The sequence below is a fragment of the Angelakisella massiliensis genome (assembly GCF_900104675.1).
In the GTDB taxonomy this organism is placed as follows: domain Bacteria; phylum Bacillota; class Clostridia; order Oscillospirales; family Ruminococcaceae; genus Angelakisella; species Angelakisella massiliensis.
Genome location: NZ_LT629945.1, coordinates 1163094 through 1218743 on the forward strand (window position 1 = coordinate 1163094; position 55650 = coordinate 1218743).

General features: G+C 52.0%; 60 protein-coding genes (2 of these 60 running past the window's edge). 18 read left to right on the forward strand and 42 right to left on the reverse strand.

Annotated features, from left to right (window positions below; all coding sequences use genetic code 11):
* From BQ5383_RS10875 to BQ5383_RS10930, 12 genes are all read left to right on the forward strand, one after another.
* On the forward strand, positions 1–1076 hold the 3' portion of the coding sequence (locus tag BQ5383_RS10875) for an L-cysteine desulfidase family protein (RefSeq protein WP_071431914.1). 196 nt of this gene lie to the left of the window's left edge; only the last 1076 of its 1272 coding nucleotides appear in the window; its start codon lies off the left edge, out of view; its stop codon occupies positions 1074–1076.
* Between the two features lie 15 nt (positions 1077–1091).
* Positions 1092–1409, forward strand: coding sequence for a (2Fe-2S)-binding protein (locus tag BQ5383_RS10880; protein ID WP_071431916.1), 318 nt, complete (start codon positions 1092–1094; stop codon positions 1407–1409).
* Complete coding sequence (locus BQ5383_RS10885) at positions 1402–2499, forward strand: NAD(P)/FAD-dependent oxidoreductase (RefSeq protein ID WP_071431918.1); 1098 nt, start codon at positions 1402–1404, stop codon at positions 2497–2499. The genes BQ5383_RS10880 and BQ5383_RS10885 overlap by 8 nt, the downstream gene beginning before the upstream one ends.
* The gene (locus tag BQ5383_RS10890) at positions 2496–3005 is read left to right on the forward strand and encodes a 4Fe-4S binding protein (RefSeq protein WP_071431920.1); all 510 of its coding nucleotides are present in this window, start codon (positions 2496–2498) and stop codon (positions 3003–3005) included. Before BQ5383_RS10885 ends, BQ5383_RS10890 begins: the two co-directional genes overlap by 4 nt.
* Positions 3002–3301, forward strand: coding sequence for a (2Fe-2S)-binding protein (locus BQ5383_RS10895; protein WP_071431922.1), 300 nt, complete (start codon positions 3002–3004; stop codon positions 3299–3301). The genes BQ5383_RS10890 and BQ5383_RS10895 overlap by 4 nt, the downstream gene beginning before the upstream one ends.
* The gene (locus BQ5383_RS10900) at positions 3294–4481 is read left to right on the forward strand and encodes an NAD(P)/FAD-dependent oxidoreductase (protein ID WP_071431924.1); all 1188 of its coding nucleotides are present in this window, start codon (positions 3294–3296) and stop codon (positions 4479–4481) included. Before BQ5383_RS10895 ends, BQ5383_RS10900 begins: the two co-directional genes overlap by 8 nt.
* Before the next feature lie 365 nt (positions 4482–4846).
* A complete protein-coding gene (locus BQ5383_RS10905) occupies positions 4847–5761 on the forward strand; it encodes a dihydrodipicolinate synthase family protein (protein WP_071431925.1) in 915 nt (304 codons plus the stop codon).
* Positions 5762–5803: 42 nt separating this feature from the next.
* The gene (locus tag BQ5383_RS10910) at positions 5804–7177 is read left to right on the forward strand and encodes an FAD-dependent oxidoreductase (RefSeq protein WP_071431927.1); all 1374 of its coding nucleotides are present in this window, start codon (positions 5804–5806) and stop codon (positions 7175–7177) included.
* On the forward strand, positions 7174–7572 hold the full coding sequence (locus tag BQ5383_RS10915; RefSeq protein ID WP_071431929.1) for a PCC domain-containing protein: 399 nt from the start codon (positions 7174–7176) through the stop codon (positions 7570–7572). Before BQ5383_RS10910 ends, BQ5383_RS10915 begins: the two co-directional genes overlap by 4 nt.
* Before the next feature lie 34 nt (positions 7573–7606).
* A complete protein-coding gene (locus BQ5383_RS10920; protein ID WP_071431931.1) occupies positions 7607–8698 on the forward strand; it encodes a TAXI family TRAP transporter solute-binding subunit in 1092 nt (363 codons plus the stop codon).
* A 69-nt stretch (positions 8699–8767) separates the two neighbouring features.
* On the forward strand, positions 8768–10648 hold the full coding sequence (locus BQ5383_RS10925; RefSeq protein WP_071431933.1) for a TRAP transporter permease: 1881 nt from the start codon (positions 8768–8770) through the stop codon (positions 10646–10648).
* Positions 10649–10683: 35 nt separating this feature from the next.
* Positions 10684–11466 carry an aspartate dehydrogenase domain-containing protein gene (locus BQ5383_RS10930; RefSeq protein WP_071431935.1) on the forward strand — a complete coding sequence of 261 codons (783 nt, stop codon included), beginning with the start codon at positions 10684–10686 and terminating at the stop codon, positions 11464–11466.
* Between the two features lie 289 nt (positions 11467–11755).
* Here the strand turns inward: BQ5383_RS10930 and BQ5383_RS10935 are convergent, their stop codons facing one another.
* The 23 genes from BQ5383_RS10935 to BQ5383_RS11035 all read right to left on the reverse strand — a co-directional run bounded on the left by BQ5383_RS10935 (position 11756) and on the right by BQ5383_RS11035 (position 28075).
* A complete protein-coding gene (locus BQ5383_RS10935; protein ID WP_071431937.1) occupies positions 11756–12016 on the reverse strand; it encodes a hypothetical protein in 261 nt (86 codons plus the stop codon).
* On the reverse strand, positions 12013–12453 hold the full coding sequence (locus tag BQ5383_RS10940) for a hypothetical protein (protein WP_139193408.1): 441 nt from the start codon (positions 12451–12453) through the stop codon (positions 12013–12015). The genes BQ5383_RS10935 and BQ5383_RS10940 overlap by 4 nt, the downstream gene beginning before the upstream one ends.
* A 23-nt stretch (positions 12454–12476) precedes the next feature.
* Positions 12477–13559 (reverse strand): sensor domain-containing diguanylate cyclase, encoded by a 1083-nt coding sequence (locus BQ5383_RS10945; protein ID WP_071431941.1) that lies wholly within the window; start codon positions 13557–13559, stop codon positions 12477–12479.
* Complete coding sequence (locus BQ5383_RS21125; RefSeq protein ID WP_071431943.1) at positions 13559–14206, reverse strand: hypothetical protein; 648 nt, start codon at positions 14204–14206, stop codon at positions 13559–13561. The genes BQ5383_RS10945 and BQ5383_RS21125 overlap by 1 nt, the downstream gene beginning before the upstream one ends.
* A gap of 49 nt (positions 14207–14255) precedes the next feature.
* Positions 14256–16127, reverse strand: coding sequence for a recombinase family protein (locus BQ5383_RS10955; RefSeq protein ID WP_235821970.1), 1872 nt, complete (start codon positions 16125–16127; stop codon positions 14256–14258).
* Positions 16128–16232: 105 nt separating this feature from the next.
* Complete coding sequence (locus tag BQ5383_RS20395) at positions 16233–16400, reverse strand: transposon-encoded TnpW family protein (RefSeq protein ID WP_083389936.1); 168 nt, start codon at positions 16398–16400, stop codon at positions 16233–16235.
* A gap of 395 nt (positions 16401–16795) precedes the next feature.
* Positions 16796–17029: a helix-turn-helix domain-containing protein gene (locus BQ5383_RS10960; RefSeq protein WP_069988586.1), complete on the reverse strand. Its 234-nt coding sequence runs from the start codon at positions 17027–17029 to the stop codon at positions 16796–16798.
* A 5-nt stretch (positions 17030–17034) separates the two neighbouring features.
* Positions 17035–17463 carry a sigma-70 family RNA polymerase sigma factor gene (locus BQ5383_RS10965; protein ID WP_071431946.1) on the reverse strand — a complete coding sequence of 143 codons (429 nt, stop codon included), beginning with the start codon at positions 17461–17463 and terminating at the stop codon, positions 17035–17037.
* A gap of 459 nt (positions 17464–17922) precedes the next feature.
* Positions 17923–18384 (reverse strand): hypothetical protein, encoded by a 462-nt coding sequence (locus BQ5383_RS10970; RefSeq protein ID WP_071431948.1) that lies wholly within the window; start codon positions 18382–18384, stop codon positions 17923–17925.
* Between the two features lie 7 nt (positions 18385–18391).
* Positions 18392–19171, reverse strand: coding sequence for an ABC transporter permease (locus tag BQ5383_RS10975; protein WP_071431950.1), 780 nt, complete (start codon positions 19169–19171; stop codon positions 18392–18394).
* Positions 19172–19173: 2 nt separating this feature from the next.
* Positions 19174–19959: an ABC transporter permease gene (locus BQ5383_RS10980; RefSeq protein WP_071431952.1), complete on the reverse strand. Its 786-nt coding sequence runs from the start codon at positions 19957–19959 to the stop codon at positions 19174–19176.
* Positions 19952–20878, reverse strand: coding sequence for an ABC transporter ATP-binding protein (locus BQ5383_RS10985; protein ID WP_071431954.1), 927 nt, complete (start codon positions 20876–20878; stop codon positions 19952–19954). Before BQ5383_RS10985 ends, BQ5383_RS10980 begins: the two co-directional genes overlap by 8 nt.
* Before the next feature lie 133 nt (positions 20879–21011).
* Complete coding sequence (locus BQ5383_RS10990; RefSeq protein ID WP_071431956.1) at positions 21012–21929, reverse strand: sensor histidine kinase; 918 nt, start codon at positions 21927–21929, stop codon at positions 21012–21014.
* Between the two features lie 5 nt (positions 21930–21934).
* Positions 21935–22627 carry a response regulator transcription factor gene (locus BQ5383_RS10995; RefSeq protein WP_071431958.1) on the reverse strand — a complete coding sequence of 231 codons (693 nt, stop codon included), beginning with the start codon at positions 22625–22627 and terminating at the stop codon, positions 21935–21937.
* Positions 22620–22808 carry a helix-turn-helix domain-containing protein gene (locus BQ5383_RS11000; protein WP_071431960.1) on the reverse strand — a complete coding sequence of 63 codons (189 nt, stop codon included), beginning with the start codon at positions 22806–22808 and terminating at the stop codon, positions 22620–22622. The genes BQ5383_RS10995 and BQ5383_RS11000 overlap by 8 nt, the downstream gene beginning before the upstream one ends.
* Positions 22809–23113: 305 nt before the next feature.
* Entirely contained in the window at positions 23114–23350 is a 237-nt protein-coding gene (locus BQ5383_RS11005; protein ID WP_071431962.1) for a helix-turn-helix domain-containing protein, read from the reverse strand.
* Entirely contained in the window at positions 23347–23778 is a 432-nt protein-coding gene (locus tag BQ5383_RS11010) for an RNA polymerase sigma factor (protein WP_071431964.1), read from the reverse strand. The genes BQ5383_RS11005 and BQ5383_RS11010 overlap by 4 nt, the downstream gene beginning before the upstream one ends.
* Before the next feature lie 485 nt (positions 23779–24263).
* Entirely contained in the window at positions 24264–24449 is a 186-nt protein-coding gene (locus tag BQ5383_RS20100; RefSeq protein WP_076944477.1) for a cysteine-rich KTR domain-containing protein, read from the reverse strand.
* 35 nt (positions 24450–24484) lie between these two features.
* Positions 24485–26098, reverse strand: a complete 1614-nt coding sequence (locus BQ5383_RS11015) for a hypothetical protein (RefSeq protein ID WP_071431966.1) — start codon at positions 26096–26098, stop codon at positions 24485–24487.
* Positions 26067–26801, reverse strand: coding sequence for an ABC transporter ATP-binding protein (locus BQ5383_RS11020; RefSeq protein WP_071431968.1), 735 nt, complete (start codon positions 26799–26801; stop codon positions 26067–26069). The genes BQ5383_RS11015 and BQ5383_RS11020 overlap by 32 nt, the downstream gene beginning before the upstream one ends.
* An 86-nt stretch (positions 26802–26887) precedes the next feature.
* Positions 26888–27196, reverse strand: coding sequence for a DUF1648 domain-containing protein (locus BQ5383_RS11025; RefSeq protein WP_071431970.1), 309 nt, complete (start codon positions 27194–27196; stop codon positions 26888–26890).
* Between the two features lie 14 nt (positions 27197–27210).
* Positions 27211–27807 carry an SdpI family protein gene (locus tag BQ5383_RS11030; RefSeq protein ID WP_071431972.1) on the reverse strand — a complete coding sequence of 199 codons (597 nt, stop codon included), beginning with the start codon at positions 27805–27807 and terminating at the stop codon, positions 27211–27213.
* Positions 27791–28075: an autorepressor SdpR family transcription factor gene (locus tag BQ5383_RS11035; RefSeq protein ID WP_040342330.1), complete on the reverse strand. Its 285-nt coding sequence runs from the start codon at positions 28073–28075 to the stop codon at positions 27791–27793. The genes BQ5383_RS11030 and BQ5383_RS11035 overlap by 17 nt, the downstream gene beginning before the upstream one ends.
* 327 nt (positions 28076–28402) lie before the next feature.
* On the opposite strand from BQ5383_RS11035, the gene BQ5383_RS11040 reads away from it, so the two are divergent.
* The 4 genes from BQ5383_RS11040 (at position 28403) to BQ5383_RS11060 (ending at position 31023) form a co-directional block, all read left to right on the forward strand.
* Positions 28403–28777: a helix-turn-helix domain-containing protein gene (locus BQ5383_RS11040; RefSeq protein ID WP_071431974.1), complete on the forward strand. Its 375-nt coding sequence runs from the start codon at positions 28403–28405 to the stop codon at positions 28775–28777.
* Between the two features lie 256 nt (positions 28778–29033).
* A complete protein-coding gene (locus tag BQ5383_RS11050; protein ID WP_071431978.1) occupies positions 29034–29363 on the forward strand; it encodes a plasmid mobilization protein in 330 nt (109 codons plus the stop codon).
* Positions 29324–30655 carry a relaxase/mobilization nuclease domain-containing protein gene (locus tag BQ5383_RS11055; protein ID WP_071431980.1) on the forward strand — a complete coding sequence of 444 codons (1332 nt, stop codon included), beginning with the start codon at positions 29324–29326 and terminating at the stop codon, positions 30653–30655. The genes BQ5383_RS11050 and BQ5383_RS11055 overlap by 40 nt, the downstream gene beginning before the upstream one ends.
* Positions 30652–31023 (forward strand): cysteine-rich VLP domain-containing protein, encoded by a 372-nt coding sequence (locus BQ5383_RS11060; protein WP_071431982.1) that lies wholly within the window; start codon positions 30652–30654, stop codon positions 31021–31023. The genes BQ5383_RS11055 and BQ5383_RS11060 overlap by 4 nt, the downstream gene beginning before the upstream one ends.
* 167 nt (positions 31024–31190) lie before the next feature.
* On the opposite strand, the gene BQ5383_RS11065 is transcribed toward BQ5383_RS11060, so the two are convergent.
* The 3 genes from BQ5383_RS11065 to BQ5383_RS11075 all read right to left on the reverse strand — a co-directional run bounded on the left by BQ5383_RS11065 (position 31191) and on the right by BQ5383_RS11075 (position 33124).
* On the reverse strand, positions 31191–32054 hold the full coding sequence (locus BQ5383_RS11065; protein WP_071431984.1) for a CPBP family intramembrane glutamic endopeptidase: 864 nt from the start codon (positions 32052–32054) through the stop codon (positions 31191–31193).
* Between the two features lie 169 nt (positions 32055–32223).
* Positions 32224–32787, reverse strand: a complete 564-nt coding sequence (locus BQ5383_RS11070) for a DUF1700 domain-containing protein (RefSeq protein ID WP_206671208.1) — start codon at positions 32785–32787, stop codon at positions 32224–32226.
* Between the two features lie 4 nt (positions 32788–32791).
* Positions 32792–33124 carry a PadR family transcriptional regulator gene (locus BQ5383_RS11075; protein ID WP_071431986.1) on the reverse strand — a complete coding sequence of 111 codons (333 nt, stop codon included), beginning with the start codon at positions 33122–33124 and terminating at the stop codon, positions 32792–32794.
* A 301-nt stretch (positions 33125–33425) separates the two neighbouring features.
* Here BQ5383_RS11075 and BQ5383_RS11080 point away from each other — a divergent pair, with 301 nt between their 5' ends.
* Both BQ5383_RS11080 and BQ5383_RS11085 read left to right on the forward strand, forming a co-directional pair.
* Positions 33426–33620, forward strand: coding sequence for a helix-turn-helix domain-containing protein (locus BQ5383_RS11080; RefSeq protein WP_071431988.1), 195 nt, complete (start codon positions 33426–33428; stop codon positions 33618–33620).
* A gap of 386 nt (positions 33621–34006) precedes the next feature.
* Complete coding sequence (locus BQ5383_RS11085; RefSeq protein ID WP_069988603.1) at positions 34007–34531, forward strand: hypothetical protein; 525 nt, start codon at positions 34007–34009, stop codon at positions 34529–34531.
* 99 nt (positions 34532–34630) lie between these two features.
* Here the strand turns inward: BQ5383_RS11085 and BQ5383_RS11090 are convergent, their stop codons facing one another.
* The 16 genes from BQ5383_RS11090 to BQ5383_RS11165 form a co-directional block, all read right to left on the reverse strand.
* Positions 34631–35518: an HNH endonuclease signature motif containing protein gene (locus BQ5383_RS11090; protein WP_069988604.1), complete on the reverse strand. Its 888-nt coding sequence runs from the start codon at positions 35516–35518 to the stop codon at positions 34631–34633.
* A 236-nt stretch (positions 35519–35754) separates the two neighbouring features.
* Complete coding sequence (locus BQ5383_RS11095; protein ID WP_069988605.1) at positions 35755–35958, reverse strand: transposon-transfer assisting family protein; 204 nt, start codon at positions 35956–35958, stop codon at positions 35755–35757.
* Positions 35959–35960: 2 nt separating this feature from the next.
* Positions 35961–36905 carry a hypothetical protein gene (locus BQ5383_RS11100; protein ID WP_069988606.1) on the reverse strand — a complete coding sequence of 315 codons (945 nt, stop codon included), beginning with the start codon at positions 36903–36905 and terminating at the stop codon, positions 35961–35963.
* 4 nt (positions 36906–36909) lie between these two features.
* Positions 36910–43422 (reverse strand): YodL domain-containing protein, encoded by a 6513-nt coding sequence (locus tag BQ5383_RS21565; RefSeq protein ID WP_235821971.1) that lies wholly within the window; start codon positions 43420–43422, stop codon positions 36910–36912.
* 133 nt (positions 43423–43555) lie between these two features.
* The gene (locus BQ5383_RS11110) at positions 43556–45640 is read right to left on the reverse strand and encodes a DNA topoisomerase 3 (protein WP_071431990.1); all 2085 of its coding nucleotides are present in this window, start codon (positions 45638–45640) and stop codon (positions 43556–43558) included.
* Positions 45641–45643: 3 nt separating this feature from the next.
* Positions 45644–46384, reverse strand: a complete 741-nt coding sequence (locus BQ5383_RS11115) for a DUF4366 domain-containing protein (protein ID WP_069988608.1) — start codon at positions 46382–46384, stop codon at positions 45644–45646.
* Positions 46374–46625 carry a DUF4315 family protein gene (locus BQ5383_RS11120; protein ID WP_071431992.1) on the reverse strand — a complete coding sequence of 84 codons (252 nt, stop codon included), beginning with the start codon at positions 46623–46625 and terminating at the stop codon, positions 46374–46376. Before BQ5383_RS11120 ends, BQ5383_RS11115 begins: the two co-directional genes overlap by 11 nt.
* A 21-nt stretch (positions 46626–46646) precedes the next feature.
* Complete coding sequence (locus tag BQ5383_RS11125) at positions 46647–48605, reverse strand: C40 family peptidase (protein WP_071431994.1); 1959 nt, start codon at positions 48603–48605, stop codon at positions 46647–46649.
* Entirely contained in the window at positions 48602–49510 is a 909-nt protein-coding gene (locus BQ5383_RS11130; RefSeq protein WP_071431996.1) for a DNA cytosine methyltransferase, read from the reverse strand. The genes BQ5383_RS11125 and BQ5383_RS11130 overlap by 4 nt, the downstream gene beginning before the upstream one ends.
* Positions 49507–51912 (reverse strand): VirB4-like conjugal transfer ATPase, CD1110 family, encoded by a 2406-nt coding sequence (locus BQ5383_RS11135; RefSeq protein ID WP_071431998.1) that lies wholly within the window; start codon positions 51910–51912, stop codon positions 49507–49509. The genes BQ5383_RS11130 and BQ5383_RS11135 overlap by 4 nt, the downstream gene beginning before the upstream one ends.
* The gene (locus tag BQ5383_RS11140; protein ID WP_071432000.1) at positions 51815–52264 is read right to left on the reverse strand and encodes a PrgI family protein; all 450 of its coding nucleotides are present in this window, start codon (positions 52262–52264) and stop codon (positions 51815–51817) included. Before BQ5383_RS11140 ends, BQ5383_RS11135 begins: the two co-directional genes overlap by 98 nt.
* 19 nt (positions 52265–52283) lie before the next feature.
* Positions 52284–53147 carry a VirB6/TrbL-like conjugal transfer protein, CD1112 family gene (locus BQ5383_RS11145; protein WP_005946756.1) on the reverse strand — a complete coding sequence of 288 codons (864 nt, stop codon included), beginning with the start codon at positions 53145–53147 and terminating at the stop codon, positions 52284–52286.
* A gap of 71 nt (positions 53148–53218) precedes the next feature.
* Positions 53219–53434 carry a Maff2 family mobile element protein gene (locus BQ5383_RS11150; protein WP_002566673.1) on the reverse strand — a complete coding sequence of 72 codons (216 nt, stop codon included), beginning with the start codon at positions 53432–53434 and terminating at the stop codon, positions 53219–53221.
* Between the two features lie 96 nt (positions 53435–53530).
* Positions 53531–53758 carry a hypothetical protein gene (locus tag BQ5383_RS11155; protein WP_005946702.1) on the reverse strand — a complete coding sequence of 76 codons (228 nt, stop codon included), beginning with the start codon at positions 53756–53758 and terminating at the stop codon, positions 53531–53533.
* A gap of 28 nt (positions 53759–53786) precedes the next feature.
* On the reverse strand, positions 53787–55592 hold the full coding sequence (locus tag BQ5383_RS11160; protein WP_071432002.1) for a VirD4-like conjugal transfer protein, CD1115 family: 1806 nt from the start codon (positions 55590–55592) through the stop codon (positions 53787–53789).
* A protein-coding gene (locus BQ5383_RS11165; protein ID WP_069988615.1) for a PcfB family protein crosses the window boundary here: on the reverse strand, positions 55589–55650 show its end. 415 nt of this gene lie beyond the right edge of the window; 62 of the gene's 477 nt are visible here — the last part of the coding sequence; the start codon falls outside the window, past its right edge — the gene reads right to left on this strand; its stop codon occupies positions 55589–55591. Before BQ5383_RS11165 ends, BQ5383_RS11160 begins: the two co-directional genes overlap by 4 nt.

Below are 55650 nucleotides of genomic sequence, written 5' to 3' on the forward strand. Positions count from 1 at the left end.
CTACCACCGGCAATATGAAAGGAATCGACACCAGCGCCATTCTGGGCGCCCTTGCCGGAGACAGTGAAAAGAAGCTGGAGGTTCTTTCGGGTGTTACCCCTAAGGATATCGAAAAAACCAAGCAGCTGGTGGCGGAAAAGATCTGTCAGGTAGAACTGATCCGGGATGTGAGCAATCTGTATATCATTGTGTGGGCCATTGCCGGAGAGCATGAAGCCCTGGTGGAGGTACAGGACAGCCACACCCACATTACCCGGATCGAAAAGGATCATGAGGTGCTGTATGAGGACAAGCCTGCCTCAGCTCACACCAATTCTGCCTCCGGTCCGGAGATGGATTTGGAAAGCATCTTCCAGTTTGCGCTCCAGGGGGATCTGACCGACCTGATCCCTGTGCTGGATCGTCAGATCCAGTGCAACACCCGCATTGCGGAGGAAGGAATGAAGGGCACCTATGGCTGCGGCGTAGGCGCCAGCATCAAAGAAAACTATGGCGACAGCGTCCGCACCATGGCCAGAGCGATGCCCGCCGCGGGAAGTGACGCCCGCATGGGCGGCTGCGTGCTGCCGGTAGTGATCAATTCCGGTTCCGGCAATCAGGGCATGACCGTTTCCCTGCCTGTTATCACCTACGCCAAAGAGCTGGGCGTCAGCCAGGAGACGCTGTACCGCGCCCTGGTGCTGTCCAACCTCACCGCTATCTACATCAAATCCGGTATCGGCAAGCTGTCCGCCTTCTGCGGCGCAGTAGGTGCGGGATGTGCCGCCGGAGCTGCCATCACCTGGCTGCGGGGCGGAGATTATGACGCGGTTTGCCGCACCATCATCAACACCCTGGCCAACACCTCCGGTATTGTCTGCGACGGCGCCAAAGCTTCCTGCGCGGCCAAGATCGCCAGCGCGGTGGATGCCGCCCTGTTCGCAGGAGACTTGGCTCTGGCAGGAAAGGCCTTCGGCGACGGTGAAGGTCTGGTGGCAGAAGATGCTGATGCTACCGTGCGCAACATCATGCGTCTGGGCCGCGATGGTATGAAAGAAACAGACATCGAGATTCTGCATATGATGATCGGTCAATAAAAAGGAGAAGGTAACATGCGTGTAGAAAATCATCCGATTCTGGGCGAGAGCCGTCAGCCGGATACCTATATTTACTTTGACGGCAAGCAGATTCCTGCCGTGACCGGCGAGCCTGTGGCGGCCGCTTTGGTAGCCGCCGGTGTGCGCACCTTCCGGTACACAGCCAAGAAAAACCAGCCCCGCAGTCTGTTCTGCGGCATCGGACGCTGCAATGACTGCAAGATGGTAGTGGACGGTGTGCCCAATGTCCGTACCTGTGTGACCCCTGTACGGGAAGGGATGGACGTTCGTACCCAGCATGGTCTCGGAGAGGAGGATGTGACACATGAATAACAATCTCATTGTCATCGTGGGAGCCGGTCCCGCCGGTCTTTCCGCCGCCATCCAGGCTGCGGAAGCGGGAGCCAAGGTGGTTCTGATCGACGAGAACCAGAAGCCCGGCGGACAGCTGTTCAAGCAGATCCACAAATTCTTCGGCTCCAGAGCCCATAAGGCCGGAGTTCGCGGCGTGGATATCGGCCGTCAGCTGCTGGAGGAAACGGAGAGCCAGGGCGTGGAAGTCCATCTGGGGTATCCTGTTTATGGTGTTTATCCCGACGGTCGTGTGGTTTACGGTTCCGCCGAGGGCGTTCGCAGCATCCAGGCAGACCGTGTGATCCTGGCTACCGGCGCTATTGAAAATAACCTCTGCTTTGAAGGTTCCACCCTCCCCGGCGTTATGACAGCCGGCGCCGCCCAGACCATGATCAACGAGCATCGGGTGCTTCCCGGCAAGAATGTGGTCATGATTGGTTCCGGCAACGTGGGCCTGATCATCTCCTATCAGCTGATGCAGGCGGGCGCTACCGTCCGTGCTCTGGTGGAAGCCGCTCCTGCCATCGGCGGTTACGCGGTCCACGCTGCCAAGCTGAAGCGTTCCGCTGTTCCCATCTACCTGTCCCACACTGTCAACCGGGTCTGGGGCGACGGCAAGGTGGAAAAGGTGGAGCTGATCGCGCTGGATGAGCATTTCAACAAGATCGAGGGCACCGAGGAAGTGCTGGATGCTGATACTGTCTGCATGGCCGTTGGCTTGACCCCCATGGTGGAACTGGCTTCTCTGGCCGGATGCCGCCTGACAGAAAACGGCACTTTGGGCGGAATGGTTCCCCTCCATGATGAAAATATGCGCACCTCCAACCCCATCTACTATGTGGCCGGCGATATCGCTGGTGTGGAGGAAGCCAGCACCGCCATTGAGGAAGGACGCCTTGCCGGTATCGCCGCTGCGGAAAGCCTGGGACTGTCCAACGAGAAAACAGCGGAAAAGAAGCAAGCCGTTCGGGATAATCTGGCCGCCCTGCGCTCCGGTGCTTTCGGTCAGCGCCGCTTCCTGGCGAAAGAGGAAATGGTCAAAGAGTTTTACAGGGAGGCAGAGGTATGAAAGACGTAAAATATTCCGGCGTGTTGGATCAGGAGCTGCTGGCGACGCTGCCTGGTGTGCCGGACGCTGCCCGGCTGGAGCTGGGCCCGGTGGCCTGCATTGAGTGCGCCCAGGAGATTCCCTGCAATCCCTGTAAGGAAGCCTGTCCCCGGGGCGCCATCACCGTGGAGCCGGGACTGACCGCGCTGCCCCATCTGGACAGCGAGAAATGTAATGGCTGCGGACTGTGCATCGCCCGCTGCCCCGGACTGTCCATCTTCAATGTCCACAAGAATTACACCGAGACCACCTCTCTGGTCAGCTTCCCCTATGAGTATCTGCCCCAGCCCAAGGTGGGGGATGAGGTGCGCTGCGCCGGCCGTGACGGTTTGTTCCTGACCATGGGTACCGTTCACAAGGTGCTTTCTCCCGCGGCTTATGACCACACCACTGTGGTGACGGTGGAAGTGCCCAAGGAGTTTTGCATGACTGTGCGCACCATTCAGAGAGGAGGCTTCGACAAATGAGCGAGAACAAGGAAAACATTTACGTTTGCCGCTGCGAGGAGATCACCGTGGCGGATATCGAGCGGGCCATTGAAGCGGGAGCCACCACTCTCACCGCCATTAAAGTGCGCACCAACGCCGGTATGGGCGTCTGCCAGGGAATGACCTGCCGCAAGAATATTGAACGGATGCTCCGTGAGCGGAAGGTGGACCCCGGCTGCATCAAGCACAGCCCCTATCGTTTCCCGGTTCGCAGTGTTTCGGTGGCGGATCTGGCCGCCGACGCCCCCAAGAAGGAGGTAGAGGACCATGAATAAAGCGGACGTTATTATTATCGGCGGCGGTGTCATCGGCAGCGCGGCGGCCTATTACCTCTCCAAGAGAGGCAAAAAAGTCATCCAGCTGGAACGGGATTACTTCTGCGCCGGAGCCAGCGGTTCCTGCGATCAGATGGTCATTCCCCAGTCCAAGGCTCCCAACGATCACCTGACCCTGGCGCTCCAAAGCGTGGAGCTGTACAAGAATCTCTCCAAGGAATTGGGCACCGATATCGAATACGTCCAGAAGGGCGGCATGATCCTCATTGAGAACGAGGAAGAGCTGAAGATCATGGAGGAAGTGACCGCCAAGCAGCGGGCCAGAGGAATGGATGTAGAAATCATCTCCACCGCCGACGCCATGAAGCGTCAGCCGGGCATCAATCCTGACGCGGTGATCGCTTCCACCTACAGCGCTGTGGACGGCGAGGTGAACCCCTTCAAGATGAATCTGGCTTTCAGCGATGGGGCCGCCCGTCTGGGAGCGGAGATCCATCCCTACACCCCCGTTACCGGTCTGGTAATGGAAGGGGGAGCCGTGGTTGGCGTTCGCACCCCCAGCGAGACCTACTACGCTGATACCGTGGTCAACGCCGCCGGAGCCTGGGCGCCCATCATCGGCGAGATGGCCGGCCTCAACCTTCCCATCAAGCCCCGCCGCGGCCAGGTGTACATCACCGAAGCGGTAGCCCCCTATGTCAACCACTGTGTCCTCAACGCCCGCTACATCGTGGCCAAGCACAATCCCAGCACTTTGAAGAACGATCATTCCAGAAAAGCACAGCTGGGCGTTGGTATCTCCCTGACCCAGTCTCACAAGGGCAACATCCTCTTTGGTTCCACCCGTGAGTTTGTAGGCTATCATACCAACAATACTTATGAAGGTCTTCAGGAGCTGCTGGAAAACGCAGTCCATCTGATGCCCGGCCTCAAGGAAATGCGGGTCATCCGTGCCATGGGCGGCGTTCGTCCCTATCCTCCGGATTCCAAACCCCTGATCGGTTATGCCAAGGGTGTGCCCGGTATGTTCATCGCCGCCGGACACGAGGGCGACGGCATCTGCCTGGCTCCCATCTCCGGACGGCTGGTAGCGGATCTCATCTGTGACGGACGCAGTGACATTCCCGCCGCGGATTCCTTTGATCCCAACCGCTTCGACCTTCATCTCCCCCGCACCTGAGATCAGAGAAAAACACCCTGTAACACAGGAAAACGCTTTGATTTTGTCTGACAGGTAAGAACACGTCATCCATCTTTTGTCTTTCCCAAAAGATGGATGACGATTTTTCATGCGGTTTTTTGCGCAAAATGGACGAAAAAAAACTGCCTGTGGTCCCTGGGGCTTGGGAATTGCTTAAGAAAAAAATAAACATTATTGTATATTTTAACCATTTTTTTTACTCATAAATGTTAGAAAGCATCAAAATGTTGCGAATGATACATTGTGATGTAGTGTACTTGAAAAAGCGTAGGGCCTTTACTATAATGAAAATGCGCAAAGGGCAGCCGTTGGGTTGCTAAAATTTAAGATGAGGTGACTGATTTATGATCAAACCTACTGGTTCCTGGGTTGCTATGCCCACTCCCTTCGACAGTCAGAACAAAGTTGACTTTGGTGCTTTCAAACTGCTCATCGACCGTCAGATCAAGTACGGTACTTCCGAGCTGTTTGTGCTGGGTTCCGCCGGTGAGGTTACCCTGCTGAGCCTGGATGAGAAGAAGGCCATTGTCCATGAGGTCATCAAGATGACCAAGGGCCGCATCCCCGTCTTCTTCAGCTGCGCTTCCATGACCACCGATGACAGCGTTGCCATGGCCAAGTACTGCGAATCTGAGGGTGCTGATGGTGTTATCTTCACCGTTCCTCCCTATGTTCTGGTTTCTCAGCCTGCCGCTTATGCTCATCTGGAAACCTGCATGAGCGCTACCACTCTGCCCTGCGGTATCTACAACAATCCCTCTCGTCTGGGCGTTCAGGTAATGCCTGAGACCATCAAGAAGCTGAGCGACGCTCATCCCAACTTTGTCGTGGACAAGGAAGCTCTGGGCAGCGTGGAGCAGCTGGTACAGGTCAAGCGTATGTGCGGCGACAAGGTCAACATCATGTGCTGCGACTTCCCCAAGTATTCCATCGTGATCCCCACCCTGGCTGTGGGCGGCACCGGTACTGCCAACATCGGCGGCAACATCATTCCTGAAGAGGCTGCCAAGTACTCTCGTCCCTGGACCAGCATGCAGATCATGGAAGAGTGCCGTGAGGAGTACTTCAAGTGGTTCCCCCTGCTCCAGGCTCTCTATCACCTGTCCAACCCCGTCGTCATCAAGGCTGCCCTCAACATCCTGGGCCTGCCCGGCGGTTCTCTGCGTAAGCCCTATCAGGACTATGCCGGCAAGCACTATGATGAGCTGAAGGCTCTGATGGACGAGATGGGCGTTATCGCCAAGTACAGCGTGAAATAATTCCATATTGCATAATTCCAAACAGCGGAAGGAGAAACCCAGATGGGAGAGCGTCTTGTAGTCATTGGCGGCACCGCGGCCGGTTTGAGCGCGGCTTCAAAAGCAAAACGGATGTGCCCCTCCATGGACATCACCGTTTATGAGCGTTCGGGCTTTGTCAGCTATGGCGCCTGCGGACTGCCTTATTTTGTCGGCGGCATGATCGCCGACGCAGAGGACCTTGTTTCTCTCAATGTGCAGACCCTCAGTGAGAAACGGGGAATCCCCACTTATACACACCATGAGGTGACCAGTATCGACCGTCAGGCCAAAACTGTAACGGTGCGGAATCTCGACAGCGGCGAAACCTTTGTCAAACCTTATGATAAACTGGTCATCGCTACCGGCGCTACTCCCATCGTACCGGGTATTCCCGGAGCACGTTCCAAGGGCGTTCATTGCCTGCGGACGGTGGAGGACGGCATCGCCCTGAAGGCCCGCGTGGCTGAAGGCGCTGTCCGGGCAGTGATCATCGGCGGCGGCTTTATCGGCCTGGAAACCGCCGAGGAGCTGACCCAGGCAGGAATGAAGGTAACAGTGGTGGAGGCAATGCCCCGCCTGCTGCCCTTCCTGATCGAGGAGTACGCTTCCAGCATCCAGGCGGAGCTGGAGCGCCATGGGGTTGAGGTTTGCCTCAATTCCACTGCCGCTGAGGTCCTGTGTGACGAAAACGGCAAGGCTACCGGTGTCAAAACCTCCGATGGCCGGGAATTTCCTGCGGATCTGGTGCTCTTCTCCATCGGTGTGCGTCCCGCCTCTGACCTGGCTCGTGATTGCGGCCTGGAAATTGGCTTTAAGAGTGCTATTGTGGTGGACGAGCATCAGCGCACCAGCGACAGCGACATCTATGCCTGCGGCGACTGCGTGCAGATGAAGAACCTCATCACTGGTGAGCCTTGCTATGTTCCTCTGGGCACCACAGCCAATAAACAGGGCCGTATCGCCGGTGAAAATCTGGGCGGCAGCAACAGCACCTTCAAGGGCGTGCTGGGCTCCCAGGTAACCAAGATCTTTGAGATCTATGCCACTTCAACCGGTTTGACTGAGGCTCAGGCGGAACAGGCTGGTTTCGCTCCCGCTGTTTGCTCCATTACCAAGAACGACCGTGCTTCCTACTATCCCGGCGGTGGACAGAACCATCTGACCCTGGTTCTGGACCGCCACACCGGCAAGCTGCTGGGTGCTCAGGCTATTGGCACCGAGACTGTCGCCGGCCGGATGAACGTTCTGGCTACTGCTATCACCGCCGGTATGACTGTGATGGAGCTCAATGAGCTGGATCTGGTCTATTCTCCTTCTGTTGCGCCGGTATACGATCCCATTCTGATCGCTGCCAGCCAAGCGCTGAAGTGTGTGGATAAGGAGGCAAGGGCATGAGCGAAGTGTGTGAATTGGTCATTGGCCGGGGCCAGGATATCAAGAGCGCCATTGAGGCCTTCATTCTGGAAAAGGGCTGGGACAATGTCTATATCAGCGGAGCCATCGGCTCTGTCTGTGAAGCCCGTTTCACCGCCCCTGTCAGCGATGCCTTCCCTCCTCAGGTGGAGGTCAATGAAACCGGCAGCCTGCCGGGAGAGATGCTCTCTTTCACCGGTGAGGTAATGGCCCGGGAGAAGATGGACCCCGCGCTCAAGGAGATCTACAAAGGCGATGGCCCCCTGTTTGTCCATATCCACGCGTCGGTGGCCCTTTGCGGCAACCGGGTCTGCGGGGGAGGCTTCCAGGGAGGAAAGGCTTTCCGCTCTTTGAAGGTTTATATGCAAAAACTCTAACCCAAGGCGAATTTTTTGTAGGAGGAATTTTGTTATGAAGCGTTTGATCGCAATCGTCATGGCGCTGGCGCTGGCGATGGTTTCCACCGCTTGCACCGGTACCAGCAGCACCGCGTCTTCCAGCGCTCCTGCCTCTTCCGAGGCTGCTGAGAGCAGCACTGTTGAGGTAGAAGTGGATGAGTTCGATGCCGGAGACGTTGAGAAGCCCGCTTCTCCCTACCGTTATTCCATGGCTTCCGGTTCCGTGGGCGGCAACTTCTATCTGGTAGGCGGCGGTGTGGCTCAGGTCATCAACTCCGCTCTGCCTGATTACTTCAGCTTCACCACTGAGACCACCGGCGGCGGTACCGCTAACCTGGGTATGCTCCAGAACGGCGATGCTGAGCTGGGTATTGCTATGACCAGCTCCCTGTATGAGGCTGTCAACGCCTCCGCGGATTGGACTGCTGGCGTTAAGCATGACAAGCTTCGTGTAGCCTGCGCGCTGTATCCCTCTTGGCTGACCATCTACACCCTGAAGGATTCCGGCATCACCTCCTTCTCTGATCTGGATGGCAAGATCGTTGGTCTGGGCTCCAAGGGCGCTGCTATGGACAGCATTTTCCGTCAGATGTTCACTGACCTGGGCATCACTCCCAAGCAGATCCACAACGATGGCCACAGCGCTACCGCTACCGCTCTGGGCAACGGCGTTATCGATGCCGCCATCCTGTTCAGCTATCCTCCCTTCGCTGCCATCAGCGAGCTGGAGAGCACCAAGGATCTGGCCTTCATCCCCCTCAACGAGGATGAGCAGAACTATCTGACCACCACCTATGACTTCTATGTGGCCGATGCTATGCCCGGCGGCTTCTACAAGGGCGCTGCTGAGGATGTTGCCGGTGTTTCCGAGTGGAACATGCTGGTCACCAGCAGTGATGTTCCCGAGGATCAGATCTATCTGATCACCAAGATGCTCTTTGAGAGCACCGATGATCTGACCGTCATCCATCAGAGCCTGAAGTATTGCACTGCTGAGGATACCCTCAATTCCAACATCTACCTCCATGCCGGTACTGTCCGCTGCCTGAAGGAACTGGGTGTTGAAGTTCCCGAAGAGCTGATTCCCCCTGAGTACCAGGGCTAAGCTTTGAACTGTTAAGCGCATGTGTCCCCCGCGCGTCAAACGCGGGGGACTGTTCTAGGGAGGAATAGTATGGAACAAAAATTGACCTATGAAAAATTCAGAAAGTATTTTGTGATTGTGCTTTCTGTTTTTACCGGCCTGCTGCACATCGGCCAATTTACCTTCTGCCCCATGGAGAGCATCAAGTTTTATTCCTGGCATTTGACTTTGGGATTGATGTTTGTTTTCCTGTACAAGCCCCTGAGCAAGAAAAACCCCAAAAAGTATCTTTGGGCTGACTGGCTGTGCATCCTGCTTACCGTAGTTTCGGGTGCATATGTCATTTTGAATTACGACACTTATGTGGTCATCATGCAGACTGGCAAGCTGACCACTGGACTTTATGTATTTGGTTTGATCGTAACCCTGTTGGTTATTGAGGCTACCCGCCGCTGCCTGGGCTGGATTCTGCCCATTATCTCCCTGATCACTGTGGCTTACGCCCTCTTCGGCGGCAATCTGCCCGGTATTTTGGGACACCGCGGTTACAGCTTCCAGCGTGTTGTTACTACCATCTTCAGCGACCAGGGCGTGTTGGGTACCGCCATTGGCGTATCTGCGTCCAACGTTTTCCTGTTCCTGCTGTTTGCCGCGTTCCTCAGCGTGTCCGGTGCGGATAAGATCTTCCAGGATATCGCAATCGCTCTGACTGGTAAAAAGCGCGGTGGTCCCGCCAAGATGGCCGTTGTGGCCAGCTGCTTGTTCGGCTCCATCTCCGGTAGTGCTGTGGCCAACGTGGTCAGCACCGGCGCCTTTACCATCCCGCTGATGAAGCGTCAGGGTTATCAGAAGCGTTTTGCCGGCGCTGTTGAGGCTGTTGCCTCCACCGGCGGCCAGATCATGCCCCCCATCATGGGCGCCGCCGCCTTCGTGCTGGCCGATATCTCCGGTACTCCTTACGGTACTGTTTGTCTGGCTGCCCTGCTGCCTGCCCTGATGTACTATCTGACCCTGTTTAAGATGGTTGACCTGGAGTCTGTCAAATATGGCCTCCAGGGTGTTCCTGAGGAAGAACTGCCTAATCTGAAGGAGTCTGTTGCCAAGGGCTTCAAACTGTTCATTCCCCTGGCTATCCTTCTGTTCCTGCTGCTGGTTGTTCAGACCACTCCCATGCTGGCCGCCATCTATGCGATGATTGCCATCATTGTGTGCGGATTTTTGGATAAGAATGACCGTCTGACCTTCCAGAATATCATTGACGGTTTTGTGGAAGGCGGAAAGAGCCTGCCCAGCGTTGTGGCGGCCTGCGCCTGCGCTGGTATCGTGACCGGTATGTTCGCCCTCACCGGCCTTGGCCTGAAATTCTCCGACTTCATCGTCAGCATGGGCGGAAGCAGCATCATCCTCAGCCTGCTGCTGTCTATGATCGTCTGCGTCATCCTGGGTATGGGTCTTCCCACCACTGCTTCCTACATCATCTGCGCTACCGCCATTGCCCCCGCTCTGGTTAAGATTGGTGTTATGCCTCTGGCAGCGCATTTGTTCCTGCTGTACTTCGCCTGCATTTCCGCCATCACTCCTCCTGTCGCTGTGGCTTCTTACGCTGCCGCTGGTCTTGCGGAGGAGAATCCCATGAAGGTAGGCTTTACCGCGGTCAAACTGGGTATTGCCGGATTTGTACTGCCCTTCGTATTTACACTGAACACCGACTATCTCCATATGAGCTTTGACGTGCTTACCCTGTTCACCTGGGTTTCCGCCTTTGTGGTTTGCTATGCTGCCGCCTGCGCCATCCAGGGATATGTGGAGCAGAAGATCACCATCTTTGAGCGGATCGGTTATGTAGTGGTTGTCTGCACTGCCATTCAGTCCAGCTTTATCATCTCGCTGGTCGGTTGGGCACTGTTCGCCGCGCTGTATGGCGGACGTGTGATGCAGCATAAGAAGCAGATGAAAGCTACCGCAGCTTAAAAGCACTGAAAGAATATGCAAGGAGGTCGTGTCCAGTGATCAAAGTCGCCTTACTGGGATGCGGACGTTTGGGAAAAATTATTGCCCGGGGATTGTCCGAGGGCAAGGGTGAAAATTGCCAATTGATCGGCATTCTGGAGCGGGACAAGGAGAAGGCTGCCACTTTTCCGCAGCTGTATGGCTGTGAGGGATATCAGCAGTTGGAAGATGTCCTTGCCTTGAAGCCGGAGTATTTTATCGATGCATCCAATGCTGACACTGTCAAAGAATGTGCGGAGCGGATTCTGTCCGCTGGCTGTGACATGATTTGTTTGTCTGCCAGCGCATTTCAGGATCAGGAGTTTTGCCAAAGAGTCAGACAGACAGCCCAGGAGTATCATACCCAGGTTCATCTGGCCTCAGGAGCGGTTGGCGGATTTGATGTGATTGCGGCAGCGATGCTGTATGGACCTGTACAGGTCACACTGACACAGCGGAAATATCCCCCCGAATCTCCCAAATGTCCTCCCGGCTTCCGTGGGATGCCTGGCGAATATGAGGGAAGCGCCTGGGATGCTGTAAGCAATTATCCGGAGCGGCTGAACATTGCCGCAGCCACCAGTGTGGTCTGCCAGGATTGGCAGAATACCAAGGTGCGTCTGGAGCCTATCCCTGATGAAGAATTCATGAGCTTTGCTCTGGATGTGACCGGAGATTTTGGAAAGGCCCATATTTTCCTGCAGCAAGGCAGCCCGGCCCATATAGTTCCGGGACCTGATCTGGCCGCATGGAGCACATTGGCTACCCTCAGACGGTTGACCTCTCCCATTACTTTTTAAGTTATCTTCTGATTCAAACAATCTTCTCATCAAATCGGGTCCCCCTGGAGTATTCTCCAGGGGGACCCGATTTTTTCTTGAAATTCAAGTTCAGATATAAAAGATGCTGTCAGTCGCCACTTTCAATCCGGCTGATGATTTTGAACTGTTAAAAAGGGATAAAAGCAGCAGAAAAAGGAGCTGCTGATCCATATAAAGAGGGCCCATATTGAATCATGACCTTTTCGGGGATCTGCTCCTTTTTTGAATCATGGCTTCAAAAAACCTTGCGCTGATGTAAAAAGCCAATTTATTCGTCATCCGTACAGCGGCAGCGATATTGTCGCTCCATATAGGCTACAGCTTGTTTCAACCCATCTGGAGATAAGGGAAATTCTCTGGTTTTTTGTATTTCAGCCCGTTCAAAGCATTGTTCACCATGCCATAAGGAGACGATCAGTGTTTCATCCTTGGGCACTATACGATATCGAAATTGCTCCAGGCTGCCTGTGTAGGTATTGCCAAACTGGAAATAGTCAAAATCCCGGACCTCAAAAAGTGTGTTGTTCAAGATTGTTCCTCCAATTTTCTTTGAGAAAGAATATAGTATTTCAGCAGCTGTCCCAGGCGGATTAACTGCACTGATTCGTTGGGGCTCCATATGCGGGAAGAACGCAGGGAATCCAACCCGATGATCATTTCCAGATTCCCATCTGAAAAGCGATGCTGTAATGTCGCCTGGGTTTCAGGACAAAGCCGACAGAGGGCATCCCATGTTCTTCCTTGGTTATCAGACACCTTTGAACAGGAAAAGATACCCAAAGAATCAAAACGATTCCCATCACGCCACCAGCTGTCTGCCAAAAGGGCCTTCCACGGCAGAGAAGACGAGCTGCGGGAACAGAGCCGGACCGGCGAATGAGCCGGTGAAAGCTCAGCCAGCCATACCCGCTCTACTTTCCAGTAAGCAGCAGCCTCTGCCAAAACCAGCTGAAGAGCTTTGCTCATGCTGTCTGCCTGATCAAGCAGTTCTAAACAGCGGGACAATATGCAGCCATGGCCTCCATCAGAATTGCTGCTGAGTGAATGAGACCAATTTTGCTGCGGGTTGTGTGATGCCTCCTCTTGATAAACCTCATAGCGGAACCGGCCATTTTTTTGGCCCGATACAATGCCTTGTCCGCTTTTTCATATAAGCTGTGAAAATCTGTGCCATGGGTGGGATACAGTGCCAATCCAACACTGCATTCCAGCTGAAAGCCTGGGTGGCTCTCAAACAGAACCTGGCTGCGGAAGGTTTCACAGAGAACAGCGGCTTTCTCTTCCGCCATTGCTTGGGAAGGAATATCCTTCATAAATACAAGAAATTCATCTCCGCCAACCCGCCCCATAATATCGGAGGGATGAAAAATCCTCCGCAGAACCTGGCTGAACTCCAGCAATACCGTATCGCCGAATTGATGACCATAGGTATCATTGATTCCCTTAAAATGATCCAGATCCATCATCAGCAAAGCGTGCTTTTTTTCACCGCCATATTCTTTAAGGTATTGAGAAATGGCATCGTTAGTGGAGTGCTTGTTCAAAAGACCAGTAAAGGTATCCTGTTCTGATAAAGCCCGCAAATGCTCACTTTCCCGTTTGGATTGGTCAATGTTCCTTAAAATCCCCAGGATTTGTATCATCCTGCCGCTGGCATCTCTTTTTACCGCTCCATGGCGGATGCGGTACCAGGAATATTGTTCTCCATTCATAGGAAAACGCAGCCTCAGTTCAGTGGGAGCGGAATAATGTCCCATACAGATGTGATGAATTTTTTGTGCGTCTTCCGCAGCCATGATACCACTGGAGGGGAGTGTGGCCAGAAAGTCCTCTACCACTAAGGAGTAATCTTTTTGGCCATTGACCCGTTCCATATCCCCGTACAGCACCAATATGTCCCGGTGCAGGTCATAATCATACAGCAGGTCTTGTGTATATTTGCAAAGAAGCTGATAGCGCTGCCGCTCTGTCTCCAGCTGCTGGATATTCCGCGCGTTTTCTGTGATATCCCATGCGGTGATACACACCAGCAGTCCGTCTTCCTCCGTTTGCAGCAGCTGCCGTGCGGCCATCAGCCATTTGGTTTTTCCGGTGCAGATGACGATGGAAAATTCACGTAGCTCTGCCTGACCCTGAGCAGGTGGAGAGGGCGGAAAAATCCACTCCCAGTCCCCGGGAGCAAGATTGCCGGGGAGGAGGTCTGAAACAGCTGAGACAACTGCTGAGTATCGCATTCCAGGAGCGCCAACATTCCCCGGCTGATAAACTGAGGAGGAAAGGGAGAATGGTAGCGGTAAAATACCACTCCGCCCTGCATGGTATCCGCCAGCATTTCCAGGCGCTGATCCGCCTGCAGCAGCTGTCTGTTCAGCCCTTTCAATGTGGTTGCGTCCATAAATATGCAGTCATACACCTGCTGTTGTGCAGAGAGGGAAGTGCAGGTGCCGTAAATGTATAAAATAATGGGTACACCATCATTGCGTATAGCGGTAACCGTCTGCTCAACGGAAGTGCCTGGCTCAACGGATTGAGAAAAGCACTGTAAAAAACGTCCCTGATGACCTGTGGCAATGACAGTGAGAAAATCCGTTCGCACAGATAAAGGAAGATCGTCCTTGTAGCCTAACAAAGCAGCCAAATCACGACTGAAAGCCAGTAAGGAACAGCCCTTTCCGTTGACGATCAGGGTACCGGCGCCGCAACTGAAAAGCTTATCCATAAAGGCGTGGTTCCGTAAGAAAACATTTATGTGAGAGAATCGGCGTAGTTTAGGCTACGCCGGTTTTCTTTTCTTTTTGGGCTGCTTGGGATTGCTCCCTTGCTTCCTCAAAATCAAATGCACCAATGAAGTTATAGACAATCTCAATTTCTCTGACCTTAATGCGCGGCTCGTTCTCGTCCGGCGTGTAAACCTCGGAGATATAAATTTTATCCATAAACTCCCGGAGAATGGAAGCGTCAAGCTGCTGCATATCGGTGTACTTTCTGACCGCTGCAATGAACTGCCTGACGTTGACTTTCTGCTTCTCCTGTTCCTTGACTTCCTGCCGCAGATGTTCGACAAGATTTGTAAGGTTGGTCTGTTCCAGCTCATAGTCACGGGACAGTTTGATGAAACGCTCGTCGGAGAGCTTGCCGGAAATGTTATCCTCATACAGTCGCTTGATGATAACATCCAGCTCGGCAATCCGCTTTTGCGATTGCGCCAGAGTATCTTTCTTTTGTGCCAGCTCCTTGTCCCGTTCCCGCAGGCTTTGATCTGCGGCCCGCTGCACAAAGTCGTCCTCATACTGCGTCACATACTGAATGGCTTCCCGCAGGTTTCGCAGCACGATTTCTTCAAGGACAACGCGCCGGATAGAATGGGTCGAACATAAAGTGCGGTCTTTACGGTAAGTTGAGCAAAGGTAATATTCCTGTTCAGGTTTGAAGTGATTGGCTCTGCACAAGTACATCTTTCCGCCGCAATCCGCACAGAACAGCAGGCCGGAGAACATACCCATGTCGCCCATCTTAGTGGGACGGCGGCGGCCTTGTCGGATTTTCTGGACGATCAGAAACACGCTTTCCTCAATAATAGGTTCCTGTGTGTTCTCAAAGATCACCCAATCCGCCGGATCATTCCACAATACTTTCTTGCTCTTGAACGATTGCTTAGAAGTTTTGAAGTTGACCGTATGGCCCAAATAGTCAAGGCGTTCCAAAATATGCACTACCGTCTTTGTTGCCCATTTATAAGGGTCAGTTGGCCGTTTAGATGTTGTCGGCAAGTCGTTTTCGTAGCAGTAAGCAACAGGCGAAAGAACTTTATTTTCTTGGAGCCATTTTGCAATTTGCGTCGGCCCCATGCCGTCCATGCACAGTGCAAAAATCTTCTGGACAACGGCGGCAGCTTCTTCATCCACGATCCACCGCTTCTTGTTCTCCGGGTCTTTCTTGTACCCATAAGGCGGGATAGTGGTGAGGTGTTCGCCGGAGCGTCCTTTGGATTGCCACGTTGCCCGGATTTTCTTGCTGGTGTCCTTGGCGTACATTTCATTGAATACGTTGCGGATGGCGGTAAACTCGCTGTCCCCGCGCACACTGTCCACACCGTCATTGACGGCAATAAAGTGGACGCCGTACTCTGGAAACAGCATTTCCGTATACATTCCGACTTGCAGATAGTTACGCCCGAACCGGCTCATATCCTTAACGACAACGCGCTTGATCTTGCCCGCCTTGATGTCGGCAAGCATCCGCTGGAATCCGGGCCGGTTGAAGTTGGTTCCCGAATATCCGTCGTCCTCGTCGTAGTGGCGGATGGCGGTATAGCCGTGATCCCGGCAATACTTTTCCAAAATCCGCTTCTGATTGCTGATACTGTTGCTCTCGCCGTCCAGCTTATCTTCTTGGGAAAGACGCTCATAGCAGGCGGTAATGCCCTCGGCTTCCTCCTGCGGCTGGCTGTGGACATAGAATTGCAGCACCGTGTTTTGGATAGCCGTCTTGGTTTCCTCGCTCAACGGCGCGTCATTGGATACGCGCTGAAAGGAAGTGACTGGCTGTTGGTACATTTGATTGTCAAGGTTCAAAGTAGTATCGTTATTCCGTGTCGCACGGGGGTTCCGTGCAATCACCATTTCCGGCTGTTTGCTCATAAGTTCCTCCTATTCCGCAGCCGGAAAACGAGGCATGATACAAGTATATTATACCATATCATGCCCCATCCGTCTGCTTGTAGGAAATGAAAAAATCTTTAATTTTTAAGTGGCTGCCTTGTTCAAATCGTTTTGGAGCAGCCGACGGATTTTCTTGACTGCGGTTTCTTTCGCGCCGTCTTTGACGGTCGCTTTCACAATATATCGAACGCCTCCGATCTCGTACTGACGTACAACGGGGGCGGTCTGGTTCTGACTTGTTACTGTACTCATACAGTAATCCCCCTTTCGCTTACATTGGTGTAAAACGAAATGGGCAGTACGGACGGCTGCTGGCACAGCTCCACGGGAATCTCACCCCGGCCCATGCTGATGGGTGCGCCGCGCAATGCTTTGAGGGCGTTCAACGCGGGAGTATCATTGTCTTGCCTGTACGTCGTCGCCCACAAGTTGCCACACTTGTTTTACAGCCCGGTTTGATCGCTCCGCTTTTTCCTACTGGAAAGCCTCATGGCGCACCTGCCGCACGGCTCGGCACAGACAGAATGTGTCCGTTTGCCCTATGATGCGCCGCTATATACGGGCATATTTTTCAAAGAACTGTGACGCCACAGACCTTTTGCTGGCGGGGAAAGGGTAAGCCGCTGCATCCAGCCGGGCGATTATCGTTAAACTTTAACGATAGCTTGGATCAACCTGATTTCTAAGCACCGCTTCATGTACTCGTCCACGCATAAATGAGGATAGCCGTCCTCGTCATAGAGCGTCCGGGTACACAGACAATTCATGTAATTGTCATAGTACCGAAGCAACCGTTCTACGGCTTGGGGATCGCCTGCACGGGCGGACACATACACTGAAAGGGGCAAAGGCTCTTTGCCTTTGTAGGCAGGTTCTTTCATCCGCGTCAACCTCCTTCCGGCATGAGCGCCATCAATTTTACACGCAACTCTTTCAGTGTTTTTGTCCTGTGGCGCTGGACGGCGCTGCGGGACATCCCTGTGAGGCTGGCGATCTCGCCGTCTGCCATATCCAGTACGCAGTACAGGATCAAAATGCTTTGTTCCTGTTGCGGCAGGTCGGCAAAAGCGTCGGCCACAAGCTCGTTGTCGATATGTAAATCGTACCCATGAGAGCTAAACACAAAGCTGTCGCTGGGATAGCGGTCTACGGTGCAGAGCTTGTCCAACTCATGCTGCGGCAAGTCGCTGAACATCGTTTCACGATCTCTTTGACGCTTCATATTCCGCAGATAAGCCCGTGCCTCGTTCTTCAACACTTTTTTGCAAAAGGCATCAAACTGGCCTTGTCCATAGTCGCGGGGGATAGCTTCCATCATTTTCACCCCCTTTCTGTTGGGGGATTGGGTGTTTCTCTCCCTTTCCGCTACTACTAATCCTGCGACACCCTTTGCTGCCCGCTGAACGCCTCCTTTTTGGACTTTTTTAGAAAATTTTCCAGAGCAAATTTGAAACCGCAGGAAAAGACAAAATTCGCCCGGCAGGTCATAGACCCACCGGGCGAAAATTAAATAGATATGAAGTTTGCTTACATGGTATAGTTCATGCTGTTGGCCGGAGCTGACCCCTGTTGGGTACAGACTTTTTTTAATAAGCTATGCTTTTGAAAAACAGGACATATCAGCATGGCGGCTTCCTCCGTGGGCCGCCGATCCTGTGCCGGGCAAAGAAAAGCGGCGGCCTTGATTTCTCAAAGCCGCCGCTGGTTTTATAGGCGTGTCAAAAGGGCTGCTGTACGACGGCTTTTTTTCTTTTTGCCGTCGTCCGGCAGATTGTTATTCAATATTCAGTTCGATGTTTCCAGTAAAGTCCTCACACGCAATGCCGATATAATTTCCACCATCAGGAAGTGTAATTGTGTCACTATAAGTTCCGGTTGTTTCAATCAAAGTGACCGCTTCATCCGATCCAGAAGTCCAAAATACTTTTGCAGTACCTTCCGTAACCTCCAAAGTGCAATCAATAGACAGCTCCTTACCGGCTTCTCTCTTTATGGAAGTTCCTCCGAACAAATACTCTGTATCTGAAAAATTCTCATAATCAGCCGTATAAGTTCCCGTGTAATCATCAATCCCTTTTTCTTTTGTTCCCTCCAAAGATAACTTTCCTGTAAGCTCTATGGCCCCAGCCGACTGAATGATGTTATTATAATGATCGAGAATTTCATCTTTTGAACAGCCAGACAGCATAAAACTTCCCACAAGAATAAGTGCTAATGCTAAAACTATTTTCTTCATAAAATTATCACCAACCTTTCTTTGGTGCTGCCTTTTTAGTCTTTTTCTTTGTTTGGGTTGCTTCTCGCTCGTTCATGCACAAAATCAAGATGGCAGAAATAACGACGGCAAGCACAAGACTGCAAGAACAGGTTCCGATATTCCAGTTGACTGCGGCATCATAGCTGCGGTAGCCTACCATTCCAAGACTTGCGGTAATTGGATAGAAGTTTGCTAATGTCATATTTCCTGCGGCAAACATCCCTCCGTATCCGTAAACAAAAGCAATGATTACACCGACTAAAAAGCTGCCTGCTCTCCGACAAGTAAGAGCGATAATTGGCAGAACCGCAAGATATAAAAAGAAATTAACTGCGGTAATCTGCAAGGTTGCTTTTAGTGCCAAGGAAATCTCAAAGCCGGGAAATCCTACAATTATTTCCGCTATGATTGTAAACAGACTGCATATCAGCCCAAAAATAACAGACAATACGCCGCACACAATCAGTTTTCCGATCAGCAGTTTCTTAAAAGAGATTGGCACAGTCAGAATATTTTTCAATGTGTCATCCGTCTGCTCACGAGAAATCATATATCCGGCAATCAGGCTGATACACATTGGAAAAATCATGGACATATTATTTTTGATGACCTGTTCTGTAAGATAGGCGAAATCCCAAACAGAACCATCATTCGCCATAGAGGTAAACAAGGTCAGCAGGACGGATAGGAGCATGAGCGCAACGCCCGCCCAAAGGATATGATACCTTTTCAATTTATAAAATTCTGTTTTTACAATGCGAACCATGTTTATTCCCCCCTTTGCTTATATAGTCTGTCAATCAGTAAGAACGAAACGATTGCCATGACCCCAAGAATGAGTACAACTTGAAATGTTGAAGGAATTAGCCCAGTCATTTGCTCCAAGTCCATTTTTATACCATGGGCCGCCATATCTCCCGCACTCCAAAATGTAGTCAATGGCGTGGGCAGAAGCCATAATATGGTTTTAGGCAGTGTGTCAAACAATGCCGTAGCACTCATGTTCAGAACGCTATAAAAGACGCACAGCAAAATGGAAAAAACATAGGTCTTACTAAAAAAGACAACAAGAACAATCAACGGGAGTGTTCCCGCCGTAATGAAAATTCCTGTTTCAACCGCTAAAAACAACTTATAGCCTATTCCATAAACTTCCAATGTTCCGAATCCGCAGATAATTGTTACAACGGTAGAAGCAACACAAAAAACAATTCCAAAGAGAAACAGGACAATAATCTTTGCAAGCACCATTTGCGTGCTGGTTACGGGAATTGTACGCAGATTTTTGAATGTATCGTTGTCGCGTTCCATAAAAAATAGGATAGCGGCAATCACTCCGATAATGCAGGGCAGTAAAAACTGGATACCATATCCCAACACCATATTAAAAAGTCCGTCGAAAGCATCTGCCTGATCCGTATATCGCTCCATCATAGAAGGTGTTGTCATCAGATAGGTCAACGGGATCGGAAACAGGAAAGCAGCCAGAATAATCAGAGGAATAAATTTCTTCCGTTTCAATTTCAAAAATTCGCATTTGATTAGTTTAAGCAATTCCTTCGCCCCCTGTCACACGCTTGAAGTAATCTTCAAGACTTTCTTCACAGGTATGCGCCTCCGATACCTCCAATCCGTTTTCTACAAAGGCAGTTACAATTTTCCCCACAGGCAGATCAAGGTTGTGCAGGCGCAGATTGTGGTCGTCCTGTATGGAAAAATGGTTTTCATGGAAAGTACGTTCCAAAATTCTTGCTGCCTGTGCAGTATCAGAGAGCGTAAACCGGATATGCTTACTGCTTTTTTGCTCCAACTCAGCAAGGCTTTCTTCTTCCAGCAATGCGCCGTGGTCGATAATTCCAATATCGTCAGCCAGCAAGGAAATCTCCGAAAGAATGTGACTGGAAATCAAAATGGTTTTTCCTCTTGCGTCGCAAAGTTCCCGAATGAAGGAGCGTACTTCTGCAATACCGATAGGATCAAGACCGTTGATCGGCTCATCCAAAATCAAAAGTTCCGGATCGTGCATAACAGCAAGGGCGATGGCAAGCCGCTGCTTCATACCAAGAGAATACTGTGAAAAGAGCTTTTTATCTTTGTAGGGCAGTCCCACCAAATCCAGAGCGTCTTTGATGGCATGATTGTTTGGCACGCCCCGCAGGGTAGCAAAGATACGCAGGTTCTCTGTGCCGGTCAGATTGGGATAAAAACCGGGGGACTCAATTAGGCTGCCGATACGGGGCAACAACTTCTTTTCGTTCCCCTGCAAAGATTTCCCCCAGATTTTGACCTCCCCGGAAGTCGGCTTCGTTAATCCCAACAGCATTTTCATGGTAGTGGTTTTTCCGGCTCCGTTGCGACCCAGCAGGCCATAAATTCTCCCGCGCTTCACATGGATATTTAAGTCAGCCACACTCTTTTGTGAGCCGTATTGCTTCGTCAGATTTTTTGTTTCAATGATATAATTTGTATCCATATTCAAAACCTCCTGTTCTGTAAAGTATTCTATCACTCCAACCTTGCATTAACCTTGCCGCAACCTTGCATTAACCATGCAATTTGAACCCGGCAAAATGACAAAGGTTCCCGCCATAAAGACGGGAACCCACTTAAATCTCCAAAGGAAAATGCAACATAAATGTAGTTCCTTTTCCCGGAAAACTTTCAACCGTTATGCTTCCACCCATCTTTTCTACAAGCTGATGGACAATAGAAAGACCAAGACCGCTGCCTTTTTCAGACCGGCCTTTATCACACTTATAAAGCCGTTCAAATATGTGCTTCAAATCTTCTTTCTCAATTCCCACGCCATTATCCGCCAGCAGCAGTTCCATGTTATTTCCCTTCATTGATAGGGCGATTTTGATTTTGTCCGCATGGCTGTGAGCGATTACATTTTGAATGAGGTTATTGATGATCCTCATATAGCTGTCCATATCCAATCTTACCCGAACTGGCTGTTCAGGAATATCAATATCATAATCAACCTGTTTATCCTCAAAAATAGGTATCCAGTCAATCAGGATATTTCTTGTCAGCTCCGCGACCTCAACGCTCTGGATTTCCAAAGCGAACTCGTTGGAATTTAACTTGAACCAGTCAAAAAGCACATCAATGTATTCTTTCAGATCGTGGGCTTTCCGGCGGGCGGTTTCGATATAATCATCCCGGTCTTTTCCTGTGACAATCCCCTTATGTGCAGCATCCAGATACCCGATCAGAGTGGTAAGGGGCGTCCGAACATCGTGGGAAAGGCTCGTCATAAGCTGGCGGTTGGTTTCTTCTGCCTGCCGTACAGTCGAAAGTCTGCTTTCATAGGCCACAACAATCTCATTGATTTGATAGGCAAGAGGGGCTACCAGTTCATTTGTTGCAGACAAGATGCGCCGATTACCATTTCCATTTTTTACATCCATCAGAGCATCGGTCATTTCTGCTATTTGCTTTTTTATGCGCCGAACGAGGATGATGGAAGTCAGCACAGCCAAAACAGCAATTAAAATGGAAAAGAAAATGATGATCTCCATACTGGCTAAACCTCCTTATTAAAGCGGTAGCCAATCCCTTTGACCGTCTGGATATACTTTGGACTGGAAGGATTGACTTCCAACTTTTTACGAAGTCGGCTGATGATCGCCATAATGTTGCTATCATCATAGAAATATTCTTCGCCCCATACTTCCTCATAAATCTGCTGTTTGGTCAAAATTTTCCCTTGATGTTTTGCACAGTATAGGAGCAGATCAAATTCCTTTGGCGGAAGTTCAAAAGTGCCATTTGCCGTCGTAACAGAACGATTTTCAAGGTCAATCTGCAATCCGTCAAAATTCAGTTTTTGTGTGGTTCCGGCTTGCTGATTAAAACGAGTGTAGCGGCGAATGAGGGAAACAATACGAGCAATTAGTTCATCCATATCAAACGGTTTTGTCAGATAATCGTCCGCCCCAGCCCGTAAGCCCCGCACTTTAGAAATACTGTCATTTTTGGATGTGAACATCAAAATCGGCAAGCTATTCTCTTTACGGATTTCTTCCAGCGTTTCAAAGCCATCCATACCGGGCATCATCACATCCAGCACCACAAGCTGATACTCCTGCTCTTTTAATTTCTGCAAGCCCTCTTTTCCGGCAGTACAAAAATCGGCTTCTATATTTTCCGATTGTACGCTGCGCTTAATCAAAGCACACAGTTCTCTGTCATCATCTATAATCAAAATTTTATTCATAGCGTAGTTCTCTCCCTTGTTTTGTCCGACCATCAATCGGCTTCTCCGCAGTTTTGGGGATCAGCCAAACACCAGCCATTTTGACAGCACCGGGGATGCGTCCGTCGGTGCAGTAATAATTTATCTGTCGGGACGAAACGCCCCATTTTTCGCTTGCCTCTTTGAGCGTCATGTAATCCATGTTCACACCTCCGACAATCTATTCCATTATATTTCATTTACTCGAAGAATACAAGGAACAGAATATGAATTATAGAGTGTAGAGGTGTCACAAACGATATGCTGAACACGAGAGCTGAAAAGCCCCTCCTGTCTACGCATTTAGGGTACAAAAAGCTCACGAAAATCAAGGCTTTCTGGCGGTGGTCGGTGGGGGGACAAAATGATTTATCAAACACTTGCCGGAACAGGCTTTGAAATGCGTAGAATAAACCCATAGGAAAACGCCGGGCGCAGGGCCAGCAGGCCGCCGCGTCCGGCGCTTTCTTATGGGCTGTTCAGGATGGCCCGGATTAGTCTGCTTTGCAATCGGCGCTTCATGTACTCGTCCACCCGCACATGGGGCGTACCATCCAGATCGTAGAGCGTCCGGGTACAGAGCTTGTCCATGTAGCCCTCATAGTACCGTAAGACACGCTCCACGGCCAGAGGATCACCGGCGCGGGCCGCCTCGATCACAGACAGGGGCAACAGCTCCCGCCCACAGAAAGTCGGCTGCTTCATTTCGGTTTCCTCCTTTCATCCTCCAATCGTTTCCGCAATTCGTTCAGGGCCTTGGTGCGGTGCCGCTGGACGGCGCTGCGGGACATTCCCACAAGACTGCCGATCTCGCCGTCTGCCAGTTCCAACACGCAATGTAGGATCAAAATGCCTTGCTCCTGTTCCGGCAGACTGGCAAAGGCAGCGGCCACCAGTTCGTCCCGGATATGCAAGGTATAGCCATAGGCCGTGAATAGGAAGCTGTCGCTTGGGTATTCGTCCACTGTGCAGAGCTTGTCCATTTCTTGCTGCGATAAGGCGCTGAACTCGGTTTCCCGGTTCCGCTGGCGGCCCAAATCCCGCAGGTGGGTTCTGGCCTCGTTGCGGAGAACAGTTTTGCAGAAAGCGTCAAACCGGCAGCGTTCTCCATAACCATCAGGAGTGTACTTCATCTTCTCACCCCCGATCTGCGGGAGAATGAGAAGCCGGGGCCGGTTGCGTCGCCCCCTGTGTCTATGTTGCTGCGGCAGCTTCGGCCCGCACCGAAAAACCGCAGGAATCGACAAAATTCGCCCGGCAGGTCGTAGACCCACCGGGCGAATATGAAAGTGTTATGATGTTTTCTTACATAGTATAGTTCATACTGCTGGCCGGAGCTGACCCCTGTTGGGTACAGGCTTTTTTTAATAAGCTATGCTTTTGAAAAACAGGACATATCAGCATGGCGGCTCCCTCCGTGGGCCGCCGATCCTGCGCCGGGCAAAGGAAAGCGGCGGCCTTGATTTCTCAAAACCGCCGCTGGGATTTGTAAAGTGAGCGCACGAAAGTAACCTGCCTGGCAACGGTTTTTTTCTTTCCCCGTTGGGCGGGGCAGGCTGTTGTCGCTTATTGAGATAAAAAAGGAGCCGATAACCACAAGGGGATCAGACCTTGTGTGTTATTGGCTCTGCGTCTGTGCGTCTGGCTCTTTGATAACAGATATATTCAGTTGTCGTGCGGAGATCAATGTTTCATGCTTGCATTTGGGACAGTACAATGGGAAGTTTTCAAGAACTGTATCTTCTCGTATTCGTACCCTTGTTTTAGAGCCGCAGACTGGACACAATATCCATTTCTGTATCATTACTTTGCACCTTTTTGCAATGAATAAATAGCGTTCTATAATTCTTGATATAAGTGCTGACCTTTTTTGTCCACCCACGCCACCATTGTTAAAAGCAGCAATAGAATAATTGCACAGGCAAGCCAACTCCCCATAAACAAGGCGCTTGGGAAAAATCTCAACAGCAGATATGCCGTTCCACAGGTAACTACAACTCCGATCAAGGCCGTCAAAATTGCTGGTAGACTTTGCTTGATAATATGGGTGACATTCTCCCATTCAAAATTTGGGAAAATGAGATTTAAGATGTAGCCTATCATTCCGATCAGCACCGAACATAGCAAAGGAAAAGCATACCCCAGCATAGCTTTAGGGAAAGACCATTGCAAATACAATGCCATAATGGTATTCAAAACAAAAATGGTCGGTACAGACATTGAGAGATGGTGTAGCAGCTTTACTCGAAAGAGGCACTTTGCCGCAATGGGTAAGGATTTCAGTATTTCAATCTGTTTTCCCTCGATGGAAATGCTGACATAGGTTGTGCAGGATATTGTTGTCAAGATAGAAAAAGCATATATGAACAGCACATCATAATCAGCAAAAGGCACCTGAAAATATTCGGCCAACTGATAAATGTATGGCGTGATCTTATCCGACATTAAAACAACCAGCAGAACAAAGACCGCAGCAAAAAGCAACCCGCAGGCAGTATTGGTTAGATATACTGGAAGCGAAAAATAACGTGTGCGCTCTCTTTCTAAAAGAGCAGATACCGGGCTGTGCTGTTTCGTGGTTTGTTTGTTCCAATCAACGGGCTGACTTTTTGAGCCTTGTATCGCGTCATTGCTATACCAGTTACGAAATATTTTGATTAGACCATAGAGCAGAGTAACGCCTATCAGGAATACCCCACCGAAGTATATGCCTATCAACAGATAGTCCCCGTTAAGCAATCGGTGAATATACTGGCCTGCATAAAGTGTAAAAGTCGAGGTAGAAATAACATCCCCAAAATTTCCAGCAGCTATATCTGGGAATTTGCAGAACATGAAGATCATAAACGCAAACAAAATCAGGATAGCCGCCGCTGCCTTTAGTCGGGCAATACGAGCAGAGGAATTTTTCAAGATGCGGTAAATCTGTGTTCCGAACATTGTTCCCAAAAGGCCGGGAATGACAGGAAAGAGAATTGTTATTCCAAGCACAATTAGATAAAACGGAAATCCCATACCTGCGGTTAGGCCAAACAGCACCATCATAGGAAGCAGCAGCGCCACAGTAAGAGCGACTTCTACCATAAACAGGACAGTCAATTTGGAGAGTATCAATGTACGCAGCGGAATTGGAAGTGCAAGCACACTGTCAATATTAGTATCACTAAGGAGCAGACCACTTCCCCAAAAAATACTAATCGCAATATTAAGGATCACGCAGATCAGAACCATAGGAACAACAAGTTCTGTCACTACTTCCTCCAACGACCACGCAATAGAATAAATGATTTTCAAGGAGTAAATCAGGTATGCAAGCAATCCCATTAGGATCATGGCTATAAACATATACAAAGTGATCGTTTTTGTGCGGTTCTTTGTATCTGCATATCGAAGCTGATTGGCATGAGATAGCTGCAAAAGATTATTCCTTAGTAGGGGTAACAGAAATTTCATCGCCATTCATCTCCATAAATACTTCTTCCAAACCCTTTGTCCCAACGATTTCTGTCGTCCTGCCGGAATACAGTAATTGTCCATGCTTAATAACAGACACTTTATTGCACACCTTTTCTACCACATCAAGAATATGGCTTGAAAACAGAACGGAATTTCCACTTGCACAGAGTTCTTTCATCTGCTCTTTCAGGATCACAAATGCTTCCGGGTCTAATCCAACGAAAGGTTCATCCAATATCAGCAGTTTAGGCGTGTGCGAAAAGGCGGCAATCAGCGCAAGTTTCTGTTTCATGCCGTGGGAGTAAGAGGAAATCAAGTTATTCAAATGCGGCCCCATCTGAAAAGCTGAGGCCAATTTCTCGAAGTTTTGTTTCCGCATCTTGGACGGTACTTCGTAAATATCACAGATAAAGTTGAGATACTGCAATCCAGTCATATACTCGTCAAGCTGGGGATTATCTGGCACATACGCCATCTTCCGCTTACAAGCCATCGGTTCTTTGAGGACAGAAGTTCCATCCAAAAGGATTTCTCCCTCGTCGATGCCGATGATACCTAAACAGGCTTTCAATGTTGTGGTTTTGCCAGCTCCATTCTTTCCGATGAAGCCCATTATGTCGCCATCTTCCACGACAAAACTAAGGTTGCTTACAGCCTTTTTCGCACCGTAGCTTTTGGATAAGTTCTTGATTTGTAACATAGCATTCCTTGCCTTTATTTAGAAAAAATTCAAAATGACATTCAAAAAAATAACCGTTCCGCCACCAAAGTTCTTGTTGGGGCAATTCACTTCATCCCCAAATAGATCATGATGCCCGTTGCTACGAATGCAACAACAGTCATGATATAGTACATATACGGCTTTGCATTCTCTTTCTGGCTGACGGTAAAGCCAGAAATGAGGTTCAGCAGGACACAGGCCACGGGAACGCCGAACACTACAACATTGCGGGGCCAGAAAGAATTTGCTACTCCGGCAGAATCAAAATGGATGGGGACAGACTCCGGCAGGCGATTATAGAAAGCGAGAAAGACTACCAGCGTCAACGCACACAAAACGGTGCTGATAACAATATGCTTCGTTGCAGATTTCATAAGTATTACCTCCTTTAGTTGCTTTGTTTCCTCTTAAAAAAGAGGACAAGTGAATAGACCAACGGGACAACGCCAACCAGAAAAATGATTAGCGGAACGGTTACAAAAATAAGATTGTGCAGCGGATGCAGAATGCTGACAATACCAGCCAGTATCCATGTATAACTGCCCAGCCGATGCGTCTTGTACCAGCCTTCTTCATCATTCAATAGCCACGGAAACTTTAGTCCGACATAGGGATTGATGTGGTTTTTGGGAAAATAATTGCCACTGACAATAAACAAAATACCAATAAAAACATACCAATAAGTATCTTGCATGGTCTTGGCAGGAAACAGTACGGAATATACCTGCGGGATCAAATATACAACTCCTGCAATCGGCATAATCCATTTGCCCAAAGACACTAACGCCTTGGCTCCGTTTGTCGAAGCAATTTTGATATTAAGCGCAAGGTTCAGAACAATATTCAGCAAAACGGCAATCACATAGAGCAGAATATAGTTTTCGTTACTGGCCCCGCCCATGTGGGACAGAGCGAATGCTACGATGGACAAAATAATGCAAATTGTACTTGTCAGAAACAAGGTTCGTTTATTTTTGGGGTTCATCTTTATCCTCCTGAAATTGCATAAGCCACATAACAACACTTTCAAATACCGATGTATTGATTTCATAATAGATGTATTTCTGATAGCGCGTTTCAAAAATCAAATCAGCCTTTTTTAGAGTAGAAAGGTGGTATGAAATAGTGGCATTAGTCAAGTCAAATTCTGCGGCAATTTCACCGGCTGACATCTTCCGTTTTTGTTTTAGTTTCAGCAATATCTCCCGTCGGACGGGATCGCTTAATGCTTTGAAAATATTAGGTAAACTCACAGTGCTTTCACCTTTGCCTCTGTTATTTTGAAAAATCTCTAAATGATATTTTCATTGTAGCACAATAGGAAAAAAAGTCAACACTCATTTTGAAAATTCTCTAAATGGCTTTTGGGGATCATAGATAGCTCTGTAAGCAAGGATGATGTATTAGGGCTTTTTTAGAATATAGCAGCGCCACAAACGATGTGCTGAATGCGAGAGCTGAAAAGCCTCTTATGCATTGCCATAATCAAATAGATATGAATTATAAAGTTTAATCTAACTGCATATAACAACATTCCATTGGAATACTATGAACTATACAATGTAAATGGGTGATGTTATATGGCGAATATTGAAGATTGCCCCGGTTTTGAAACTTTTGGCGCGGACGTAAAAGCAGCGCGGAAAGCAAAGCGTCTGTCGCGCAAAACAATGGCGGAGATCATCAACGTGGACGCCCGGTATCTTGCAAATATCGAGAACGACGGAACGATCCCCAGCCTGCCGGTTGTTATACAGCTTATCAAAGAGTGCGGCTTACCTGTGGAACGGTACTTCAACCCGGAAATCATGCGGGAAGAAAGCGCACAGAGGCAGCGGATCAGCCACAAGCTGAAACTTTGTCCAGAGCAGTATTTACCGATCATCGAGGGAGCGATTGACGGGGCTATTCAAATCAACAATCCCAAAAAGAAAAAGGAAACGGGGGATGTGTGAAAGCATCCTCTGTTTTCCGTTTTGCCAGAGGGCCGCAAGGCTCTCTTATTTTTTTGCCCTTTTTGCAGAGAAATCCCGCATTTTGCGGGCAGTTGGACGTGTTGGGAGCGTTTTAGTAGCGGAGAAGAAGAAACGTAGCAAGCATAGGAAGTGTAGCCACACTTCCGAAAACCGGCCCGCCCCTGTCCCTGCGGGCCGTGGCCGGTTGCTTGTTGGGGAAAGCCCCAAACCCCTGTTCAGAAAGGACGGTGAATGAATGGCAAACCGAACACGAAACATTGTGCTGCGCGTCCCTGTGACGCAGGAAGAACGGGCCTTGATCCAGCAGAAAATGGCCCAGCTCCACACGAAAAACTTTTCCGCCTATGCCCGGAAAATGCTCATTGACGGGTATATCGTCCACATGGACACCAGCGACATCCGGGCACAGACCGCCGAGCTGCAAAAAATCGGCGTCAATGTCAATCAGATTGCCCGGCGTATCAACAGCACCGGGACTGTGTACGCGCAGGACATTGAGGACATCAAAGGGGAGCTGGCAAAGATATGGCAGTTACAAAGATACATCCTATCAAGTCAACGCTGAAAAAGGCGCTGGACTACATCGAGAACCCGGACAAGACCGAGGACAAAATGCTGGTGTCCTCTTTTGGCTGCTCCTATGAAACAGCGGACATAGAATTTGAAATGCTGCTGGCGCAGGCCATCCAGAAAGGCAACAATCTGGCCCACCACCTGATCCAATCCTTTGCCCCCGGCGAGGCCACGCCGGAACAGGCCCATGAGATCGGCAAGCAGCTTGCCGACGAAGTGCTGCAAGGCAAATACTCCTATGTACTGACAACCCACATCGACAAGGGCCACGTCCACAATCACCTGATTTTCTGTGCTGTGGATATGGTGAACCACCGCAAGTACAATTCCAATCGGCAGAGCTACGCCTATATCCGGCGCACCAGTGACCGGCTGTGCCGGGAACACGGTTTGTCGGTGGTACAGCCCAGCCGGGATAAAGGCAAGAGCTATGCGGAATGGGATGCCGGGCGCAAGGGCAAGAGCTGGAAAGCCAAACTGAAAGCTGCCATCGACGCCGTAATCCCGCAGGCCAAAGACTTTGACGATTTTCTCCGGCTCATGGCGGCGCAGGGCTATGAGATCAAGCAGGGCAAATTTATCTCGTTCCGCGCCCCCGGACAGGAACGCTTCACCCGCTGCAAGACGCTGGGCGAGAACTACACCGAGGAAGCCATCACCAGCCGGATCAAGGGGCTGGCTGTGGACAGAGGCCCAAACCGGCAGCACAAGGGTATCACCCTGCGGATCGACTTGGAGAACAACATCAAGGCCCAGCAGAGCGCGGGCTATGCACGTTGGGCGAAACTCCAAAATTTGAAGCAGGCCGCAAAGACAATGAACTTTCTTACCGAGCATGGCATAGAGCAATATGCCGAGCTGGAAAGCAAGGTTATTGAGATCAGCGCGGCCAACGACGAGGCGGCTGCGGCCCTCAAAGATGTGGAACGGCGTCTTGGGAACATGGCGGTGCTGATAAAGAACCTCACCACCTACAAGCAGCTCCGGCCCGTGGTGCTGGAATACCGCAAGGCCAAAGACAAGGCCGCGTTCCGGCGCGAACATGAAAGTCAGCTCATTTTGTACGAGGCTGCGGCAAAGGCCATCAAGGACGCCGGGATCACAAGGCTGCCCGATCTGGCCGCCCTGAAAGCCGAGTACCGGGAGCTGGACAAGCAGAAAGCGCGGCTGTACGAACAGTACGGCGAAGTCAAGCGAGAGCTGAAAGAATACGGCATTATCAAGCAGAATGTGGACAGCATTTTGCGGGTGACGCCGGGAAAGGAGCAGGCACAAGAGCTATGAGCATACCGAGAATGAATTACCCTCAATACCGCAAGGCCCGGAAGCTGACGCATGAGTGCTGCAATTACTGTGACGGGAACTGTCTACTGCTGGACGATGTCGAAGAATGTGTTTGTGTTCAGAGCATTTCCTATTCGCTGCTGTGCCGGTGGTTTAAGGTTGCCGTCCTCCCACTGGACGCGGCCCTGTACGCCGAGATCAGCAAAAGCCGGGACGAGGTGAAACGCTGCGCCGTATGCGGGGCCGTGTTTACGCCGAAGTCCAACCGGGCCAAATACTGCCCGGATTGCGCGGTGCGGATGCGCCGGAAGAAAGAAGCCGAACGGCAGAGGAAAAGATACCTCCTGTCTACGCATTTAGGCCGGTGAAAACCCAGCCGTGACAAGGCTTTTCCGGCATGGTCGGCGGGCAGGCAGGACAGATTATCCAATCCCCGCCAGAACACACTTCTAAATGCGTAGAAAGCAACCCATGAGAAAGCGCCGGACGCGGCGGCCTGCTGGCCCTGCGCCCGGCGTTTTCTCATGGAACGATATTATTCAATCTTACTTTTAGTGCCTTTCCGTTTAACCTGAATAGCTGCCAATACAATGAAAAGTAAATAGACCAAAATGGAAATTATAGATGCTTCAATACCAAAATCACCGCCAGATATTAAAAAAGACTTGTTATCCAGTATAAAATTGAAAATGGAACTACTGTCTGCTTCATTTCCTATATGCAAAATTCCTCCTATGATAACTATATTCCAAATACCATGAACGATAGCACTATTCCAGATAGAGTTGCTTCCATAGGCTATCAGAGAAAACAATACCCCAACGATGCTTCCAGCAATTAGAAGTTGAATAATACTTATAAAATTGAGGTCATTTCCGATAATATGAAGTAGCCCAAAAAGAACAGATGGTACTATAACGGCAATTTGTATGTTGAACCTTTTTTCCAGACATCCCATGATTATGCCCCGAAAAATCAGTTCCTCCACAATCCCTGTTGCCAGTCCATAAAAGAAGATGGCACCAGTAATTGTTGCATTGCGATCTGTGGAATTAAAAGTATTGATCTCCCAATGTCCGCCGAGCAGTATTGCAATTAGCAAAACCAAAGCAGGCATTGTCAAAGCTGATATTATCCAAACCGCTTTAACCTTAAATCGAGGAATTTTTAATTCGAGTAAAGACGTTTTCAATAGCTTTTGGCATAATAACTTGGTTCCTAAGAAGGCGAACACACAATACAGCACTCCTGCAAAGATATTGCAGATAGCAGGTGTCACGCCTATATTTAGGGGTAACTCACTGATTGAAAATGAAAGTATTTGTGCGACAGTTAAAATGATTATAGAAAGTACGATTGCAACAGTAATTTGCAATGAAGTAAATTTTATATGCTCCATTTTATGTATCAACCTTTCTCAATGACTTTGCAACAAAAACTGGAAAGCTACTGAAAAGAAATTCTCGCATTTGCTGTCAAATTTCTACCTTATTGTGTAGTGGTCGCCGGTTGAAAAAAACACTGGACGCAGGGCTGACAGGCCGCTATATCCGGCATTTTTTATTATATTATTGATCCAGTTTTTTCTTCCCTTTGCTCATAGACTTAATGATTACAATGGTGAGCTTCCAAAGCAACCATCCAATAGCAAAAATTACTGCACCAATCAAAATAGAAATAGGGAGAAAAGCTATCGCATTAGCAGAAAAAGCGCCGATGCTGATACCAATTTCTGTAATTTCGTATCCCATTAAATGAGCAACGAGCTTGATAATACCCGCAATCGGGCAAAGCACACCACTTACCATAAAGGCGATACCGCAAATACTGGTAATTGGCAAAACAAACATACCACCAATGCCTGCAAGACTGTAAAACGCAATTACGGCACTCAACCGACGCCAGTTAAAACCATTGTTTTTTGCAACAGCTTCCCCTAAATAGGCTCTTGCAAGTTCTTTCGGATTTCCCAGTCGCTCAATGATCTGTTCTGTGGAAGTACCGCTGGCCTGTAATTCAAGCATTTCGCTTTTAATCTCTTTGACAATGTCCACACGCTCTGATACAATCAGTGGTTTCAGATATTTTTCAATTTTTTCAAGATATTCGTTAAGGGATTTTTCCAGTTCCATTGTTTTATTCTCCTTTAATTTCATTGATTGCATTTAATAGATTATTCCATTCTTTAGACATTGCAGAAATATACTCAAGTCCTTTGTCCGTAATGGAATAATACTTTCTCGGCGGCAAACCCTCGGCGCTTTCCTGCCATGAGGATGAAACATAATCTTCTTTCATTAGCCGTCTAAGTAGCGGATAAATTGTATTCTCTTTTGCGGCCAAAATAGGATATTTTTCTAATGTGCTGATAATTTCATATCCATAGGACGGTCGCTGCTTTATCATTAACAGAATACAAAATTCAAGTGTCCCTCGCTTAATCTGGGATTTCCAATCGTCAATATTCATGTACTGTACCTCCTGCCTATATATCGTACTACACAGTATATCTAATGTCAAGAGTATATTCAAACAAACTTTGTATGTATCTTATCTAATAACTTAAAAACTCTATCTGTCTACGCATTTAAGCCGCTGAAAAACCCGCCATTTCGGGGCTTTTTCGGCATGGTCGGCGGGCAGGCAGGACAGGTTATCCAATCCCCGCCAGAGAGGACTTCAAAATGCGTAGGAAAATTCTTCTTATGGTGTTATTCCCGGCGCTTCTGTGGTATGCTCATAATAAAACTATGACAGGAGTGTTTAAGGGATGGCCGAACAGGAAATGTTGCTGGACAGCGCCACGATCAAGGCCGCCGTTGCAGGTGAGAAGTGGGCCACGGAAAAGGTGATCCAACACTACACCCCTATGATCGACGTGCTGGCCGTTGACGAAGATATGAAGCAGCACCTTATTCTGAAACTGCTGGAAGAACTGCCACACTTCCCGATGGGGCAGGCATAAAGAAAAAGAACGCCGGACGCAGAGGCACACAGCCCCCGCGCCCGGCGCTTTGCGATGCTTAGATCACTCTTACACTTTATATTTCATATTGTATTGCTCTAAAACCACATTGATGATATACTAAGAAAAGAATATCAAGTGTGTATCTACAAGTTAAAAGAAAGGGAAAAATATACTATGCTCAAATCAATTATAACATTGATAGTTACCCTTATTGTAGGAGTTGTATTCATGGCAATAGGAAATGATTTCCTTAATGGATCTACTGATCTCGGTGTGATTGTAGCCGTTGCCGTAGCGGGGGCCTTGGTTGTGTTTTTTAATGGACAGAAAGGAAAATGAAAGGTACGATTACAAAATAGGATTTTTGATGTGGAGAGCTGATTATGGAGAATATATTTGATAAGTTCAAGAAATTAAATTTAGACACCTCGCCCATAGGTCTATCAATCGAATTGAGAGAACCATTTTTTTGTACGCCGATTGGAGCCCAAATTATTGGGTGGGATAATGGAATACATTATTGCTTTATCAAGGGATTTAAGGAGATTGTTTTTTGCGTAAATCCAGAAACGTGCTGTAATTATTATGTTTATCCACTTGCTAAAGATTTTACAGATTTTTTAAGGTTGCTTCTTTCTCTGAAAACAACAAATGCAATTCAACAAGTAGTGTGGATGGATAAAGATGCTTTTGAAAACTTTATGAATGATCCTGATGAAGTTAGATATACAAGTAGTGAGCCAGTGCAAAGCATACTTCAAAATATTTCCTCTAATTTAGAGGTTGAACCGATAGAAAATCCATTTGATTATATCAAAAAACTCCAAAAGGATTTTCCGTATAAAGAGATAAAGTTTACAGATGAATTTTATAATATAACTGGTTTAACACGGCAAGAGAATATCTAAAAAAGTTGCAGAGGACACTTTCAACAGTGTTCTTCTGCAACTTTTTTGTTGACTAATTAAACTTTTGATTTTTGTGAGATTTCTTTGAAAAGGATGCCGTTAATAACCAGCCCACCAACTTGTTACCTGTGTATGTGTTGCTTTTGGAAGATGAATCAGATTGCTATACGCATTACTTCCGCCGTATGCAAGCGGGCGAATATGGTGAACATCGTATAAACTGCGATTTAAGGTAACGCCCGTATTGGCGGTGTAAGTATTATAGTAGGTATCAGCTAAATTAGACGGACGAGTAGTTGTTGCACCTTTGGCATAGTTAGCAGGCGGCATGGGTAGGCTTTTCCCGCTTACAGAATCAGAAAAATTAAAATTCCAAGCGTGTCCTGTTCTATTAGAAAGTGCAGTTGTTGTTACGCCACTTCCAGAAGTAGCATTATCATAGTCCGTAATAGTGTAGGCAACATAATAATACCCTGTTTTTGCAGGAACTGTCCATGTGTAATCTACGCCATACTCACTGTTGGATGTATATGTATGGTAAACAGAACCCCCAACATTTGAGTAAGAGCCGGATAATGTTGTAAAACTCCCCTTTAATTGAGCTGTCAATTTAATATTTGGTTTCACAAAAGGAGAGGTTGGGCAATCAACATTAAAATACCAAGTAAATTCGCCACCACTGGTTTTTTTAATTCCAGCACGGACAAGATAAATTTCAATTCCTCGCTCACTGGGAGTATCAGCAGATCCTTTAGGAACAGGGATGGCAACTTCGTCGAAAGTAAGAAGTTCACCATCCTCAACAAGCATTTCACCCGTGGTCGTATCGTAATGAGTGACTTGCCCGGAATCAGCGGGAGAGGTATCCATGACGGCTTCCAACTCATTCTGGTAGGGTTCAGCCGCAATAGCAGTAATCGACATTCCTATGGCCATCATGGTGACAAGCACCAAACTCACAATTTTCTTTAAGTGTTTTTTCAACATACAGTCATTCCTCCTTATTAGGTATCGTAAATAGAAAATGCCATCAAACTATCATCCCAATGGAATCACCTCTTTCATTCATTTCAATCGCGCAATCCCCTTATGTTTTATGGTAAAATTATACAAATTATGAAGTATAACGTCAATATTATATGAACAATACAGTGTAATATACTAAAAAGCGCCGGACGCAGAGGCCATACAGCCACCGCGCCCGGCGCTTTGCTATACTTGGATCACTCGTCCGTGAAATGGAACTGCCGCGCCTCAAAGTCGGCGTCGTGCATGGCGTCCAGCTTGTCGGCGGTCTGGCGGGCCAGCGCCGCCATGTCCTCGTCCATGTCCGGCAGGGCGGCCCGAATGTTGGCCGCCGTTCTGCGCCGGTCGCTCTTGTGATACATACAGATCAGGTTTTCTTCCTCTACGGTAAACGGTACCATTGTCATACCTCCAATTCGTTTTTCTTGGTTCTGGCCGGGGCCTTTTTCGGGGCTTGGGCCTGTTTGGTTTCGGATAGCTGCCTGCGGATGGAAGCGCGGGGCCTCCGCACTTCCTTGTCCCGGTTCTCGTCCTTGCCGATCACCGCATACAGGCCGTGCCGGTCTTTCATGCCGGTAAAGCACAGGGATTTATAGGGCAGCATAGAAAACAGCCGGTCGGTGTCCTTGCTGGACGCAATCTGGACGAAGTACGGGGACAGCTCCACCATGAAATGCGTTTTGTTGGGGCTGTTGGGGGCGGACAGATCTTTCAGCCCGGCCACGATCCGCTGCGCCTCGGCCAAAATCATGCCGTCATGCAGCGCCGTGACGTGGGCCTTGAAGTCGCCGGGCGCAAGCTGCGCCCGGCCTTTCTGTTCCTGCCGCAACAGCTCCCGCAGGTGTTCCGGCTCATTAGGCTTGGCCTCATACCGCAGGAACGCCCCCAACTTGGGATCGGGCCGCCCGTCGAAGTACAGACCGGCGGGCTGCTCCCGATCGCCCTTTTCATAGTGCAGGATGATGTTGTCGGCCTGTACCGCCTCGGCTGCGACGTGCCGGAAGTGCTGGGGATAGTCCAGCTCATAGAGATTGCCGCGAATGACGCCCCGCACCTTGCCGGTCAGCTCCACGGCGTAGGCCAGCACCCGGTCACGGGTCTGCTCCCCGTAAAACTTCCATGTGTTGTGCTGCCGGGTGCCTTGCAGGTACACATCACTTTCCCGGAAACAGTGCGTCCCGGACGGGCGGGACATCCACAAAAGCGTCCTGTCCTCGGCATTGTCGCTGGCAGCGGCCCGCCCGATGATCTCTTTGTCGATCTCAAAATCGCTGCGATAAAAGGCGGTGTTCTGCCGCATGAGCTGTTCCAGCGCGGCCAGAACATCCACATTCTCAAACCTGTTCATGGTGTCACACCTCCAATTCCTGTGCTTTTTCCCGCTGCGGCGGTTTCTTCTGCTGTTCCTCCTTGGCGGCTTTGAGCTGCGCCCGGATGGACGGTTTTTTCTGTTTCTGCGCCGGGCGCTGGGGCTGCTTGGGCTTTTGGGCCTCCGCCTTGGCTGCCTCGGCCACGTCGAACAAGGAAATCTGTTCCCCGGCTTTGGCCTTGGCTTCCAGTTCACTCATGGTCGGGGCATTGTTCAGAACACCGTCGATCATGTTGTAGTTCTGCTCGGTCGTCATTTCAGCGGCCTTGATGGGGCTTTCCTGCTGGGCGGGGATGGCAAAAGCGTCTGTGCCGTTGCCCATGATAAGATACTTGCCGTCCTCGGATTGGTGGTGGAAACCATAGCCTGCGGCCTCCAACTGCTCCCGGCTCATGTCGGTTACAAGGAAGCTACCTCTTGGGGTCTGGATGCTCTCGCCGGTGAGCAATTCCCGTGGCGTAAGCTGTTTTTCCCGCTGCAAGAAAAACTCCGGCACCGGCGTAAAGCCGAAGCTGTCACAGTAATGGGCTTCCTCCTTGCCGCTACGGTTCAGCACCACAACGTCGGAAACGGAAAGGCTGTGGCCGGTGAAGTCGGCGGGACGGTCAAGGTTGAATGTACGGTAGATGTCCTCCAGCGTGGTTTTGCCGTCCAGCGGGGCCGTGTAGATAAGATCGTAATTCTGCCGGTCAACGGCCAGCCCCGCTTCCTGCAAGCTCTCGTAAGCCTCAAAGCGATAGTCCCGTGTTTCCGGCCCGCCTTTGAGCTGGTAGATGGTAAAGGTGTCGCCCTGCTCCTGTGCCGGGGGATCGACGGTGAAATACGGGTTTTCCCATTGGGTGAAAGGCATATCCGGCATGGCCTTGTAGCTGCCGTTCTCCACCACATAGGGCCGCACCCGGTCAAAGCCGATTTCCTGTGCCACACGGGAAAGGCTTTCCAGTACCACGGGATCACTCCGCAACCGTTCCATGCGAGTGAAGTCCTCCACAAGATAATTCTGGCCCGCCCGTACATGAAGAATATCGGCGGCGCTCATGCCGTCCTTGCTTTCCATGCCCAGCGTCAGATGGGCATAGGGTCGGCCATCGGTGTTCAAATCCTTGGCCTCGCTGTTATAGGGCTGGCTCCGCAGCTCGTCGAACCGGGCCTTGGCTTCCTCAAAGGTAGCGAAATGCTCTATCGGGGTCTGCTGCTCGGCATTGGTGGCCCATGTTTTCAGATCGGGAATGATGTAAAAGCCCCATTCCCGGCTTGCCTCCGGCGCGGCGGCGCTGCGCTCGGCCAGTGTCTTTTCGGCCCGTTCCCGCACATCGTCCCGCAACGGCACCGTATAGAGGGTGGACGCAGAGGAAAAGCCCACGTTATTGAAAACGTAGTCTACATCGGCCTCTTTCAAGGCTCCTGCCGGGTAGTAGTCGGCCCGTGTTGGGGTGTCGCTCACCTTGCCGCTGGCAATGTCATGGTTCAATCCCGTTTCCAGATGGGTACAGATTTTGCCGTCCACGGCCAGCGTCACATAGTACCAGCCAATATAACCGCCGGTCTTTTCATCGGCTCCCTCGTTGAACTCCACATTGAGCAGCGTGTAGGGCTTCAAGCCCTTTTGGGCCGCGATCTCGTTGTCCTTGGCCTCCCGCTGCAACAGCGCAGGCAGGGCCGCTTCCTTGGTGGCCTTGACGATCTCCGGGTTGTACTGCACCAAAGTACGGTTTACACATTCCGTCTGTACCTTGACCGTCTTGGCTTTCGGCGTTAGGCGGTTGCCGATAAACAGGGACGCGCCGTTGTCAAAACGGATCGTCATATCGCTGGTGCCGCGCCATTTGCCGGTACAGGGGGACGTGTGGATTTCGCCGGTCTTACAGCCAAACGCCTGCGCGATCACATCAATCTTGGCCTGCAAGGGCAGGTCTTTGTATCGGTCAGCGATTTCCAGCGCCTTTTCCTGCAACTCCGTCAGGGTTTTTGCGGGGGCTGCCTGCGGTTCGGTGTCGGAAGTAACTTCCGGCTCCGGGGCGGTTTCCGGCTCCTGCACGGGTTCTTGTTCCGGCTCCGGCTCTGGTGCCGGTTCCTGTTCCGGGGTGGGTTTCTGTTCCGGCTGCTCCTGTTCCTTGGCATACAGCTCCTTGACGGCCTCCTGCGTCAGCTCCCCGGTATTAAGCTGATCCATCAGCTCCCGGCACCGTTCCGGCGTCCCGATGTAGAGAACATCCCCAATCTTGGCCCTGCCGTTGTCCTGCGGGATATAGGCTTGCAGCATATACAGGTTTTCCCGGCTGTCGCTGCGGGGGTTGGCGTGTACCCGGTAGAAGTAGTCCGGCTCGGCCTGTTCCTGTGCCGCCTGCGCCCGCTGTTCTCGGCTGCTGTTGCGTTGCAGCTCCGTGGGCTTGATGCCGGAAAGGGGCTGAATACAAGCAATCCTGTCCGACGCACGGTAGGCATTGTCGTTCAAAAGCCGCTGCCATGCGCCCACACTCGGCGCCCAGCGGAAACCGTGTTCTTTCAACTGCTGGCGGGCGTCCGCTTCCGGCTTGCCGTCAAAGAACACCTGCAAGCGGCCCTGATCCCGGTTGGCCTCCACATGGCCGCCGTCAAACTCCCAGCCCACATAGGCCACTTCGTTTGCGCGGGTCAGGCTTTCGATCCGCTGCCGGACGCGGCGGATTTCCGCATTGTTGTTGGACAGCTCCCAGCTCTGAAACGGCTTCTTTTCATAGTGCCAGCCGGATGCCATATCCGCTTTCAGGTTTTCGATGTTTTCAGGAGAGAGGTGCGGGCAGCCGTCCAGTGTGCCGTGTTTGCGGTAATAGGCATTGACCGCTTTCATGGTTTCCTGCGCCTTTTCCAGACCGGCCAGCTTTTTTTGCAGCTTGGGAATGGCCTGCGGGTCGTCCTGCCGGATGCCGCCCATGCCGGTGCTGCGGATTTTATCAAGCAGCCCTTGGATGTACTGCCATTCCTGCATATTGCTGTCGCGGGCCGCGTTCTGTTTCTCTTTCTGGCGTACCGGGAAATTGGAACCACCGGCAATCAAAATGGACGGAACACGGGCGTCAATCTCATAGCCATGGTTCATGTTGGCGGCCAGTTTCCGCGCATAGGTGTCAAGCAGGCTGTCGATCTTCTCATGGTACATGGGATCGACGCGCTTTTTCTGTTCCTGTGCCAGCGCAAAGGCTTTATCCACATAATGCCGGTATTCGGCTGTGGCGCTGCCGGGCTTGTAGTCGGAAAAGCTGTTCATTTCCTTGGCACGGCGGGCCGCGCCCTCATTGATGGAATAGTAGTAGTCGGACGCCGCAGGTTCTTTTGTCTGCTGTTCCGGGGCTTCCTGCTGGGGCGGCTCTTTGACCTCCTGCGGCTGGGCCGGGGCCTCATAGCCAGCCGCCGCATATTCCTCTACGGTCATACCGGCGTCGGCGGCCTCCTGTGCAATTTCGGCCTCCACCTGCGCCTTGTAGTCCTGCAAGCTCTGGTCGAAGTCGGTCAGTTTCGGCATTTCCGGCAAAGGCTCTCCGTGGTTGAGCAGCGGACGGCACTCCATAGCGTAGTCCACCAGCGCCCCATAGTAGGCGGTTTCCTCCGGCGTCAGGGTGTCGCTGGACGCCAAACGGGTCTGCGCCTCCTGTTCCAGCCGGGACAGGTTGCAATGCAGCTCCATGTAGGGGATGATCTCGGTGAGAAAGGCTTCCCGGCTGGCGTGATCCTCCGCCCATGCCTCCGGGCCTCCCTGCCGGGTCAGATGGTCTTTCCATTTTTCGTCGTTCAGATAAAAGGTCTGATACTCCCGGATATGCTCAATCAGGGAACCGTCCCGGTCGCCAAAATCCTGCCGCCCGGAATAGCTGTGCGGCTCTCCTTGGAATGTAAAATCAATGCGGAAGTCGGTCTTGTCATAGTAGCCGCCGCCTCGATGTTCTGCGTCCAGCCGGGCAAACAAGGCGTCAGCCTCATGCAGCGGCATTTGCTGGCCCATTTCCAGATGGGGGCTTTCGGTGAAAAGGATCGTTACAACCGGCTCCGCTGCCGGATCAAGGGCGGTTTGCTGTTCCGCCTTGGCAACGGCAATCTCACTTTCAATCTGGCTTCTCACAAAATCATCCATGTGGCCGTGCTGCATTTCATAGCCCTGTTCGCACAGACGGTTGATAAGCTCGATCACCTTGTCCGTATCGCCCACAGTCTCGGCATACTCCACGATCAACCGGCGTTCCTCGTTGCCCATGCGCTGACCGTCACGCTCGGCCCAGTCGATCAGAGCGTTGGCCCGTTCTGTGGGGGTGGCCTCCGGCATAATGGGCTTGTTGTTCAAGAGGCCGTCAATCCCATTCCACGGCTGCGGCTCCGGCTGTACGGAAATAGCATTGGCTTGTTCTGCGGCCTCCTGAAAATCTTCCAGTGCGTCGCCGGTGATGGTTTCCGTTACATGGCCCTGCGGTGCTATCCCGGAAAAAATTTCGTCGCGGGCCTCCGACAAAGAATACTCCGTATTGTCCAACTGTCCGCCGTCGATCTCTTTGTAGTCAGGGCCGTACACGGTATAGTCAAAGCCGTTTTCGCTGGTCTGGATAAAGAGAATATTGCCGCTTTCCAGACGGTAGGCAGCTTCTTGGGCCTCGGCCCGTTGCAGCGTCCTGTCGCTGGAAAGGACAAAGCCCTGTGTCTGAATAGCGTCCAACGTGCCTTGTGTCACCTCGCCGGTGGATTTCACATCGGCGTCAATCAGGGTTTGCAGCATGGTCTTTACACTGTCGGTCATTTCCTGCTGCTGTTCCGGGGGCAGCTTGGAAAACACACTGTCGGGGGCAGGCTGCTCGGCGGCCTGTTCCACAGTCGGCTCCACAATTTGCTCCACGGCCTGCTGCGCCTGCCGCTGTTGCTGAAGCTCGGCAAGGTGGCCGTCGATGGTGGTAATCAGCTCATGGGCGGTGGCCCGGATGGTTTCAAGGGACGCCCGCAGCTCTTTCAGGTCTTTGCCGGAACTCCAACCGGCCACATACCCAAAGGAATAGTCGGACGTGTCCAGTCCGTAGTGCTGGCAGACGGCATAGGCCACGCTCTCGGCCTGCACCTCGCGGGTGCGGCTGTCGGGCCGGTCGGCCTGCTCGGTCACAGGGGCCTCCGGGTCAATGGCGTGGAGCTTGGCATGGGCAATCTCATGGATGGCTGTTTTCAAAGTTTGCAGCTCACTCATGTTCTCCTGTATGGCGATCCGCTTTTCCGTCAGGTGGTAGTAGCCGTGAGAACCACCGGGGATGTCCTCAAAGGCCATCGGCACGGGGGAAGTCTGTTCCAGCGCCTTGAAGAAGTCCTCGTATTGCTCCACATTCCCGGCCAGCTCGTCCACACCAATAGAGGGCAAGGGTTCGCCCTCGGTCTGGCTCACGTCAAAGACAGACACGATCTTGAACGCCGGAACTTGTGTTTCCTGTACTTCGGTCAGAGGCTTGCCGTCTTTGTCCATGACCGGCTTGCCCTGTTCGTCCAGCTTCGGCACTTCCTTTTTCACCTTGTAGGGGGCGGGGGCCAGAATCTTGATGCCTTTCTCGCCCCGTTTCACATTGCGGTGAAAATCGTCCCGCCACTTGTTGTAGCCCGCCACAAGCTGGCCGCCCTGCATGGCGATCAGCAGCGTATTGTTGAAGCTGTAACTGTGGAACTTTGCCATAGAGGTGAGATAGGCTTTGTAGCGTTCACTCTCGAAAAGTTCCTGTATGCCGGTTTCCAGCCGGTCGGTGATTTCTTTCATGCGGTCGGCGCTGTTCTGGCTGTTGAGAATAATGGGGACGACGGGCGGCGGGGCCGCAGCTTCGGCGGTGGGCGCTGCCTCTGGCTGCACCGTCCGGGCCGGGGCCTCGTCCCGCAGAATTTCCGGCGCGGGATAAGCCATCACCCGGTATTCCTCCGGCACCGGCTGGCCCTCATGGACACGCTGCCACTCGTCGCCGCTTTTCACCAGATAGCCGTAGTCGGTGAAAACACCATGCTCCGTATTGGCAATATGCAGGCCGAAACGGGGCAGGAAAATTCCCGCTTTCCATTCCTCCGGCATATCCACCATGCCGGAACGGTTCAGGTAGTAGTCACCCAACTGGCCCGTGCCGGTGACATCCGGCAGATGCACATAGTAGTCCACGTTGTCGGGGTAGTCGATGATCTGGCCGATGCTGTGGAAGTCGCGCTGCGGGCTTGTCAGGGCGGCGTTCAGCTCCGCAAGCTCGGCGGCGTCCAGTTTTTCCAGCCTCGCGGCAAGGAAGTTCAGCTCGTCCACATCAGCGGACAACACCAGATCGCGGGGCAGCTTAATGGGACGCTCCTGCGGGCTTCGGTAGTCGTACAAGAAAAAGTCCTGCGGATTGTCGGCACTGATCCCGATTTCCCGCAGGGCTTCTTGCAGCTTTTCGGTTGTGGTCGGCAAAGAAAACCAAAGGCCCTCGTTGCCTTGCTCATAACGCTGTCGGTTATGAAGCAGGATTGAAAACACTTCGCTCATGGGTTCACTCCTTTCATATTCATAGGGGTTTGGGGCTTTCCCCAACAAGCAAAATCCCCGGCCCGGCAGGGTGGCCGGGTCAGGGATTTATCGGAAGTGTGGCTACACTTCCTATGCTTGCTACGTTACTCCGTCAGCTCTTTTTCTCCACGCGGTAATTGACATACTTCCCGCCGGTATCGGCCAAAAGCACCGTTCCGTCATAGGTTTTGCCGGTTTTCATGGAGCGCAGGCCCTTTACCTTTGCCTTTCCGTCTTTGAGCAGCGCGGCGGCGATCTTCGGGGTGAACGTCTTGCCTCGTTCCTCAAAAAATCGGTCATTCTTCCACATGACAAACTGGCAGGCCCGGTTTCCGCAGTAATAGTTTTTCTTGCCCTCGTAGACGGCTTCGCCGCAGCGGGGACACTTGCCGATAACAACACGCTCGGCCTGAAACAACTTCTGTGCGTCCTCGCTGATCTGCGAATAACGAGAAATCAGGTTTCGGGTCATTTCCTCAATGCCCACCATGAAGCCCTCCGGGTCGGCCTCGCCCTTGGCAATGGCCGTCAGCTTGGTTTCCCATTCCGCCGTGAGCTGGGGAGAAGTCAGCACTTCCGGCAGTACGCACACAAGGTTGTGGCCGTCCTTGGTGGGAAGTAGCTGTTTGCCTTTGCGCTCCACAAAGCCCATCTGCACCAGCTTTTCCAGAATAGAAGCACGGGTTGCCGGGGTTCCCAAACCTTGGCGCTCGGCGTCCTCCGGCATATCCTCGGCCCCGGCACGTTCCATAGCAGACAGCAGCGTATCTTCGGTATAGGGCTTGGGCGGCGTAGTGAAATGCTCGGTGATGCTGGCCTTCACCGGGTCAAAGGTCTGGCCCTCGGTGATCTCCGGCAGCTCCCTTGCCAGCTCCGGCGCGTCCTCGTCGGCGTCGGTCTTGAACGACGCCTTGAAGCGGCGCTCAATCTCTTTCCAGCCGGGGGTGAGAATGGTTTTGCCCTTGGCGGTGAACTCGTTCCCGGCGCAGGTGAATGTGGCGGTGACAGCCTCATACACATGGGGCGCGGCCACAGCACACAGCAGCTTGCAGCACACAAGGGACAGCAGTTTCTTTTCGCCCTCGGTCAGCCCGTCAAAGCCTTTCTGCACAAACTCCATCGTGGGGATAATGGCGTGGTGATCGGACACCTTTTTGCTGTTCAGCACCCGGCCATACTGCGGGGCAATGTCCAGCCCTGCCGCAAAGGAAAGCAGCGGCCACAGGCCGGACACAATGCTTTCCGCTGTGGGCTGCATATCGTCGGTAAGGTACTGGCTGTCGGTGCGGGGATAAGTCAGCAGCTTCTTTTCATAGAGCTGTTGGGCATAGTCAAGGGTCTGCTTGGCGGTAAATCCAAACAGGCGGTTGGCCTCCCGCTGCAAGGTGGTGAGATCGTAAAGGCGGGGCGGCTGCTCCGTCTTTTTCTCACGCTTCACCGATACACAAACGGCCTGCGCTCCTGCACAGGCCGTCTTGGTGGCGTCGGCGTCATCGGGGTTCAGAAAGCGGTCGCTGGCCGCCTCCATGCCGCCCGCCGCGATATGGACAACGTGGTATTTCTCTTTCTTAAAATTGCTGATTTTGGCCTCCCGGTCAACCAGCATATTGAGGGTAGGCGTCTGGACACGGCCCACGGTCAGGGTCTTGTGGTAGAGGATGGAGAAAAGCCGGGTGGCGTTGATCCCCACCAGCCAATCGGCCTGCGCCCGGCACAGGGCCGATTGATACAAGTCGTCGTAGTCGGCCCCCGGTTTCAGGTGGGCAAAGCCCTCGCGGATCGCGGCGTCCTCCATGCTGGAAATCCAAAGGCGCTTGAACGGCTTTTTGCAGCCCGCCATCTGGTAGACGAAACGGAAAATCAGCTCACCCTCGCGCCCGGCGTCGGTGGCGCACACAAGGCCCGTCACGTCGGGGTGTTCCATCAGGGAGCGCAGCACGGCAAACTGTCCTTTCTTCTCGGCGGGGATGATGTACTGCCACTCCTGCGGCAAAATCGGCAGGTCGTCATAGCGCCACTTCTTGAAACGCTCGTCATAGGCTCCGGCATCGGCAAGGGAAACAAGGTGGCCGATACACCAGCTCACCAGATAGCCGTTTCCCTCCATGTAGCCGTCCCGTTTCTGATCTGCACCGATCACGCCCGCAATGCTGCGGGCGACGCTCGGTTTCTCTGCAATTACCAACTGAATACTCATTCCTTATTCCTCCTTATCCTGCGCGGGTTCCTCGTCCTCCGGGGTCGGTTCGTCCTCGTCGTCCTCGTCCTCGCCAAAATCGTATTCGTCCAGCTCGTCGCCGCCCTTGGTGTCGGCCTTGGGCTTCTTAAACTTGAAGAAGTAAAGGGCCGCGCCGCCGCCGATCAGGGCCACCACAAGGAACACGACAAGGCCGCCCATGCCGCTGCCTTTCGCTTCATCTTCCTGCGGCTGCTCGGTTTCCTCCGGCTCCTGCGGTTCCGGCTCCGGGCCGGTACACTCGGTCATATTGGTTTTACATACCGGGCAATTCGTGTTGACGGCTCCCGCCGCGCACTTGGTCGTACAGGTACAGGTTTCCGGGGCGGCTTTGCCGTCCTCCAACAGTGCTTGCAGGTCAGCGTCGTCCACTTGGTTGAGGAAGTGAACGGCGGTTTCCTTGTCCTCGTTGGCGCGGTCGATCAGGATATAAAAGTAGTTGCCCGCCTTGGTGGTAACGGTGATAAGCTGCTTATCCCCATAAAAATCATCCACCAGTGTTGCATTGCCCTCCGGGGTAACAGGTACGCCCTTCGGCTCCATGCCGCCGGTGGTGGGTTCTTCCTCCTGCGGTGCCTCGGTGGTTTCCGGCAAAGGCTCCGGGTTGGGGTCAGTGCCACCGGCAAACGCGGTGGTGGAAAAGGCCGTCAGGCAAAGCACGGCGGCCAGCGTCACGGTAAACGTGCGAATGATCTTATTCTTCATTGGCATTGTCCTCCTGTTCAAAATCCGGCTGCGGGGCCGGGGCGCTCTGCAAAGCGCCGCCGCGCAGGAACGCCGCAAATTCCTCCGGATTCATGTTCAGGCCGCGCACAAGCTGGATGATCTGCAAATTCTCCTGCTCGGTCTTTGCCGCTTCCAGCTCACGAAGCTGCTTTTGCAGCTCCGCGATCTTGGCCTTGGTTTTCTCAATGTCCTTTTCGATACGGTCAAGTTTGTTTGCCATAGTCAAAACTCCTTTCTGGCGTCAAGGCAGACGCCCGTAACAATAGAAATGCTGCTGCCAATAACTCGAATTGAGGTTGGTGTAGGAAATAGGGTCGCCACAGTGCAACATCACGGAATTGCCCACATAAATGCCGACGTGGGAAACGCCGGGGGTGTCGTAGGTGCCGACGAAAAATACAAGGTCGCCGGGCTTGGCCTGCTCCGGGGAAACAGGGGTACAGATATTGCAAAGGCCCTGTGCGCCCAGCCGTCCCACGTCCCATCCGCTGTGATTGATTACCCAGCTCACAAAGCCGCTGCAATCAAAGCTGGTGCTGGGAGAGCTGCCGCCCCACACATACGGATAACCTACATACTTTTCCGCCTCGGCCATCATTGCGGCAAAGGTGGCGTCCTCCAAAGCCTCCGGGGGAATGTCGTAATAGGTCGGCTCCTTGACGGTGGAAGCGTTGGGATAGGTGCCGTTTGGGAACAGGTCAGGCCGGTTGCCCAGCGTGTGCATATACACCGCATACAGGCTCATTTGTTCCTCGCCCATGATGTAAACAGGCAGATGGGACATATCGAAGTTTTCCAGCTTCACGTTGCAGATGTAATAGGTGTAGGGAACTTGCACAGTATAGGTGTTGCCCTCGCTGTCCGTCCGGGTTTCGGTGCGGTATCGGGTTTCGGTTTCAATGGTCTGTGTCAGGGTATATTGCTTCTCAAAGAGCATGGCAAGGTCGCCTTGCACGTCGCCCAGCGTATAGACGCCCTCATGCAGCGCCGACAGGATGGAAGTCAGCACATAGGGGTCATGACCGATCTCGTCCAGATCGAAACGGTATTCGTCATAGCCGGGGTGCAGGCTTTCGTAGTTGTCAAGCTCATACTGCAAATCGGCCTCCATGTCCGCATAGGCGGCTTCCGCCCCCAGCATATCGCTGTCCTCGGACAGATAGGACGTGGCTGCCACGCCGGTTCCTGCGCTGCCGAACATGGCCGTACAGGATTGCAGGCCGCCCATAATCAGCATGAGCATAAGGCCCACACCGCCGATCAGCAGCACACCTTTCCAGTGCCGGGCCACAAAGGACGCGGCCTGTTTGCTTTTCTCGGCGGCTTTTTTGGCGGCTGCGGCGGTGGTCTTGGTGGCGCTGGCTGCGCCCTGTGCCGTCTGGCCCGCCGCCCGTGCTGCCTTGGCATAGTCCCGTTTGATTTTCTGTTTCTGCCAGAACCGGGCCACCGGGTTTTTCACCGCCTGCGCCATTTCCGGGTTGTCCCGCAAGGATTTCCGGTAGATGTACTCCGCATTGGCGGCAATGGCCTTTTTCTCGGCCTTGGCTGCGGCCCGGTAGGGTTTGAGCTTATGACGCCGGATGCCGCTGCGAATGGCTTTTCCCGCTTGGCGCTCGGCAAGTTCTTCTCCCTTATGGCCGCCCTCGACGCCCACATTCTCATGCTCAACCTCATGGATTTTTCCATGCAGATACAGGCCCGCTTCCTCCATCGGACGGCTGGCCGGGTTGGGTTTGAGCTTGGGGGCCGGTTTCTCCACCTTGTCAAAGTGCAGCTTGGTTTTGGCCTTGCCCTTGGCCTCGTCATAGACGATTTCCTTGGTGACGACGCGCTTTTTCGGCAGGGCTTCTTTGGCTGCGTCCAGCTTATCCGCCCGCTTTTCCGCCTTGTGAACGTACTTGGAAAGGGCGGGATCGGCCCGTTCCTCGGCGGTGAATTGCAGGCGGGACGCCGGGCCGGTGGCCTGCGCTGCCGTATTCGCGCCATCCTTGGCGGCCCGCTTCGCCTTGCTGCGCTCCCGGATGTCCCCGGCACGTTCCAGCACCTTTTCAGCGGTGCCGCCCGGCTCGGCTGCGGAATAGTCCTGTTCGGCCTCCCGGCTGGAAATGTTGATGCTCTTGCCGGTGGTCTGGTTGTCCAGCGTCAGGCCGTCGCGGGTCATGTGCTGCGTCACCTTATCACGGGGTTTCAACTGCTTCATAGGGCGTCACCTCCTTGTCTGTTCCGGCAGCGCCCGGTTTCGATCTCTGCAATATAGCGCAGGATGGGGTACACCTGCGGGGGAACAACTGCGTTTCCCAAAGTCTTTAACCGTTTTGCCACATTCGCCGGCGGGTCGCTGATTAAGTACGGGATTTGCGCCGGTTCTTTGGCCCACATGGAATGTCCGTCCATCTCCGGGGGAATCCCATCAGCCATTCCACCCAGTCGGGATTCAGTTTCACATCCCCCGGCGGGCTGCCCAGCAGTTTGTAAACCGCCCATGACAGCCGCGCCGTCCATACGGTTCCGCTGGGGTTGTATTTTCGGAAGCTCCCGGTCGGGGTCATCCGCACATCGACAGTCTTCCCCACATCCCCCGTGTCGCTGGCAAGGGGCGTGGGAAGCAGTATGGCCGATGATGAAAGTTCTTTTGCGCTCATGCCATGCGCCGACGGCGACAGCAGGAAGTACGAAAACCCTAACGGCGTAGCCTGCCTGCTCCAAGTCAAAAACCGTCTTGTCGAGCCCCAGATGGATGAAGCCAGCAACATTTTCTCCAAGCACCCAAGAGGGGTGCAGTTCCCGGATAACGCGGAGCATTTCGGGCCATAAATACCGTTCGTCCTCAAATCCCCGTTGTTTCCCGGCGCTGGAAAAGGGCTGGCAGGGGAATCCCCCGGAAATAAGTGTGGTGGTTTCTCGTCCTGTTTTTTCAAAAAATGCCTCCTTTGTCACTGTGGTAATGTCCCGGAATTTTGGTACCTGCGGCCAGTGCTTTTTCAAAACTTCCATCGGGAAATCCGCCCATTCGCACTGGCATACGGTGGTAAACCCTGCGGCTTCCGCCGCAAGGTCGATCCCGCCGATCCCGGAAAACAGGCTGAAATGTGTTAAGGCGCTCATACCGTCGCCCCCTCGCCTAACCGGGTCGTCATGATCTGGTAGAGCTGGGTGTTTTTCGGGATGGGGTTCTTAAAGGGCAGGATCACATTTTCGTAAATGAGAAGCCCCTCGCCGGGTTCGGAATTGTCCACATACCGTAATTGCTGGGGCGAAATGTTCAGCCGTTCCGCAAGGATTTTGCGGTCGCCGCTGGCTTGATTGAGCAGGCAAATGAAGTCGCTGTTTTCCAGAATGTTTTCGATCTCCGGGGAGAAAAGCAGGTCTTTGACGTTCTGTGTGGCACCTGTCGGAATACCGCCCCATTTTCTGAACCGCTTCCAAATCTCGCAGGAGAAAGCGGCTGTCTGTTCCTCTCGCAAAAGCAAATGGAACTCGTCGCAGAAGTACCACGTTGCCTTGCCTTGGCTGCGGTTTTGGGTCACACGGCCCCAAATCTGATCTTGGACAATGAGCATCCCCAGCTTTTTGAGCTGCTTGCCCAGCTCTTTGATGTCGAAAGCCACAATGCGGTTCTCGATGTTGACATTGGTGCGGTGGTTAAAGACGTTCAGACTGCCGTTTACATACAGGTCAAGGGCCTGCGCCACACGGTCAGCCTCCGGGATATGCTGGTCTAACAGGGCTTGATGCAGGTCGGACAGGATGGGCATATTCTCCGGGCGGGGGTCTGCCAGATAGGGCCGGTAGATCACCTGCACGGCACGGTCAATGACCGTCTTTTCGATGGCTTCCAGCCCGTTCTTGCCGCCCATGACAAGCTCACAGAACGACAGCACGAAATCACTTTTCAAGGCCAGCGGGTTTTCGTCCTCGCTGTAATTCAGGTTGATGTCCAGCGGGTTCACATAGTTTTTGCTGGTAGGCGACAGCTTCACCACCTGCCCATGCAGCCGCTTCACAAGGGGGTAATACTCGGCCTCTGGATCACAGATATACACATCGTCCGGGGTGCAGAGGAACACGCTCACAATCTCCGATTTACAGCTCATACTTTTGCCGCTTCCCGGTGTCCCCAGCTTTAGCCCGTTGGGACACCTCGCTCGTTTGCGGTCGAGCATAATCATGTTGCCGGTCTTGGCGTTGATCCCGTAATACATGGCGTCGCCGCCCTGAAAAAGCTCCTGCGTTACAAAAGGGACGAACACGGCCACGCTGGAAGTCGTCAGGGAGCGTTCAATCTGGATGTGGCTGGCCCCCAGCGGCAGGCTGCTCATAAGCCCCTGTTCCTGTTGGTAGTCCAGCCGCACAAGGGAACAGTTGTATTTCTGTGCAATACCGGCAGCCCAGAACACATCGTTTTCCAGCTTTTGCCGGGTGTCTGCGGTGTTCAGAACCAAAAAGGTAAGCTGGAACATCCGTTCATTCCGGCTCTGCAAGGTCTTTAGCAACTCCTTGGCGTCCTGCCCGTAGGTGGCAAGGTCGCTGGGAAGTATATCCATGTCGTAGCCGCTGCGGACAGCCCGTTTCTGTTCCTGAATCTTCATGGCGTCAAGGTCGGTGATCTTGCGCTTGACCGTCTTAATGGCGTCGCTCTGGTCGATGGCCTGCACATGGAGGTTCACCACAATGCCGTTTTCCGTGTTGAGAAAGTCGGCCAGCATTTCATCCGACAGTTCCGGGGAGAGGATTTGCAGAAAGCTCACCGCCCCGTATTTGCCGCCCAGCCCGAACATCCGGGCATTGCCGAAGCGGAACGAGGACGGGGCGATAAAGTCCTTGGTAGAAAGCCCCGACGGGGCAAGCCACTTCCAGTCAAAGGAGAACGGTTCCCCGTCCGGGTGGAAAATGCTGTGCATGACTTCCAGCCGTTCCTTGGCGTCCAGTCCCCATGCGGAGGCCCCCATGCTCTTGAAATAGCCCAAAAGGTCGGTTTCGATCCGGCGCAGTCTGGCGCGGGCCATTTTCAGGCTGTCCGCCTCGATGGTATAGGTCATAAATTTCCGCTTCATCAGTCCGTTGTTCCCGTTCACAAGCTGGTCTTGCAAAATGTCGGAATACTCGCTGCGGATGTCGTCGAAGTCGTCCCCCTGCGCCCGGATTTCAAAGCTCTTGGCGTACTGCTTGGGGTCGATCTTGCGGTTGATAAAGGAAAACTGCACATGAATGGAGGCGTCCAGATAGTTGTAGAGGTCGCACAGGTTTTCAAAGATGGCGGTCTTGGTGTCCGCCTGCGCCAGTTGGTAGCTGATGTCCGTAAACTCAATGCACTTGGAAAAGGTGCGGGGCGTCACCCGGCACACGCCGTCCTGATACATGGCCTCATAGGGAATACTGACCTGCGCCGAATGGGGCTTGCCGTCGCCCTTATACTTTCGGATGACGGCCTGAATTTCTTTCTTTTCGGCGCGGGTGAGCTTGACCGGCGCTTTTGCGCTCGTTTCGTTCTTTTGCTTTTTGGACAATGGCGTTGACCTCCTTTTCCATTTGGGATTGCCGCACAAGGGCGGTATAAGCGTTGTTGGTCTGGTAGGGCCGTTCCTTGGGCTGGATGAAGCAGCACTCTACGATCTGGCGCACCACCACTTCAAGGGGCTGGCCGTGTTTTTCGTAAAGCGCCAGCAGAAAGCCCGGCAGCATGGCAAACACCATAATGAGCGCCGCCGCGCTGGTCGGGACGCGGCCCCGGATCAAAAAGAAAAGCGGGACGCCAACAAGCAGCGCACCGCCAAAACAAATGAGCTGGCGTTTCGTCAGCCCGAATACTACCTTGGATTTGACCTTGGTTAAATCCTTGGGGACAGTTACATAAGCCATAAAAAGTCACCTCGTTTCTTTAGTGGGCGGTAAATACGGCCTTGCTGATACTTCCCGTCTTGAACAGACAGAAGCAAAGCAAAACGGTATAGCCCATACAGCCCCAGATCGCACCGGATATGTCGTCGGCGGTTCCGATCTGCTGGATCAGCACCGCATAAATCCCGACAACCACCATGATTAAAAAGGCTTGGAAGCCCAGCGCAAGCAAGGATTTCAAGTAGTTCTGGCCCATGCCGCGCCACTCTGCATTGCCCAGCGTGGCAAGGGGGATCGGCCCCAATGCGGTCACGGCGTAAATTTCAATCATTCTTCCATAGGTCACAAGGAAAATGCAGATGGAAAGAATGTTCATCGTCAGCCCCACAACAAGGGTCTGGAACCACAGGCCCAGAAGCGGCCCGATGTCCATTGCTTCAAGGCGGCTTTCCAGATCAGGGAGCAGCGTGTCAAAATCAATGCTGGTATCTCCGATAATCACCCCGGCGCTCTGGTTGACGACCTGCTGGGTGGCGTCAAACACGCCCATGACGATATTCCATGTGTTCGTCACAATGAGGATGGCAAAGGCGCTTTTGAAAATCCAGCGGAAGAACATGGAGCTGTCGAAGTCGTGCATATTGTTCTTTTCCACAATCATGTCGATCAGCTCATAGCACATCACAAGGGCGAGAATGGCCGCCGCAATGGGGACGATCACCGTTTCGGACAGGTTTTGCAGCATGGAGAAAATGCCGCCGTTCCAGTCCTGCGGGGTACTGCCCACATCCGACGCGATTTCCCCGACTTTGGTATTGACCGTGTTAAACAGGCCGGACAGGTTGCCCATGATACCGTCGATCAGGATTCCTTTGATCCATTCCCCGATTAAATCACCGATCATGTGGGGACACCTCCTTTCCCGCGCCCTCCCAGATCAGAGAGGACGCGGAGGGTTTTCTAACACACATGGGGTTATCCCAGCAGCCCGGACAGCAGCGGAACAAGGGTCATGCCAATGAGGGCAACGCCACCTCCGGCGACAAGCTGCTTGATTCCCTGTGACTTGCTTGCAGGGTTGTCCGCCCCGTATCCCTCCAAAAGATTGACGCCGCCCCATACGCAAAGCGCGCCGCCGAGGCCCACAACGATGGTCTGCAAAGTATCAACTGCACTATTGAAAAATTCCATAAATATACCTCCATAAATTCAGATTGTGATGGTGTTTGGGTGCAAAAAAAGCCGCCGTTCACAGCGGCAGCCTCACAATCCGCAGACGGCCCGGAGTTACTGGCCGTCCCGCCATTCCAGCACAGCCAGCGAAAAAATTTCGCCCCATGCTTCACACAGTCTGCGGTCTATTTCCCTTGCAAGTTCTTCGGCTTCCCCGTCCGTGGGCGGGGTATCATGTTCTGCGATCCACTGGCACAGCACCGCAGCGGAAATGATTGCCCGGTAGATTTCTTTCTCATACTTGAAATAATCCGCAAATGTCCATTCGTCCGAGTGTCCCATCGGTCACGCTCCTTTCTCTATGGCCGCTTTATTCTACGGCAAAATCTTCATCCGACAGCTCAATGTCGTAGAGGTCAAAGGGTTCGTCCTCCGTTATCACGCGCCGCTTTTTCCGGCGCAGGGACGACAGGTAGCTGTCCACATCAAAGGTGTTCTTTTTGTCGGCGTCCGAGAGGTATTGATAGCGGGGGTGGCGGGTGATGTCGTATTTCTCACTGAAAAACGGCCTCACGCCGCGCACCTGCAAAATACACTTGCCTCCGTCCATCGTTGCAATTTCGTCTTGGCTCATCAGCTCCTTTCCGAGTTTTTGGTAATTCAGTCCGTGGGAGGTCTGCGCGCCCCGGTTCTCGCTCTGGTTGTAGCTGTCAATGGTTTCCTTGCCCAGCACCTCCGCAATCTCCTTGGCGTTCTTGCCCCGGCCACTAAGGAACAGCGTACAGTCGCAGTTGTCGGAAATGATTTCCGCCGCGTCCTTGTAAATGGCCTTTAGCTGCGACTGGCTCTGCAAAATAATAGAAGCCGAGATTTCCCGGCTTCGTATGGTGGCAATCAGCTTGTCAAAGTTTGGAATCTGGCCGATGTTGGCGAACTCGTCCAGAATCAGCCGCACATGGACGGGCAGCCGCCCGCCGTATTTGTCGTCGGCCCGGTCGCACAAAAGGTTGATAAGCTGGCTTTGCACCATTGCCAGAATGAAATTAAAGGTCGTGTCCGTGTCCGACATAATCAGGAACAGCGCCGTTTTCTCGTCCCCGATGGTGTCAAGTTCCAGTTCGTCGTCCTCCATCAGCTCCCGCACCTCGCGGATGTCAAAAGGGGCCATTCTCGCACCTGCGCTGATAAGGATAGAGGAACGTGTCTTGCCCGCCGAAAGCAGGAATTTTTTATACTGGCGGACGGCAAAGTGGTCTGGATCGCGTTCCTCCAATCGCTCAAACATCAAATCCACCGGCGACTGAAATTCCGGGTCGTCCTCGCGGGCTTCGCTGGCATTTATCATTTCAAGCAGCGTCGTGAAGTTCATTTCTTCCTCCGGCGCTTCCTGCCAGATATAGCCGATCAGGGCCGTGTAGAACAGCCGTTCCGATTTCACCCAAAAATCTTCCGCACTTTTTTCGCCCTCGCCTTTAGTGTTGCAAATCAGGGTATTTACCAGCTTCAACACGTCTTTTTCCGAGTGCAGATACCGAAACGGGTTGTATTTCATGCTCTTGGAAAAATTGATGGTGTTCAGCACTTTCACGCGGTAGCTGCTGCGGATAAGGAGCTGGCCCACTTCACCGATCAAGCTGCCCTTGGGATCGGTTATCACAAATGAGGTCGGATAGTCCTTGGACACACATTGCATCAGGTTTGGTTTTACAAAGAACCGGGTCTTGCCGGAGCCGGAACCGCCGATCACCAGAACATTTTTATTTCTTGCGGTTTTGGGGTCTTTCGGCCTGTTGTTCATGGTGATCCGTTCCGTCTGTGTCAGCAGAATGTTGTTGTCAAAATTGGGGTCGATATAGGGGGCTATATCCTTGGGGCCGCCCCATCGGGCGCTGCCATATTCCACGCCTTTGCGGTATTTCTTGGCGTTCTTGCCTTTGCAGTACACCATAAGCCGCAGCGCCGCAGCACCAGCGACGCCGATCAGCAGGTCAGTGGGGTGGAAGCTGGGGGCGGCACTTTCAAAGGCCGCCGCGCAGCCATCCGCAAAGTGCAGGAGCTTTTGGGAAAGGTCGATGCCCTCCGCCAGCCGGTACGCCTGCCCCAGCTTGCCGAACAGATAGACAAACAGCAGATAGGGCAGATTGGCGATTATCAGTTTTTTCATTTCCGGCTTCATCGTGACAGCCCCCTTTCTTTGAATTTTTCCTTGGCCCGGTCAGCGTTGCGGGCTGCTG

What these genes read in the sequence shown, in the direction of transcription:
- BQ5383_RS10885 (WP_071431918.1), top strand. Translation starts at nt 1,402, where the DNA reads ATGAATAACAATCTCATTGTCATCGTGGGAGCCGGTCCCGCCGGTCTT.
- BQ5383_RS10970 (WP_071431948.1), bottom strand. Translation starts at nt 18,384, where the DNA reads ATGAAGAAAATAGTTTTAGCATTAGCACTTATTCTTGTGGGAAGTTTT.
- BQ5383_RS11030 (WP_071431972.1), bottom strand. Translation starts at nt 27,807, where the DNA reads ATGAACCCCAAAAATAAACGAACCTTGTTTCTGACAAGTACAATTTGC.
- BQ5383_RS20395 (WP_083389936.1), bottom strand. Translation starts at nt 16,400, where the DNA reads ATGAGTACAGTAACAAGTCAGAACCAGACCGCCCCCGTTGTACGTCAG.
- BQ5383_RS10900 (WP_071431924.1), top strand. Translation starts at nt 3,294, where the DNA reads ATGAATAAAGCGGACGTTATTATTATCGGCGGCGGTGTCATCGGCAGC.
- BQ5383_RS10985 (WP_071431954.1), bottom strand. Translation starts at nt 20,878, where the DNA reads ATGGATACAAATTATATCATTGAAACAAAAAATCTGACGAAGCAATAC.
- BQ5383_RS10910 (WP_071431927.1), top strand. Translation starts at nt 5,804, where the DNA reads ATGGGAGAGCGTCTTGTAGTCATTGGCGGCACCGCGGCCGGTTTGAGC.
- BQ5383_RS11005 (WP_071431962.1), bottom strand. Translation starts at nt 23,350, where the DNA reads ATGAAGCAGCCGACTTTCTGTGGGCGGGAGCTGTTGCCCCTGTCTGTG.
- BQ5383_RS10890 (WP_071431920.1), top strand. Translation starts at nt 2,496, where the DNA reads ATGAAAGACGTAAAATATTCCGGCGTGTTGGATCAGGAGCTGCTGGCG.
- BQ5383_RS11080 (WP_071431988.1), top strand. Translation starts at nt 33,426, where the DNA reads ATGGCCGAACAGGAAATGTTGCTGGACAGCGCCACGATCAAGGCCGCC.
- BQ5383_RS11070 (WP_206671208.1), bottom strand. Translation starts at nt 32,787, where the DNA reads ATGGAACTGGAAAAATCCCTTAACGAATATCTTGAAAAAATTGAAAAA.
- BQ5383_RS11065 (WP_071431984.1), bottom strand. Translation starts at nt 32,054, where the DNA reads ATGGAGCATATAAAATTTACTTCATTGCAAATTACTGTTGCAATCGTA.
- BQ5383_RS20100 (WP_076944477.1), bottom strand. Translation starts at nt 24,449, where the DNA reads ATGATACAGAAATGGATATTGTGTCCAGTCTGCGGCTCTAAAACAAGG.
- BQ5383_RS10880 (WP_071431916.1), top strand. Translation starts at nt 1,092, where the DNA reads ATGCGTGTAGAAAATCATCCGATTCTGGGCGAGAGCCGTCAGCCGGAT.
- BQ5383_RS11015 (WP_071431966.1), bottom strand. Translation starts at nt 26,098, where the DNA reads ATGAAATTTCTGTTACCCCTACTAAGGAATAATCTTTTGCAGCTATCT.
- BQ5383_RS11160 (WP_071432002.1), bottom strand. Translation starts at nt 55,592, where the DNA reads ATGAAGCCGGAAATGAAAAAACTGATAATCGCCAATCTGCCCTATCTG.
- BQ5383_RS11100 (WP_069988606.1), bottom strand. Translation starts at nt 36,905, where the DNA reads ATGAACAGGTTTGAGAATGTGGATGTTCTGGCCGCGCTGGAACAGCTC.
- BQ5383_RS11020 (WP_071431968.1), bottom strand. Translation starts at nt 26,801, where the DNA reads ATGTTACAAATCAAGAACTTATCCAAAAGCTACGGTGCGAAAAAGGCT.
- BQ5383_RS10990 (WP_071431956.1), bottom strand. Translation starts at nt 21,929, where the DNA reads ATGGAGATCATCATTTTCTTTTCCATTTTAATTGCTGTTTTGGCTGTG.
- BQ5383_RS10995 (WP_071431958.1), bottom strand. Translation starts at nt 22,627, where the DNA reads ATGAATAAAATTTTGATTATAGATGATGACAGAGAACTGTGTGCTTTG.
- BQ5383_RS11095 (WP_069988605.1), bottom strand. Translation starts at nt 35,958, where the DNA reads ATGGTACCGTTTACCGTAGAGGAAGAAAACCTGATCTGTATGTATCAC.
- BQ5383_RS10925 (WP_071431933.1), top strand. Translation starts at nt 8,768, where the DNA reads ATGGAACAAAAATTGACCTATGAAAAATTCAGAAAGTATTTTGTGATT.
- BQ5383_RS10955 (WP_235821970.1), bottom strand. Translation starts at nt 16,127, where the DNA reads ATGAGCAAACAGCCGGAAATGGTGATTGCACGGAACCCCCGTGCGACA.
- BQ5383_RS10945 (WP_071431941.1), bottom strand. Translation starts at nt 13,559, where the DNA reads ATGGCCGCACGGCAGCTGCTGCAAACGGAGGAAGACGGACTGCTGGTG.
- BQ5383_RS11025 (WP_071431970.1), bottom strand. Translation starts at nt 27,196, where the DNA reads ATGAAATCTGCAACGAAGCATATTGTTATCAGCACCGTTTTGTGTGCG.
- BQ5383_RS11110 (WP_071431990.1), bottom strand. Translation starts at nt 45,640, where the DNA reads ATGAGTATTCAGTTGGTAATTGCAGAGAAACCGAGCGTCGCCCGCAGC.
- BQ5383_RS10905 (WP_071431925.1), top strand. Translation starts at nt 4,847, where the DNA reads ATGATCAAACCTACTGGTTCCTGGGTTGCTATGCCCACTCCCTTCGAC.
- BQ5383_RS10920 (WP_071431931.1), top strand. Translation starts at nt 7,607, where the DNA reads ATGAAGCGTTTGATCGCAATCGTCATGGCGCTGGCGCTGGCGATGGTT.
- BQ5383_RS11155 (WP_005946702.1), bottom strand. Translation starts at nt 53,758, where the DNA reads ATGGGACACTCGGACGAATGGACATTTGCGGATTATTTCAAGTATGAG.
- BQ5383_RS11085 (WP_069988603.1), top strand. Translation starts at nt 34,007, where the DNA reads ATGGAGAATATATTTGATAAGTTCAAGAAATTAAATTTAGACACCTCG.
- BQ5383_RS11090 (WP_069988604.1), bottom strand. Translation starts at nt 35,518, where the DNA reads ATGTTGAAAAAACACTTAAAGAAAATTGTGAGTTTGGTGCTTGTCACC.
- BQ5383_RS11000 (WP_071431960.1), bottom strand. Translation starts at nt 22,808, where the DNA reads ATGGATTACATGACGCTCAAAGAGGCAAGCGAAAAATGGGGCGTTTCG.
- BQ5383_RS10965 (WP_071431946.1), bottom strand. Translation starts at nt 17,463, where the DNA reads ATGGAAGCTATCCCCCGCGACTATGGACAAGGCCAGTTTGATGCCTTT.
- BQ5383_RS11120 (WP_071431992.1), bottom strand. Translation starts at nt 46,625, where the DNA reads ATGGCAAACAAACTTGACCGTATCGAAAAGGACATTGAGAAAACCAAG.
- BQ5383_RS10960 (WP_069988586.1), bottom strand. Translation starts at nt 17,029, where the DNA reads ATGAAAGAACCTGCCTACAAAGGCAAAGAGCCTTTGCCCCTTTCAGTG.
- BQ5383_RS11125 (WP_071431994.1), bottom strand. Translation starts at nt 48,605, where the DNA reads ATGAAGCAGTTGAAACCCCGTGATAAGGTGACGCAGCACATGACCCGC.
- BQ5383_RS10915 (WP_071431929.1), top strand. Translation starts at nt 7,174, where the DNA reads ATGAGCGAAGTGTGTGAATTGGTCATTGGCCGGGGCCAGGATATCAAG.
- BQ5383_RS10895 (WP_071431922.1), top strand. Translation starts at nt 3,002, where the DNA reads ATGAGCGAGAACAAGGAAAACATTTACGTTTGCCGCTGCGAGGAGATC.
- BQ5383_RS11115 (WP_069988608.1), bottom strand. Translation starts at nt 46,384, where the DNA reads ATGAAGAATAAGATCATTCGCACGTTTACCGTGACGCTGGCCGCCGTG.
- BQ5383_RS10975 (WP_071431950.1), bottom strand. Translation starts at nt 19,171, where the DNA reads ATGGTTCGCATTGTAAAAACAGAATTTTATAAATTGAAAAGGTATCAT.
- BQ5383_RS11150 (WP_002566673.1), bottom strand. Translation starts at nt 53,434, where the DNA reads ATGGAATTTTTCAATAGTGCAGTTGATACTTTGCAGACCATCGTTGTG.
- BQ5383_RS11130 (WP_071431996.1), bottom strand. Translation starts at nt 49,510, where the DNA reads ATGAGCGCCTTAACACATTTCAGCCTGTTTTCCGGGATCGGCGGGATC.
- BQ5383_RS11145 (WP_005946756.1), bottom strand. Translation starts at nt 53,147, where the DNA reads ATGATCGGTGATTTAATCGGGGAATGGATCAAAGGAATCCTGATCGAC.
- BQ5383_RS11060 (WP_071431982.1), top strand. Translation starts at nt 30,652, where the DNA reads ATGAGCATACCGAGAATGAATTACCCTCAATACCGCAAGGCCCGGAAG.
- BQ5383_RS11040 (WP_071431974.1), top strand. Translation starts at nt 28,403, where the DNA reads ATGGCGAATATTGAAGATTGCCCCGGTTTTGAAACTTTTGGCGCGGAC.
- BQ5383_RS21565 (WP_235821971.1), bottom strand. Translation starts at nt 43,422, where the DNA reads ATGAGCGAAGTGTTTTCAATCCTGCTTCATAACCGACAGCGTTATGAG.
- BQ5383_RS11055 (WP_071431980.1), top strand. Translation starts at nt 29,324, where the DNA reads ATGGCAGTTACAAAGATACATCCTATCAAGTCAACGCTGAAAAAGGCG.
- BQ5383_RS11050 (WP_071431978.1), top strand. Translation starts at nt 29,034, where the DNA reads ATGGCAAACCGAACACGAAACATTGTGCTGCGCGTCCCTGTGACGCAG.
- BQ5383_RS21125 (WP_071431943.1), bottom strand. Translation starts at nt 14,206, where the DNA reads ATGGATAAGCTTTTCAGTTGCGGCGCCGGTACCCTGATCGTCAACGGA.
- BQ5383_RS11010 (WP_071431964.1), bottom strand. Translation starts at nt 23,778, where the DNA reads ATGAAGTACACTCCTGATGGTTATGGAGAACGCTGCCGGTTTGACGCT.
- BQ5383_RS11140 (WP_071432000.1), bottom strand. Translation starts at nt 52,264, where the DNA reads ATGGCTTATGTAACTGTCCCCAAGGATTTAACCAAGGTCAAATCCAAG.
- BQ5383_RS10940 (WP_139193408.1), bottom strand. Translation starts at nt 12,453, where the DNA reads ATGAGCAAAGCTCTTCAGCTGGTTTTGGCAGAGGCTGCTGCTTACTGG.
- BQ5383_RS11075 (WP_071431986.1), bottom strand. Translation starts at nt 33,124, where the DNA reads ATGAATATTGACGATTGGAAATCCCAGATTAAGCGAGGGACACTTGAA.